The sequence below is a fragment of the Mycobacterium sp. PSTR-4-N genome (assembly GCF_022348085.1).
In the GTDB taxonomy this organism is placed as follows: domain Bacteria; phylum Actinomycetota; class Actinomycetes; order Mycobacteriales; family Mycobacteriaceae; genus Mycobacterium.
This window is the reverse complement of sequence record NZ_JAKRFN010000001.1, coordinates 512,839-568,255: the sequence shown is the minus strand read 5'-3', so window position 1 is coordinate 568,255 and position 55,417 is coordinate 512,839. Positions and strand designations below refer to the sequence as shown.

The following is a 55,417-nucleotide window of genomic DNA, read 5'->3' as shown; positions in this document are numbered from 1 at the left end:
GACGTCCGCTCGGCCTGCTGCTCACCAGGCGTTCGGAGAACGCGACGGTGACGCTGTGCCACACCGCGACCCGCCACCTGCCGCAGATCACCCGTGAAGCCGACATCATCGTCGCCGCCGCGGGGGTGCCGCACATGGTGACCGCGGAGATGGTGCGGCCCGGCGCAGCGGTCGTCGACGTCGGGGTCAGCCGCGACGAGGCCGGCAAGCTCGTCGGCGACGTGCATCCCGGTGTCTGGGACGTGGCCGGGCACGTGTCGCCCAATCCCGGTGGCGTCGGTCCGCTCACGCGGGCGTTTCTACTCACCAACGTCGTCGAGCGCGCCGAGGCTGCCGCCGCGTCGTGAGGGCAACCCGCAGGCTGTTCACCGGACAGTGGCCGATCTTGGCCGTGGGGCTGTCCCTGTTGGCGGCGTTCGTGCTGGTGGCGATGGGTTACTGGCGCCGGGGCGCGCTCGTGATGGCGATCGGCGTGGGGATGGCCTCGGCGTTGCGTTTGACCCTGCCCGAGGATCGCGTGGGGCTGCTCGCGGTGCGCAGCCGCACGGTCGACGTCGCCACCACCGCCGCGGTCAGCGCGGCGATGCTCTACATCGCGTGGACGATCGACCCGCTGGGCACCAGCTGAGCGCCGGTCTTTGCTGAGCCGGCGGGTCCATTTGCGACGGCCGACCGCCTCGCCGGACTGTCTCGGCTGCGGACGCGCGCGACGGCGTCGGCACCCGTGCGCGCACTGTCCGGCCATCCCGTGTCGACCAGGATGCTAGAGCACGCCCGGTTCATGTCGGGGGCGGCGCGCCACCGCACGATGGGATGACGGTGGTCCCGATCGGCAGCGCAGGCGGGCCGGCGGCGCGGTTCCCGCAGCCGGCTCAGACGCCGCGTGCCCGCCCGACGATGCAGGCCACGTGGGGTTTCGGCGACGCGCTGCCCAACCGGTGAACAGATGTTTCGTTACCGGCAGGTAGGGATACTCCGGAGGCGTCCTCTCCGCTGTGACTGCAGTCACAGCGAGTACTGCGAAGCGCATCAGGGGTGAGCCATGGCCAGTGTGGTCAAGACGGTGGCGCGGTGGTCGAAGAAGCCGGCGCGCGACGTCGAAGCGCCGAGCGGGGGGTGGGTGAACATGGTGCGGGGGCTCGCGGCCCGCGCCACCACGCCGCTTCTCCCCGACGACTATCTGTCTTTGCTCAATCCACTGTGGTCGGCCCGTGAGCTGCGGGGCGAGATCGTCGAGGTCCGCCGGGAGACCGACGACACGGCCACCGTGGTGATCCGCCCGGGCTGGGGCTTCGCCCGCGACTACCAACCCGGCCATTACGTCGGCATCGGGTTGCGCGTCGACGGGAAGTGGCACTGGCGGTCGTACTCACTGACATCGGTGCCCGAGCCGGATCGCGACGAGATCTCGATCACCGTGAAGGCCACCCCGGAAGGTTTCCTGTCCACCCACCTCGTCGACGGGGTCGAACCCGGCACGATCATTCGCCTGGCCGCACCGCAGGGCGAGTTCACGCTGCCCGACCCGCCGCCGGAATCGCTGCTGTTCATCACCGCCGGCAGTGGCATCACGCCGATCATGGCGATGCTGCGCTCGCTGCGCGCCCGCGGCCAGGAGCCAGACATCGTGCACATCCACTCCGCCCCGTCGGCCGAGTCGGTGATCTTCCACGACGAGCTGCGCGAACTGGAGAGCCGGCAGCGCGGCTACCGCCTCCATCTGCAGCTCACTCAGGAAGACGGCAAAGTCGAGCTCACCGAGCTCGACCAGATCGTCTCGGATTGGCAGAAGCGCTCCGCGTGGGTGTGCGGCCCGTCGGCGATGCTCGACGCGGCCGAGCAGGTGTGGGAAGAACACGGCCTCGCCGATCAGCTGCACATGGAGCGGTTCACGATCGCGGCTACCGACAAGGGCGGCGAAGGCGGGACCGTACACTTCGGGATCTCCGACAAGTCCGCCGAGATCGATGGCGCCACAACCATTTTGCAGGCCGGCGAGGACGCCGGTATCCAAATGCCGTTCGGTTGCCGGATGGGTATCTGCCAGACCTGTGTGCTCCCGCTCGAAGAGGGGCACGTCCGGGACATCCGTTCCGGGCAGGAACACGGTGCGGGCGACCGCATCCAGACATGTGTGTCCACCGCCTCCGGTGACTGCACCATCAAGATCTGAGGAGACTTCCATGGCGATCACCGACATCAAGGTCTACGCACATCTCACCGAGGAGGACGTCGAGAACCTCGCTGCCGAGCTCGATCAGCTTCGCGCCGACATCGAGGAGTCCCGGGGAGAACGCGACGCGCGCTACGTGCGTCGCACCATCCAACTGCAGCGCGCGCTGGCGGCCGGTGGGCGGATCGCGTTGTTCGCGAGCAGCAGCCGGATCGCAAGGGTGGCCGGCACCGCGATGTTGGCCTCGGCCAAGATCATCGAGAACATGGAGTTGGGCCACAACGTCATCCACGGCCAGTGGGATTGGATGAACGACCCCGAGATCCACTCCACCGAGTGGGAGTGGGACACCACGTGCCCGTCGTCGCAGTGGAAGTACTCGCACAACTTCGTCCACCACAAGTACACCAACGTCGTCGGTCTGGACAGCGACGTCGGCTACGGCATCATGCGGGTGACCCGTGACGAACCGTGGGAACGGTGGATGATCGGCAACCCGATCTACAACCTGCTGCTCGGCACGTTCTTCGAATGGGGGGTGGCGGCACACCACATCGAGGTCGACAAGATCCGCAAGAAGGAGAAGACCTGGGCCGAGGCGCGCAAGGACATGCGGGTCATGGGCCGCAAGATCGCCAAACAGGTGGGCAAGGACTACATCATCTTCCCGGCGCTGACCGGGACCAACTGGAAGCACACCCTGAAGTGCAACGCGGTGGCGAACTTCATCCGTAACTACTGGGCCTACATGGTGATCTTCTGCGGCCACTTCCCGGACGGCGCAGAGAAATTCACCGTCGAGGAGTTCGAGAACGAGACCCGCGGCGAATGGTATCTGCGACAGATGTTGGGGTCGGCCAACTTCCACGCCGGTCCGATCATGGCGTTCATGAGCGGCAACCTGTGCTATCAGATCGAGCACCACCTGTTCCCGGACCTGCCGAGCAACCGCTACGCCGAGATGAGCGTCCGCATCCGAGAGCTCTGCGAGAAGTACGACCTGCCCTACACCACCGGGCCGCTGCTGCGGCAGTACTGGCAGTCGTTCTGGACCATCCTGAAGCTCGCGCTGCCGGACAAGTACTTGAAGGCCCCCAGCGATGACGCCCCGGAGACGGCGTCGGAGCGGCGCTTCGGGCGGGTCGAGCCCACCCCGGGGACGCCGAAGCGCGGGCTGCGCACCGCGCTTCGGGAGCGCACCAGGGCGGCGTGAGGCCTCAGGATAGGGTGGCGCGCACGCACACCGTCACATACGGCAGCGCGAGGCCGGTGGAGTTCGCCAGTGCGGGGTGGGTGGCGAGCAGGTCGCGCACCCGGTCCAGGGTGCGGGTGCGCACCTGTTCGGGCGAGGTGATGCAGTAGCTGCGGGAGGCCACCAGGTCGATCAGCGCTTGCGGTGTCAGATAACTGGTCCACTCGACCTGGTGCCGTGACACGTCGGTGAACGGGTCGGGCAGCGCGACGGTCTGGCTGAACGGATCGACCTCGTGGCCGATGATCTGGCCGAGATCCTTGACCCAGCCCAGCCTTTCGTCGCGGTTGTTCCAGACCAGGCCCAGTCGGCCGCCGGGCCGGAGCACCCGTGCGACCTCCTCGATCGCCTGCGCCGGGTCGAACCAGTGCCATGCCTGGGCGACGAGCACGGCGTCGACGCTGTTGTCCGGCAGGGGGATCTCCTCGGCTGTCCCGAGCAGGGCGGGGGTGTCGGGCAGTGAGGTGCGCAGCAGCTCGAGCATCTCCGGGATCGGGTCGACGGCGACGACGTCGAGGCCGCGTTCGACCAGCCGGGTGGTCAACTTGCCGGTGCCCGCGCCGAGATCGAGCACGGTGTGGGCGTTTTCGGGAAGCAGCCATTCGATGGCCTCCGGCGGATACGAGGGGCGGCCCCGCTCGTAGGCGGCGGCTTCGGCGCCGAAGGACAGCGACCGTTGCGGTGCTGAACCGCTCACCGGCCGGCCAACTCCAGGGTGCGCCGGATCAGCTTTCCCACCGCGTCGGTCTCCACCAGGAACCCGTCGTGCCCGAAGTCCGAATCGACCACGTCGAGTCCGTCGCAGCCCGGCAGCAGATCCGCCAATTCCTGTTGCAGCCGAAGGGGATACAGCCGGTCGGAAGTGATACCGCCCACCACGGTGGGCACCGGGCATCCCCTCAGCGCGGCAGCCACGCCTCCGCGGCCACGACCGATGTCATGGCTGGACAGCGCGTCGGTCAACGCCACGTAGGTGCCGGCATCGAAGCGCGACACCAGCTTTCGGCCCTGGTACTCCAGGTAGCTCTGCACCGAGTAGCGGCCGCCCGCGGTGGGGTCTTCCCCCGGCTGTGCGGTATTGCCGAATCGCTCGTCGAGTTCGGCTTCGCCGCGATAGGTCAGGTGGGCGAACCGGCGGGCGATCTCCATCCCGGTGTCGGGGGAGTGGCCGGTGTCGTGGTAATCGCCGTTGCACCAGTGGGGATCTGAGGTGATCGCGGCGACCTGCGTGCTCTGCGTCCCGATCTGGTCGGCGGTGGCGCGTGCTCCGACCGCGAGCACCAGCGCCGCGCGGACGTTGTCCGGGTGGGAGACGATCCATTCCAGCGCCCGGGCGCCACCCATGGAGCCGCCGATCACGGCGGCCACCTCGGTGATGCCGAGTCGTTCGAGGACCGCGACGTCGGCGGCGACCTGGTCGCGCACCGTCGTCGCCGGGAACCTCGAACCCCAGGCTTTGCCGTCGGGCGCGATGCTGCTCGGTCCTGTCGAGCCGCGGCAGCCGCCCAGCACGTTCGTCGAGATCGCGCACCAGCGGTCGGTGTCGATCGGGGCGCCCGGGCCGGCCACTCCGTCCCACCACCCCGGAGTCGGGTGGTCGGGTCCGGCGGGCCCGGTGATGTGCGAATCGCCGGTCAGGGCGTGCAGCACCACCACGACGTTGTCGCGCTCAGGTGACAGCTCACCCCAGCGCTGCACCGCGATCGACACGTCGTCGAGCACGGCGCCGGATTCCAGCGTGAGCGATCCGATGTCGACGATGCCGATCTCGCCTTCGGGCGGCAGCGCCACGCGATCGTTCACCACGTCCATGACGGTCACGGTTGCACCTCGAGCAGTTGCGCATCGGCGGTTCCACCGGCGCGCTGCGCCGCGGCGAAGCCCTGCTCGAGATCGGCCAGGATGTCGTCGATGCCCTCGATCCCCACCGCCAGGCGCACCAGTCCCGGGGTGACGCCGGTGGCGAGCTGCTCCTCGGCCGAGAGCTGCTGGTGGGTGGTCGAGGCGGGATGGATCACCAGTGAGCGCACGTCACCGATGTTGGCGACGTGGCTGTGCAGTGTCAGCGCGTCGACGAACGCCTTGCCCGCGGGCACCCCGCCGGCCAGCTCGAAGGCGAGGACCGCGCCGGTTCCCCTGGGCGCCAGCTTCTTTCCCGTCTCGTACCACGGCGAGCTCGGTAGGCCGGCGTAATTGACCGAGATCACGCCCTCGTGACCGGCCAGGTACTCGGCCACCCGATGGGCGTTGGCGACGTGGCGCTCCATGCGCAGGCTTAATGTTTCCAGGCCTTGGGCGACCAGGAACGCGTTGAACGGCGATGCGGCAGAACCCAAGTCGCGCAGCAGCTGGACGCGGGCTTTCAGCGCGAACGCGGGCGCGCCGAGTTCGGCGAACACCACGCCGTGATAGCTCGGGTCGGGTTCGGTGAATCCGGGGAAGCGCCCGTTGGTCCAGTCGAAGGTGCCGCCGTCGACGATCACGCCGGCGATCGCGGTGCCGTGCCCACCGAGGTACTTCGTCGCCGAATGCACGACGATGTCGGCCCCGTGGCTGATCGGCTGGATCAGATACGGTGTGGCGATCGTGTTGTCCACGATCAGCGGTACCCCGGCGTCGTGCGCCACCGCGGCGACGGTCGGGATGTCGAGGACGTCGATCTGCGGATTCGAGATCGTCTCGGCGAAGAACGCTTTCGTGTTGGGACGCACCGCCGCCCGCCACGACTCGGGGTCGTCGGGATTGTCGACGAAGCTGACCTCGATGCCCAGTTTGGGCAGGGAGTAGTGGAAGAGGTTGTAGGTGCCGCCGTAAAGCCGTGGGCTGGACACGATGTGGTCGCCGTGCTGGGCGATGTTGAGGATCGCGAACGTCTCGGCGGCCTGCCCGGAGGACACGAACAGTGCCGCGACGCCGCCCTCGAGTGCGGCGATGCGCTGCTCGACGACGTCCTGGGTGGGGTTCATGATGCGGGTGTAGATGTTGCCCGGTTCGGCGAGCCCGAACAGCGCTGCGGCGTGGTCGGTGTCGCGGAACGCGTAACTGGTGGTCTGGTAGATCGGCAGTGCCCGGGCGCCCGTGGCGGTATCCGGTGCCTGGCCGGCGTGCACCTGCTTGGTCTCGAAGGCCCAGTTGGCGGTGGGATCGGGGTTGTCGAGGCTCATCGACGTCTCCTCCATGAACGGGGGGCCCGTTTCACGGCGGACCCGCGCTTGCCTTATAGCCGTTGTCGGCTACTCAACCTGGTCGTCTCCCGGGGCACCCCACCGCGGTTGGAGGGTTGCCGGCCAGCAAGCCGGGGCTTGACGCTGGCACTCATGACCGCCACGAAGAATAACGCACCCGGCGGATCGGGTGCCACCGGGTTCAGCTGATGGCGCGCTGCGGGCCCGTCTGTTCGTCGAGGAACTCCCGGATCACCTCGGCGATGCGCTGGGGTGCCTCGAACATCGGGATGTGGCCCACGCCGTCGAGTGTGGTGAACCGCGTCGACTCGGGCAGGTGCTTGCGGAAGTGGGCGGTGAACCGCGGGTGGGGCAGTACCCGGTCCTTCTCGCACACCACCAGATAGGTGGGTGTCGAGGTGTCGGCGAGTTCCATCAACCCCGGCATCAGCAGGGCTTTGACCAGGAGCTGGTAGTAGGCCGGGCAGTGTCGGACGTCGTCGATGATCTCGAGGATGTCGTCGTCGGTGATGCCGTCGGGGCGGGCGCTGACCGGCACGCTGGTGAGGAACCTCGCGCCGGGCACGCGGGCTGCCCGCGCTCCGAGCAACTTGGCCACCACCCAGACGGGCATCCCCATCACGAACTTGAACACGATCTCGTATTTGGCCGGCGTCCACCGGTGCCAGCCGCCGGCCGGGGCGATACCGACCAGGGAGCGCGCCCGGTTGCGGCGTTCCAGCTCGAAGGCCACCCAGCCTCCGAGGGAGTTGCCGACGATGTGGGCGGTGTCCCAGCCGAGGCGGTCGAGGTGGCGCTCGACGTCGTCGGCGAGGGTGCCGCTGTCGAGCAGCCAGGAGCGGTTGGGGCTGCCGCCGTGGTGGCCCGCCATCGTCGGCGCGTACACCTCGTAGCGGCCGGTGTCGGCGAGCGCCGGCGCGACGTCCTTCCACACATTGTTCGACATCATGAAGGGGTGCAACAGCAACACCGGCTCTCCGGAGCCGAGGTGGATCGGCGCGCGTGGGCTCATAGCGCCCGACCCTAAGGTGATACCGGCGGTACCGCAAGAATGCCCGCTAGGGTCGACGGCCGTGACGAGCTCCCTCACGATCAGCACCGTCAACGTCAACGGCGTCCGCGCAGCGATCAAGCAGCGTTCGGAGGACAACCGCGGCCTGCTGGCCTGGTTCGCGCAGACCACCGCGGACGTGGTGTGCCTGCAGGAGACCCGCGCCGATGACGAGCAGGTGGCCGAGGCGCTGGCGCCGGTGCTCGCCGACGGCTGGCACCTGGCCTCTGCCGGGCCCCACGTCAAGGGCCGCAACGGGGTCGCGGTGGTGTCCCGCACGCCCCACGATGATGTCCGGATCGGTTGTGGCGCAGTGGAATTCGCCGCGCATGGTCGCTACCTCGAGGTGGACACCGGTGGTGTCACGGTGGGCAGCGTGTACTTCCCGACCGGGGAGGCCGACACCGAACGGCAGCGGGAGAAGGAGCGCTTCATGGCCGCGGTGGCCGAGCGGATGGCAATTCTGCGCGCCGACGGCCGTGACGCGGTGCTCTGCGGTGACTGGAACATCGCCCACACCGAGAACGACATCAAGAATTGGAAGGGCAACGTCAAGAAGGCCGGCTTCCTGCCCGAGGAGCGGCAGTGGCTGACCGACCTGCTGGCCAACGGATGGGTGGACGTGGTGCGGGTGGCGCATCCGGAGCAACCTGGGCCCTATGCGTGGTGGTCCTGGCGCGGCAAGGCCTTCGACAACGACGCCGGCTGGCGCATCGACTACCAGCTGGCCACGGCGGGGTTGGCGGCGCGGGTGGCCGCGGTGCGCACGGAACGCCCCGCTGCGTATGCGCTGCGCTGGTCCGATCACTGCCCGGTGACGGTCACCTACGCGTGATTTCGGCTCAGCAGCCGACGCGGGTGGGGGTCGCTAACGCGCCATCGGCGTCGTTGATGGCTCCGCGCACCACGTCGAACACCCGCGGGTCCCACGTCAGCCCCGTCTCCCACGGCAACCCGACCGAATCGGAGACGAAGATGCTGTGGGTGTCGTCGAAGGACACGCAGCGGCGGTGGGGCAGTACGCGGTCGCTGACGTCGGTGGCCAGCGCGCTGCGGGTGGCGACGATCCCGTCGTTGGGCCACACCATCGGGTTGACCGGAGCCGGGTGGGTGAAGCGAGTGCCACCGATCAGGACGACGGGGATCCGGTCCAGCACGCCTGCCTGGTACTCGTTCCACCCGCGTGGACCCATCAGGTAGCCCTGGTTGACCTCGCGCCCCGAACCGGTCTGCAGCCGCGTCACCTCGGCGGCCATCGCCAGGGACGCCTTCTCGCAGTAGGCGTCGCCCGCGCAGTCCGACAACGGGGTGATGCCGTTGGCGTAGTCGGACAGAAACGATCCCTCCCACGGTGTGCCCAGCGTGGTCAGCGAGCGGATGCGGATCGGCGAGCCGAGGCTCTGCAGCACCCGGAACGCCGCCCGCGAATAGAGCCCGCCCATCGAGTGGCCGACGACGTCGACGACGTCGACACCGCGCGTGTCGTGCAGGTAGGAGAGGAAGCGGGCGAGGTGTTCGCCCGCCAGATCGATCGACGCCGTGGAATCGACGGTCATGATGTCGGGCAGGGTGATCGGGCAATCTCCGAACGCGCCGAAACCGCCCTGGTCGGTGACGGGTCCGCGGCCCGCCATGGCCGGCGACGTGTACACGGTGTGACCCGCGGCGAGCAGGTTCTCCCGCAGTGCGGTGTCGGTGTTGCCGGCGGCCAGACCGGACCGGCATGCGTCGTCTCCGGTGGTGAACGGGCTGACCGCGTCACCGCCGGAGACGATGACGACGGCGCGACCGGGTGCGGCGTGCGCGGGGCCGGCACCCATGAACGTCGCGATGACGAGCAGGACAAGGACTGACGCCGATCGCCGCATGCGAACCCCCTCGGTTGCGCGCATGCTACCCAGGACCGGTCGACCGCCGGACGAAACCGCGACGGCGCGTGAAAAACTGGACCTCACCATGAGCACTTCAGCCAAGCCCGTCGTCTTCTCGGGCGCGCAACCGACGTCGGACTCTCTGCATCTGGGCAACGCGCTCGGCGCGGTCGCCCAGTGGGTCGGTCTGCAGGACGGTCACGACGCCTACTTCTGCGTCGTGGATCTGCACGCGATCACGCTGGCCCAGGACCCCGCGACGTTGCGCCGGCGCACACTGGCCACCGCCGCGCAGTACCTGGCCCTGGGCGTCGACCCGGCCCGCGCCACCGTGTTCGTCCAGAGCCATGTGCCCGAGCACAGCGAATTGGCTTGGGTGCTGGGCTGTTTCACCGGTTTCGGGCAGGCGTCACGGATGACCCAGTTCAAGGACAAGTCCGCCAAGCACGGCGCGGACGCGCAGACCGTCGGCCTGTTCACCTATCCGATCCTGATGGCCGCCGACGTGCTGCTCTACGACACCGAGCTGGTTCCGGTCGGCGAGGATCAGCGCCAGCACCTCGAGCTGGCCCGCGATGTCGCGCAGCGTTTCAACACGCGCTTCCCCGACACGTTCGTCGTTCCCGAGCCGATGATCCCCACGGCGACCGCGAAGATCTACGACCTGGCGGAGCCGACCGCCAAGATGAGCAAGTCCGCGGCCACCGATGCCGGGCTGATCAGCCTGCTCGACGACCCGGCGCGGACGGCCAAGAAGATCCGGTCCGCGGTCACCGACAGCGAGCGCGAGATCCGTTTCGATCGCGACGCCAAGCCGGGAGTCTCGAATCTGCTGACCATCCAGTCGGCGGTGACGGGCACCTCGATCGACACCTTGGTGGCGGGCTACGCCGGCCGCGGCTACGGCGATCTGAAGAAGGAGACGGCCGACGCCGTCGTCGAGTTCGTCACCCCCATCAAGGCGCGGGTCGACGAGTACCTCGCCGACCCTGCGGAACTGGAGAACGTGCTGGCCGCCGGCGCGCAGCGGGCGCGTGAAGTGTCTGGCAAGACGGTGGCCCGGGTATATGACAGGTTGGGGTTCCTCGCACCGCGATAACGGGAGGCTGACGATGACGGCGCCGGACGGCTCGGGATCCCCGGACGAAGCGCAGAACGAGCCCGGGTTCCTGGACCGGCTACGGGCGCGAATGCCGTGGTTCGACCACGTGATGCGGGCCCAGCAGCGTTACAACGACAGCAAAGGCGACTTCTACGCCGCCGGCATCACCTACTTCACGATCTTCGCGCTGTTCCCGTTGCTGATGGTCGGGTTCGCGATCGGCGGGTTCGTGCTCGCCTACCAGCCACAGCTGCTCGACCAGCTCAAGGCCAAGATCGCCACGGCCGTCAGCGGAGACCTCGGCCAGCAGGTCGTGCAGTTGATGGACTCGGCGATCGAGTCCCGGGGCACCGTCGGCGTCATCGGGCTCGCGACCGCCGCGTGGGCGGGCCTGGGCTGGATGGCCAACCTGCGCGAGGCGCTCAGCCAGATGTGGGGTCTCTACCGCGAGGAGCAGCCGGGTTTTCTCAAGACCAAGCTCTCCGACCTGCTGGCGTTGCTGTCGACGTTCGCCGCGATCGTGGTGACGGTGGCGCTGTCGGCGCTGGGCAGTTCCTCGCTGATGGGCAACGTGCTGGACTGGCTGGGTCTTGCCGATTCGACCCTGGCCAGTGTGCTGCTGCGGGTCGCCGCGATCGCGGTGTCGATCGGGGTGTCGTGGTTGCTGTTCACGTGGATGATCTCTCGGCTGCCGCGGGAGTCGGCGAGTTTCCGCAGCAGCGTGCGCGCGGGTCTGCTGGCCGCGGTCGCGTTCGAGGTGTTCAAGCTGGTGGCATCGATCTATCTGAAGTCAGTGTTGACGGGGCCGGCGGGCGCTACGTTCGGCCCCGTCCTCGGGTTGATGGTGTTCGCCTACATCACCGCGCGGTTGATCCTGTTCGCCACGGCGTGGGCGGCGACGATGCCGGAGAACGCGGTGGAGGCGCCCATCCCGGCACCGGGTCCGGCCGTCATCCGCAACCGCATCGTCACCCGGCCCGGGCTCGCGCCGTGGCAGGCGGCGGGTGCCGCGGCGGTCGGCGCGCTGGGTGCGTTCGGATTCGCGCGGCGGCGTAGACGCTAGCTCAGTGCTGGGGTCTGCGATTGAGCGCGCGGGCCCCCATGATCAGGCTGAACACGATCACCGCGCCGACGACTCCGACGCCGACGCGCACCGGCATGGCGTCCACCTCGGGTAGTGCCGCGCTGGCCTTGGTGGTCGCGGCGGCTGCGGCGGCGGGATCGGCCTCGGGGGTTCGCAGTGACGGATCCGGTTCGACGAGTGTGCCGACCTTGGTGCCGGGCGCGGTGGCGTAGCCGTAGTCGAGCAGGTGCGCGGCCTGCTCCCAGGGGGCGATGGGCTGCCGGGTACCCCGCATCAGCACCGCCACCAGACGTCGGCCGCCGTGGTCTGCGGCGCCGACGAAGGTCTGCCCGGCATCGTCGGTGTAGCCGGTCTTGCCGCCGAGCGCGCCGGGATAATTCGCCAGCAGCTTGTTGTCGTTCTCGATCGGGTAACCGCCGTCGCCGCGTCCGGGAAACGGAAACTCCTGCGTGTGAACGATGTTCGAGAAGACGGGGTTGTTCCACGCGTACCGGTAGAACAACCCGACGTCGTAGGCCGACGTGCTCATACCCGGTCCGTCCAGCCCGGACGGGGTCGCCACCCGCGTGTCCCGGGCACCGAGTTTGTTGGCCAGCGCGTTGAGTTTGGTCAGCGTGGCGTCCATACCGCCCAGCTGCATCGCCAGCGCGTGCGCGGCGTCGTTGCCCGAATGCATCAGCAGGCCGTGCAGCAGGTCGTTGATGGAGTAGAAGCCGCCTTCGCCGACACCGACTCGGGTGCCTTCGGCGTTCGCGTCCTCCTGCGTGCCCGGCACCACCTTGTGCAGAGGCAGGTCGCGGATGGCCTGCATCGCGACGAGCACCTTGATGATGCTCGCCGGTCGGTGGCGGCCGTGCGGGTCGCGCGCGGCGATCACGTCGCCGGAGTCGAGGTCGGCCACCAGCCACGCCTCGGCGGAGACATCGCCCGGAACCGGGGGAGTGCCCGGTGCGGTGATCACGCCGCATCCGGAGAGCGCGTCGCCGCCCATGGGCTTGGCGGGTACGGGCAGCGGCGCCGGCGGATCGCCCGACTCAGGGACCTCGGACGCGTCGACGGCGGGCGGGGTCGCCTCCCGGTAGGGGCAGGTGTTCGCCTCAGGGGCGGGCGGCTGGGCCGCAGCGACCGGCGCCAGTGCCAGCATCGCCGTCGTGAGCAGCGCAGACACCCGCAGCGGGAACGTCGTGAAGGTCGCCATCGGGGTTGAAGATTAGGCGATCACGACATCCCGATCGGTGAGCCACGCGGTGACGGATGTGATGAGAGTTTCGCAAGTGACTGACCATGACGACCTTCGGCGAGGCTCACCTAGGCTGGCTGGACCGCCCGAGCCGCCAGAAAGAGATCCATGTTCCTTGTCGTTCTCGGCTCGTCCCTCGGGCTGATGAGCCTTTATGTCTGGTTTCGCACCGTGCGGTCCACGACCCGGCCGGGTCGGATGCGCCGGATCCTGACCGCCCTGCTGCTGGTCCTGTCCGCGCTGCTGGTGGCGGCGCTGGTGACCCGGCGCGATCCCGCCGGCTCGGGCTGGCTCGCCTGGCCCGGTTATCTGTGGTTCGGCCTCCTGGTCTACCTCGTGCTGGCGCTGCTGGTCCTCGAACCGGCGCATCTTGCGGGGCGGCTCGCCCGGCGTCGCCGCCCGGCCGATGACCCACCGGACCATCATCGGCGGCTTTTCCTGGCCCGGGCGGGCGCGGTCGCCGCAGGCGCGGCGGCGGTCGGCGTGACCGGCGTCGGTGTCGCGACCGCACTCCGTCCGCCCGACGTGCTGCGTGTCCCGGTGCGGCTGCCCCGGCTGGCCCGTGAGTTCGACGGCTATCGCATCGCGGTGGTGTCCGACATCCACCTCGGGCCTCTGCTGGGTCGCCGGCACACCGAACGGATCGTGCGGATGATCAACGAGACCGAACCCGATCTGGTCGCCGTGGTCGGCGACCTGGTGGACGGCACGGTCGCTCAACTCGGGTCCGCGGCGGCACCGTTGGCCGACCTCGTGGCCCGCGACGGTGCGTTCTTCGTGACCGGCAACCACGAGTACTTCGTCGACGACACCGGCGAGTGGCTGACCGAACTGGACCGGCTCGGTCTTCAGGTGCTGCGTAACGAGAACACCAGAATCCGGCGGGGCGCAGCGGCGTTCGATCTGGCCGGGGTCAACGATCTGGCCGGACGGTCGGTGCAGGAGCCGCCCGACTTCGACGCGGCGCTGCGCGGTGTCGACGCCGCGACGCCGACGATCCTGCTGGCGCACCAGCCGGTCCAGGTGGCCGAGGCGGCGCAGCGCAACGTCGATCTGCAACTGTCCGGCCACACGCACGGAGGACAGATGTGGCCGTTCCACTACGCGGTCGAATTGGCTCAGCCGTCGCTCGCGGGCCTGTCCACCGTGGACGGCACACAGCTCTACGTCTCGCGGGGCGCGGGCTTCTGGGGGCCGCCGGTGCGTGTCGGTGCACCACCGGACATCAGCGTGCTCACATTGGGCCGGTGAGCGTGTTTAGGTGCCCTCGCGGGCGGATACTTTCTCATCAACTTCACGGCTAACACTGAGCGAAGCGCTCAGGTGGGCCGAGCACGCTGAGGAAACCAGGCAATTCAGCGGAAGGACGTTGAGATGGCGACGAAGATGGCGAGCGATACGACTGTCACCGCAGCCGTGGTCGATCTGAGGTCTCACCCCGCCTTCAGCGCTGCGGAGCGGCGGGCCAAGGCGATGGAAGAGGCGATGCGCCGTCACCCGTCGTTCCAGTCGCGGACCCCCGCGCCGTTGCACGCCAGCTGACCCCCCACAACAAAGGGGCACCTCCTGGCGGAGGTGCCCCTTTGTCGTCTCGCACCGTGCTCAGCGCACGTTGACGTAGACCGTCTGGCTGCTCACCGAGCGGGTGTTGTCACCGTTGGAGGTGGCGTTCGGTACCGCCTCGCGGACGGCGGGCCCGTGGGTCACGGACACGACCGACGCCTCGTCGAGGGGCGTGCTGCTCTGCCGGTTGACGACGACCCGGTTGCCTTGTGCCTCGAGCGCGCTGATGGTGTCAGCGGCGCTTCCGGCTCCGGTCGGGGCGGCCAGCGCGGGGGCGGCGAACCCGAGGACGCCGGCGGTGAGGGCGGCGGCAGCGGTCGTGGTGATGGTGAATGTCTTCATGGGGTGCTCTTCCCTTGGTCGGGTCGGAGCCGTGGAGCGATGTCGCGCGGTTCTGACTGTGTGAAATTGTCGTTGTCCGACCGGACTTCGTGGTGTGTGTCCGATCCGGCGGGTACAACCGGGCGCTGACGGCAAAGCTTCCCGAATGTGACGCAGTGTGTCTCACAACACGGTGGCGGCGAGCGCGATGCTGCCGAGGTGCGGGCCCCCGATGCTGCCCAGCCAGAGCCGGCCGTTGCTCTCCACCATGCCGGTGACCATTCGCAGCTGCGGATGGGTCGTGCGCATCCCGGCGACCGCGGCGCCGCTGTCGGGGTCGAACGCGACGACCCACACCACCGCCTGGGGCTTCGGCTGCAGCCGCGCGGGCAAGCGCCAGATCAGGGTCCGGAGGAACGGTGGGCCGGCGGCGAGCCGGTCGGCCAGCTGATTGGCCGGCGTCACCATCGCACACCAGATGCGCCCGTCGGCGCCGGTGGACAGGTTGTCCGGCATGCCGGGGAGATTCTCGGCGAGTGGTCGCATCGTCCCGGCGCGGGGCCCGGTGAGCCAGTATGTGGACAGTCGCCGACCCTGGGTTTCGGCCACCACCAGCGCGAGGCCGTCAGCGGTCGGCGTGACCCCGTTGGCGAAGTACAGCCCGTCGGCCACGGTCGTGACGGTGCCGTCGGGATCGAGGCGGTGCAGAGCGCCACGCCCGCGCGCCTCCAGGATGGCGCCCAGGTAGTCGGCCACGGTGAACGCCGTCGTCGACTCGGTGAAATAGATTGTGCCGTCGGCGGTTTCGGTGACGTTGGAGCAGAACTGCAGCCGCCGGCCGGCAATCGTGTCGACCAGAGTTTCGATTCGCCCAGTCCCCGGATCCAGTGCCAGTAGTCCGAGCGGGCTGTCGCAGATCAGCAGCCGGCCGTCGCGCGCGAACGCCAAACCGAGGGGCCGCCCACCGGTGTTGGCGACCACCGTGGGCGCGGTGCCGTCGGGCTCGAAGCGCACGATGCTGCCGTCGAGGGCGCCGGTCCAGAGTCGACCGGCGCCGTCGACGACGACGTCCTCGGGTTCGCCACCCGGGACGACGGTCAGCGTGATGGCCGCCGTCGGGAAATCGGGCAGGGCCTCCACCGGGGGCGCCTGCCAGCGGACGGGATCGATGGGCGGTCTGGCCATCCGCCCAGTCTTGCCGAACGAGCTACATCCGGCGACTGGCCTCGCCCAAGACCGAGTGCAGCACGTCGTAGATCGCGTCGAACTCACGCTGCCCGCAGATCAGCGGCGGCGCGAGCTGCACCACTGGGTCGCCACGGTCGTCGGCGCGGCAGTACAGCCCGGCTTCGAACAGGGCCGGCGTCAGGAACCCGCGCAGCAGCCGCTCGCACTCCTCGTCGTTGAACGTCTCCTTGGTGGCCTTGTCCTTGACGAGTTCGATGCCGTAGAAGAACCCTTCGCCGCGGACGTCGCCGACGATCGGCAGGTCGTGCAGCTTCTCCAACGTCGCCCGGAACGCCGGGGCGTTCTCCTTGACGTGGTCGTTGATGCCTTCGCGCTCGAAGATGTCGAGGTTGGCCAGCGCGACTGCCGCCGACACCGGGTGCCCGCCGAAGGTGTAGCCGTGCCCGAACACCGTGGAGCCGTCGTCGAACGGCTCGAACAGCCGGTCAGAGGCGATCATCGCGCCGAGCGGGGAGTAGCCCGACGTCAAGCCCTTGGCGGAGGTGATGATGTCGGGCACATAGCCGAAATCGTTGCAGGCGAACATCGATCCGATGCGGCCGTAGGCACAGATGACCTCGTCAGAGACCAGGAGCACGTCGTACTCGTCGCAGATCTCGCGGACCCGCTCGAAGTATCCCGGCGGCGGCGGGAAGCAGCCGCCGGCGTTCTGTACCGGCTCCAGGAACACCGCGGCGACGGTGTCGGGGCCCTCGAACTCGATGGCCTCGGCGATCCGATCGGCGCAGTAGCGGCCGAACGCCTTGGGGTCGGAGCTGAACTGCTCGGGCGCCCGGTAGAAGTTGGTGTTCGGAACGCGGAAGCCGCCCGGTGTCGGCGGATCGAACGGCGCCTTGAACGTCGGGATACCGGTGATCGCCAGGGCGCCCTGCGGGGTGCCGTGGTACGCGATGGATCGCGAGATCACCTTGTACTTGCCGGGTTTGCCCGTCAGCTTGAAGAACTGCTTGGCCAATTTCCAGGCACTCTCGACGGCCTCGCCGCCGCCGGTGGTGAAGAAGACCCGGTTCAGGTCACCGGGTGCGTAGCCCGCGATTCGCTCGGCCAGCTCGACCGCGGGCGGCGTCGCGAACGACCACAGCGGGAAGAACGCCAGCGATTCCGCTTGTTTGGCCGCGGCCTCGGCGAGCTCCTTGCGGCCGTGGCCGACCTGGACGACGAACAGGCCCGACAGTCCGTCGATGTAGCGGTTTCCTTCGCTGTCCCAGATGTGGACGCCTTCGCCGCGAGTGATGACCGTGGGCGTGATGCCCGCGCCGTGACGAGCGAAGTGGCCCCACAGGTGTCGGTTGGCCCGGGCGCCCAGGTCGGAGGTGGTTGTTTGGTCCGTTTCGGAGATGATCGTCATCGTGTACCCCAATTGTATTGCTGCTTAACGAGTTTCAGATAAACGAGGGTTTCTGTGGATATCACTCCCGGTAACGCGCGGATCTGGGTGTTGAGAAGCTGCAGGAGGTGGTCGTCGTCTTCGCACACCACCTCGACGATGGCGTCGAAGGAGCCGGCCGTGAGCACCACGTAGTCGACGGACTCCAGGGCGGCGAGCTTTTCGGCGATCTTGGTGGTGTCCCCGGTGCAGCGCACGCCGATCATCGCCTGGCGAGCGAATCCGAGCTGCATCGGATCGGTGACGGCGACGATCTGCATGACCCCGGCGTCCACCATGCGTTGGACGCGCTGGCGCACCGCGGCCTCCGACAGACCGACGGCCTTTCCGATGCCGGCGTAGGAGCGGCGGCCGTCCTGCTGCAGTTTCTCGATGATCGCCTTGGACAGCTCGTCGAGCTGGAAGGCGGCACCGGGACGGGACTGGTTCACTCGGAAGGAGACAGGGCCGACGGCGTGCGGAACGCCCGGGTTGACCATGCCTGAGATTGTGCACGGAATCCGTCGTTTCAGGCAACCATCACCATGAAATCACTCGTTAGGTGTCGTTGACGGTGCCGTAATGCGTAGATTTCTCCGGTGCCGGCACGGTAGTTTTGGCCCATGACCGTGGTTTCTGAGACTGATGTCGCCGGCAGCTGGATCGACGGCGAACCGGTACGCACCGGTGGCGCCTCGCACACCGTGATCGACCCGGCGACCGGTGCGCCTGTCGCCCAGATGGCGTTGGCGGCTCCCGGCGACGTCGACCGGGCCGTCGCTTCCGCACGCGCGGCGCTGCCCGGCTGGTCGGGCGCCACCCCGGCCGAGCGGTCGGCGGTGCTGGCCGCCCTGGCCAAGCTGGCCGACGCGGCAACCGAGACGCTGGTCGCCGAGGAGGTCAGCCAGACCGGTAAGCCGGTGCGGCTGGCGCGCGAGTTCGACGTGCCGGGCAGCGTCGACAACATCGACTTCTTCGCCGGCGCTGCGCGCCATCTCGAGGGCAAGGCGTCCGGGGAGTACTCCGGTGACCACACGTCGTCGATCCGCCGCGAAGCCGTCGGGGTCGTCGCGACGATCACGCCCTGGAACTACCCGCTGCAGATGGCGGTGTGGAAGGTGTTGCCCGCGTTGGCCGCCGGCTGCTCCGTGGTGATCAAACCCGCGGAGATCACCCCGCTGACCACGCTGACGCTCGCCCGGTTGGCCGGCGAGGCGGGGCTGCCGCCCGGGGTGCTCAACGTCGTGACCGGTGCCGGCGCGGATGTGGGGACTGCGCTGGCGGGGCACGCCGGGGTGGACATGGTGACGTTCACCGGGTCGACGGCGGTCGGGCGCAAGGTGATGGCCGCCGCGGCAGTGCACGGGCATCGCACCCAGCTCGAACTCGGCGGCAAGGCGCCGTTCGTCGTGTTCGACGACGCGGATCTCGACGCCGCGATCCAGGGCGCCGTCGCGGGCGCGCTGATCAACTCCGGACAGGACTGCACCGCTGCGACACGGGCGATCGTCGCGCGGGAGGTCTACGACGACTTCGTCGCCGGCGTCGCCGAGGTGATGGGCAAGATCGTCGTCGGCGACCCGCAGGACCCCGACACCGACCTCGGACCGCTGATCACGCTCGCCCACCGGGCCAAGGTGGCCGACATGGTGGCGCGCGCGCCGGGTGAGGGCGGGCGCATCGTGACCGGCGGCGTCGCCCCGGACGGCCCGGGATCGTTCTACCGGCCGACGCTGATCGCCGATGTGTCCGAGCAGTCGGAGGTGTACCGCGACGAGATCTTCGGGCCGGTGCTGACGGTGCGGTCGTTCACCGACGACGACGACGCGATCCGGCAGGCCAACGACACCGCATACGGGCTGGCCGCCTCGGCGTGGACGCGTGACGTCTACCGCGCACAGCGCGCGTCGCGGGAGATCCACGCGGGCTGCGTGTGGATCAACGACCACATCCCGATCATCTCGGAGATGCCGCACGGCGGATTCGGCGCCTCGGGATTCGGCAAGGACATGAGCCAGTACTCACTCGAGGAGTACCTGTCGATCAAGCACGTGATGAGCGACATCACCGGTGTGGTCGACAAGGAGTGGCACCGCACCATCTTCGCCAAGCGCTAGCTGTCGCGAGAGTGCTCTCACTGTCGTGATCTCGCCCGGATCGCAACCGTGAGTGCACTTTCGCGAAAGAGGTCCTACTCCTCGCGAGGCACCACGATCACCGGCACGTCGACGCCGGCGAGGATGCGGGCTGCCGTCGACCCGAGGAAGATGCGGCGCGGCGCGGCGAAGCGGGACGAGCCGACCACCAGCAGGTCGCCATCGTCCCACTTGAGCTTCTTGAGCGCCGACTCCAGCGTCATCCCGTCGGCCACCAGCGACTCGATCTCTGGTGCGTCGGGTAGCGCCCGGGCGGCGACGGCCTGGTTCTCCTCGGCCGCGGCGACTTGCAGCTGCCGAACCTCCCGTGCGCTGCCCGCCTCGGCGAGGTTCTCCGCCGACACCAGCGACAGCATGCGAATCCGCAGTCCGGCGGCGCTGGCCAGTGTGATCGCGAACGGCAGCGGGTTGTCATCGCCGGGCCGGGTGGGCACCGCCGCGGTCACCGCGGCGAACGTCTCGTCGGGATCCTCGGCGTACCCGCGCGGTGCCAGCGCCACCGGCAGCGGTGAGGAGTGCAACAGCGCGCCGGTGACGGGGCCGATGGTGTGCCGGCCGAAGAACCCGTCTCGGGCCCCGCCGACCACGATCAGGTCAGAGGTCTTCTCCACCGCGGCGTCGATCAGCGTCTGCGCGAACGACTCTCCGACGACCACCGACGGGGTCGCCTCGACACCGTCGCGGGCCAGCGCGGCCACCGCCCGCGCCACCCACTCCTGGCCGCGTGCGAGCAGCATCCGCTGGTACTCCTGCCGCCCCGGATGGCCGTCGGGGAGTTCCTCACGCACGACGAGGACGACGTCGACGGTGGCGCCGAACGTCGTGGCGAGTGCGCTGGCCAGTGCGACGCCGTCGTCGCCGGTCGGTGTGGCGAGGTAGCCCACGGTCAGGTGCATGGCGATTCCTTAGTAGACGTCGGGGACCTTGACTTCGGTGCCGGCGTTGAGCGTCTGGCCGCGGAAGAACCGCTTGGTGCCGAAGGCGAAACAGGCCAGCATCAGCGGGATGCCGAGCACCAGCATGCCGATGCCGAGCACGAACACGCCGCCGATCGGGCCGAATGCGGTGTAGCCGTAGTCGGGAGAGATCATGTCCTTGGCGCTGATGACGAACGCGACCGCCATCGCGATCCCGCCGAGAAGCGGAAAGATGCCGCGGAAGAACAGGTTTCGCACGGAGGTGAACAACGTGCGCCGGAAGTACCACACGCAGGCGAATGCGGTGACCCCGTAGTAGAAGGCCACGGCCAATCCCAGCGACGCCACCGAATCCGCAAGCGCGTTCTCCGACAGCACCTTCAGGAGCAGGTAGAAGAACAGTGCGGACAGTCCCATCACGATGGTGCCGAACGCCGGGGTCATGTAGCGCGGATGCACGGCGGCGAAACGCTTCGGAATCGCTTCGTACACCGCCATCGACAAGGTGCCGCGCGCGGTCGGCAGGATCGTGGTCTGCGTCGACGACAGCGCCGACACCGAGACCGTCAGCAGCAGGGCCGATGCGGCGATGGTGCCGGCCACCGGTTCGCCGAGCACGGTGAGTACGTCGTCGGTGTTGTTGGGATTGTTCAGCCCGATCCCGACGTCACCGAAGCCGGCGAAGGACTGCAACGCATAGGCCACCAAGACGTAGGTGCACACCAGGATGAGCGTGGTGATCACCGCGGCGATGCCCGGTGTCTTGCCGGGATTCTTCGTCTCCTCGCCGACGGCCAGGCAGGCGTCCCACCCCCAGTAGATGAAGATGCACAGGATCACCGCGGCCGCGATCGACGAGGTGTCCAGTCCGCTCGGCCACAACCAGGACCACTGCGGTGTGATCGCTTGCGCCCCGGCGCTTCCCGTGAACACCCGGAACAACGCGAGCACGCTGACGACGATCAGCACGCCGAACTGGATGGCGATCAGGATGTTCTGCACCCGTTCGCTGACCACGATGCCGCGCGCCGAGATCAGCGTCATCGCGATGATGAAGAAACAGCCCAGCGAAACCGTCGCGACAGGATCGTCGGCCAGCGAGTCCAGACCGAGGAAGTTGTACAGGTAGATGGCGGCGATCTCGGCGACGTTGGCCAGCACGATGATCGCCGACACCGCCAGTCCCCATCCGCCGATCCAGCCGATCCACGGCCCGAACGCCTTGGTGCCCCAGGTGAATGTGGTTCCGCAGTCCGGGGTGTCCTGGGACAGTTCCTTGTAGGCGAAGGCCACCAGCAGCATGGGAATGAACGCCAGCACGAACATCGAGGGCGCCTTCTCCTGCACCTCGAGCACGACGTAGCCGAGGGTGGCCGCCAGGCTGTACGCCGGCGCGACCGCGGCCAGGCCGATCACGACATTGCCCACCAGGCCGAGGGCGCCCGCCTGCAGACCCTTCCCGCCGACCGCGGGTGTCGACGGTTCCTCCGTGATCGCCATGCGCGGAAATATACGGACCTGTCAACGATCTGGCAGGACAGTGCGAAAAAGCTGTGGGTGCCTGTCGGCCGACGGTGAATTCGAGGTCGATGCGCGGTGGCCGCTTGTATCGATGCCATTGGCATCGTAATGTGGCCGCGGCGCAACGAGGAGGCGGATCACTGGACATCGCGGTCACCGGAGCAACCGGATATGTGGGGGCCCACACGGCGCGCGCGTTGCTCGCGGCCGGTCATCGCGTGCGCCTGCTGGTGCCTTCGGCCGAGGCGCATGCGCCGGTGCTCGGGCGCCTCAGCGCAGCGGGACAGGTGACAGTCCACGTCGGCGACATCTGTTGCGACGCAGACGTTGTCGCGTTCGTCGACGGCGCGGACGCGCTCGTGCACGCGGCCGGTGTGGTCGGCACCGACGAGCGGCGGGTGCGGCTGATGTGGGACGTCAACGCCTACGCGACGGAGGCGATCCTGCACCGCGCGGTCGAGCGTGGCCTCGATCCCGTGCTGACCGTGAGCAGCTACAGCGCGCTCTGGCCGCCCCGCGACGGGGTGATCTCACCGAGCACACCCACCACCGAGGGCCGTAGCGCGTATGCGAAGACGAAGGCGTACGCCGATCGGGTCGCGCGCAACCTGCAGGCAGCGTGCGCCCCCGTCGTCGTCACCTATCCGTCCAGCGTCGTCGGTCCGGCGTTCGGTACCGCTCCCGGCGTGACCGAACGCGGCTGGGCGCCGATCCTGCGTTGGGCCGTCGCCCCGAGAGTGCGCGGCGGCATGCAGATGATCGACGTGCGCGACGTCGCCGATGTGCACGTGCGCGCGATGCGTCCCGGCCGAGGGCCACACCGCTACGTCTGCGGGGGAGAACTGCTGAGCTTCGACGACATGGTCGACGCGCTGTCGGCCGGTCTCGGTCGGCGTATCCGGCGAGTCCGGTTGCCCGCCGCAGCATTGATCGCCGCGGCCCGCGCCGCCGATCTGCTGGCACGGCACGTGGCTCTGCCCGACGGACTGAGCTACGAAGCGGCCACCCTGCTGCTCGCCGCCACACCCACCGATGACAGCGAGACACTGCGGGACCTCGACATGAGCTGGCGGCCGGCGCGCGAGGCGATCATCGCGTCAGTGCGGGGGAGCCGCACGGATGCTCGCGGACAGCAGCTCGGCGATCCTGCGCCGTAGCGCGTCGGTGTCGTCTTCGACCGCGACGGTCGTCGTCACCAGCGCCGCGCCCGCTGCCATCACCAGCACCGCACGGGCGTCGCGCTCGGCGCGCCGCCGGGCGGCAGGGGTGTCGGCGGCCAGGTGTTCGGCGAACAGCGCGACCGCGGGCGTAGTGAAGTTCGCCCAGAGAGCCCTGCGCACGGCGTCGTTCTCCCGCAGCGTCAGCAGCAGTCCGGGAACTGCTTCGCTGACGTCGCGTCGGCTGAACAACTCGTAGCTGCCCCGCACCACCCATTCGATCCAGCCCGCCAGATCCGTGCCGGCGAACGGCGTCAGGTCCGGGGTCTGCCCGAGGATCGCGTCCAACACCAATTCGGCCTTGGAGTTCCAGCGCCGGCTCAAGCTGGCGCGGCCCACGCCGGCTCGGGCCGCCACCATGCGCACGCTGAAGTCGTCCCAGCCCACCTCGAGCAGCAGTTCGCGCGTCGCGGCCAGCACACGCTCGTCGATCGTGGCGTCCCGTGGTCGCCCGCCCGCCGCTGCGGCGGGGGGTTCATCGCGGATCATCCGACGATTCAAACAGGCACCTGACGCCACGGTGTAGTCGTGCTTGCGATCCCGCAGGTGCTATTCGCAGACATACGTGCTTGGCTTCTCAGTGGGTACAACCACGCACGAGGAATTTCCGGGGTCCGACCAATCCGGCCCGAAGGTCGTAACGAATGGAAGGTGCCGCGGCGGTCCGGCGAGGACGCATCACCAGAGGAGTGTGGGTTTGAGGGACAGCGAGTGGGCGCGCACGCGCCTGGTCATGTCGGGGGCGCGGCCCGCTACCACGGACCCGCTGGGTGCTTGGCGCGATGACCTGCGCGCCGAGGTGCGTGAACATCTGGCTGACTTCGTCCGCTCCGAGTGCGTCGGTCGACTCGCCGCAGCCAACGTCGACATCGCCGGTGATCTCCTCGCCGATTTCCTCGACGGCGGCAAGTACGTGCGGTCGACGTTCATGTACGTCGGCTGGCTGTGTGGGGCCGGCGAGAGCGACGCGGCCGTGCGCGCGTCGGCGAGCCTGGAGTTACTGCACGCGTTCGCGCTGATCCAGGACGACGTCATGGACTGCTCACCGCTGCGCCGCGCCCGGCCGGCCGCCCACGTCTCGTTCAGCCGGTGGCATCGCGACCGCGGACTGGCGGGCTCGTCGGACCGGTTCGGCGAGTCGGCGGCGATCCTGATGGGCGATCTGTGCCTGGTGTGGGCCGAGCAGATGCTGCGCCGCAGCGGTGTCGGGCAGCCCGCCCTGGAGCGGGTGTGGCCCCACTACGACGACATGCGTACCGAGTTGGCGATCGGTCAGTTCGCCGACCTGGTCAACAGCTCACATGCACTGCCCACCCTCGAGGAGGTTCTCGACGTGCTGCGTCGAAAGTCAGGCAACTACACCGTGCGCAGGCCACTGGAGATCGGCGCCGTGATGGCCGGCTGCGACGGCGACGTCGTCGACGCGCTGTCGGCCTATGGTGCGGCGATCGGCGAGGCGTTCCAGCTGCGCGACGATCTGCTCGGGGTGTTCGGCACACCGTCGCTGACCGGCAAGTCAGCCGGCACCGACATGGAGGAACGCAAGGCCACCAGCGTGATCATCGCCGCCTACCAGCTGGCCGATGGACCGCTGCGGGATCAGCTGTTCGAGCTGATGAACCGCCCGCACATCGACGCCGAGGCCGCCGAGCACTGGCGCAACCTGATCGTCGCCAGCGGTGCCGTGACATGGCTCGAAGAGCTGATCGCCGACCGGCACAGCCTGGCCCTGGATCATCTCGACTCCGTCGAACTGCCTGACTTCGCCCGGGCCGCGCTGGCCGACATGGCCGTCGCCTGCACCCAGCGGGCGGCGTGATGCGTACCGTCACCGGACGCACGGACCGCGTCGTCATCGTCGGAGCCGGACTGTCGGGACTCTCGGCGGCACTGCAGCTGGCCGGCCGCGGCCGCCAGGTCACCGTCGTCGAGCGCGGCGCTCACCCGGGCGGGCGGGTCGGCCGCGAAGACATCCGCGGCTACAAGATCGACACCGGTCCCACCGTCCTGACGATGCCGGACATCATCGACGACGCGTTCGCCGCCGTGGGTGACACGCTGGCCGCGCGGCTGCCGATGGAGCGGGTCGACCCGGCGTACGAGGCGCGGTTCGCCGACGGCAGCGCGGTGCACGTCCACACCGACGCAGCCGCCATGGCCGCGGAGGTGGAGCGTTTCGCCGGCCGCGAGCAGGCCGACGGGTATCTGCGTCTGCGGGACTGGCTGACCAAGCTCTACCGCGCCGAGTTCGACGGCTTCATCGGCGCCAACTTCGACTCACCGCTGTCGCTGCTGACCCCGCAGCTCGCCCGGCTCGCCGCACTGGGCGGTTTCCGCGGGTGGGAGCGCATGGTGCGCCGCCACATCACCGACGAGCGACTGCTGCGGGTGTTCACCTTCCAGGCCCTCTATGCGGGTGTGCCACCGCAGAGCGCTCTGGCCGCGTATGCGGTGATCGCCTACATGGACACGGTGGCCGGGGTGTACTTCCCGCAGGGCGGGGTCCGGGCGCTGCCCGACGCGATGGCGGCCGCCGCCTCCGACGCGGGTGTCGAGTTCATCTACAACGCAACGGTTTCCGAGCTCGAGTTCAGCGGGTCGCGGGTGACCGCGGTGCGCACGGCCGAGGGTGTCCGGGTGCCGGCCGACGCCGTCGTGCTCACCACGGAGCTGCCCGACACCTACCGTCTGGTGCGTCGCACACCCCGTCGGCCGGTGAAGCTGCGGGCCGCGCCGTCGGCGGTCGTCGCGCACGTCGGCTGCGAGGCGGTCGGGGAGGCCGCCGGCCACCACACGATCTTGTTCGGCGACGCCTGGCACCAGACGTTCGACGACATCATCGACGAGGGCCGCACCATGCGGGATCCGTCGCTGCTGGTGACCCGGCCGACGGCCGGCGACCCGTCGCTGGCTCCCGCGGGACGCGACCTTCTCTACGTCCTCGCCCCCGCGCCCAACACCGATGTCGGCGTGGTGGATTGGGACACCGTGGGACCGGGCTACGTCGAGGACATGATCGACACCGTCCGCAAGCGCGCCCCGGGTGTCGCCGACGACGCCGAGGTGCTGCACGTCGTGACCCCGGCGGACTGGGGCAGGCAGGGCATGGCCGCCGGTAGCCCGTTCGCGTTGGCGCACACGTTCTCTCAGACCGGGCCGTTCCGGCCGGCCAACACCGTCCGCGGCGTCGACAACGTCGTGCTGGCGGGTTCCTCCACCGTCCCCGGGGTCGGCGTGCCGACCGCGATCCTGTCCGGTCGGCTCGCCGCGGACCGCATCACCGGGGTGCACAACAGCCAGCCCACCTCGGAGGTCAGCTGCTCATGATCCACACCGAGCTCGACGCGGCGGGTGTCCGCGATCCGTCACTGCGTGACGCCTACCGGCAGTGTCGCAGCCTGAACGCCCGCTACGGCAAGACGTTCTTCCTCGCCACCCGGCTGTTGGCCCCGCGGCAGCGACCCGCCGTGCACGCGCTGTACGGCTTCGCGCGCTTCGCCGACGACATCCTCGACGATCTCGACGACCCGCGCACCGTCGACGAACGCGCCGAGCAGCTGCAGCAGCTGTCCACGCGGTTGTTCAACGCCCTGGTCGAGAACCAGCCGTGCGGGGACGACCCGGTGCTGGCCGCGGTGGTGCACACCGCCCGCAAGTACGACATCGGGTGGGACCTGTTCGACGACTTCCTCGCCTCGATGCGGATGGATCTCACGGTCACCGACTATCCGGACCGCGCCGCCCTCGAGAAGTACATGTACGGGTCGGCCGAGGTGATCGGGCTGCAGATGCTGCCGATCCTGGGCACTGTCGTGCCGCGGCAGGAGGCCGCCCCGTACGCCGCGGCGCTGGGCAAGGCGTTCCAGCTCACGAATTTCCTGCGCGACGTCGACGAAGACCTGCACCGCGGGCGGGTGTACCTGCCCGCCGACGAGCTCGCCGTCCATGGCGTGGACCGGGATCTGCTGCGGTGGTGCCAGGCCAATCGGCGCACCGAACCTCGGCTGCGTGCCGCGTTGGCCGAACAGCACGCCATCACCCGCAAGACCTATGACGACGCCGAACCCGGCATCGGCAAGCTCGCGCCGGCGTCACGGCCGTGCGTTGCGGCCGCGGCGACGTTGTACTCGGAGATCCTCGACCGCATCGAGGCCTCGGACTTCGACATCTTCGGTCGGCGCGCGACCGTGGGCAAGCCGCGTCGCGCAGTCGTCGCGCTGGCCGGGCTGGGCAAGTCGTGGGTGGCCCGCGCGCGGCACGGGAGCGTGTGATCGGTGGCTCGTGACTGACCGTCGCCGACAGACCTGGCCCGCCCGCCCCGGACGTCCAGCGATCACGGGGGACGGCGCCCCACCCCGCGTGGTCGTGGTGGGTGGCGGAATCGCCGGCCTCGCCGCGGCCACGGGCCTGGCTGAACGCGGGGTCGCCGTCGACGTCGTCGAGAGTCGGGACTACCTCGGCGGCCGGGTGGGCGGCTGGGACGAGACGCTGGCCGACGGGTCGCAGACCGGGATGAATCGCGGCTTCCACGCCTTCTTCCGGCAGTACTACAACCTGCGGGCGCTGCTCAGCCGGGCCGATCCGGGCTTGTCGGCGCTGACGCCGGTGGCCGATTACCCGCTGATCGACGGCGCCGGCCGGCAGGACACGTTCCGCGGGCTGCCGCAGACGCCGCCGCTGAATGCGTTGGCATTCGCGTTGCGCAGCCCCACTTTTCGGGTGCGAGACCTGGTGCGCATCGACGCGAAGGCCGCCGCGCCGCTGGCCGCGGTGTCGGTACCCGACACCTACCGTCTGCTCGACGATCAGGACGCGCAGACGTTCCTGCGCGACATCAACTTTCCCGACGCGGCGCGTCACCTGGCGTTCGAGGTGTTCGCCCGCAGCTTCTTCGCACGTCCCGAGGCGTTGTCAGCCGGTGAGCTGGTGACGATGTTCCACATCTACTTCCTGGGCTCGAGCGAGGGCCTCATCTTCGATGTCGCGAACGCCAATTTCGACGTGGCTCTGTGGAATCCGTTACGTACCTATCTGAGTGGACGCGGCGTGGTGTTCCACACCGGGAAGACGGCCGAGTCGGTGACGACAGGGGACGGGGTGACGGTCCACACGACCGGCGGTGACGTCCTCGACGCCGACGGTGTGGTTCTCGCCACCGACGTCGCCGGTCTGCAGCGCATCGTCGCGGCGTCGCCCGAGCTCGGTGATGCGCCGTGGCGGGAGCGGGTCGCGGCGATGGGCACGGCGCCGCCGTTCGTGGTGCTGCGGTTGTGGCTCGATCGGCCGGTGCGCCCGGATCGCGCCGCGTTCGTCGGGACGGGCGGTCGCGAACCGCTCGACAACATCAGCGTGGTGGAGCGTTACGAGCGGGAAGCGGCGCGCTGGTCGGCACGCACCGGGGGATCGGTCGTGGAACTGCACGCCTACTCGGTGCACGAACCGCTGGACACCGTGCGCACCGCGCTGATCGAGCGGATGCACGAGCTCTACCCTGAGACGGTGACTGCTTCGATTGTCGACGAGCGGCTGCTGCACCGCGACGACTGCCCGCGTTTCGCTCCGGGCGACTTCGCCGACCGGCCGACCGTGCGTACCCCTGATCCGCGAATCATGCTGGCGGGCGACGGGATTCGCATCGATCTGCCGGTCGCCTTGATGGAGCGCGCCGCGACGACGGGTTGGACGGCTGCCAACGAGTTGCTGGGCGGATTCGGAGTGGCCGGACATGTGCTGCACACGGTGCCCAACCAGGGGCGCTCCGGGCTGCTGAGGCGCCTGGCGACCGCAGGAGCACCCCGATGAGCGACGCGACGGGCTGGCGCGCACGGATGGCCGCGGCCTCGCCGTTCGAGCTGCTCCCGGCGCTCGACTGGGCGGGCCAGACCCCGACCTATGCCGAGGCCAGTCCCACGCTGATCACCGCCGCGCTGCGTCGTGCCCAGCGCAAGGCGGGCGGCAACTGGTTCGCGTTCGCCGAGAGCTCGACGCTGACCACCGCGGCGCTGGGGACGAGGGTCGCGGGCCGCGAGATCGTGGCGTGGCGTGGGGCCGACGGCGGGCTGCTGGTCGCGCCGCGCGCCTGCCCGCATCTGGGCGCCGATCTGGCCACCGCTCCGGTGGAGTGCGGCACGCTGGTGTGCCCGTGGCACGGCCTGCGGCTCGGGGAGCGCAGGCATGGCACGTGGAAGCCGTACGCCTCCCACGACGACGGCGTGCTGTGCTGGGTGCGATTCGACGACGCGGTCGACCCGGCGACGTCGCCGTTGTCGGACACCCCGCCGCCGATGCCGCGCCCCGGCGCTCCGGCGCTGGCCGCGGTGACCCGGCTCGAGGGGATCTGCGAGCCGGCCGACGTCGTGGCCAACCGGCTCGATCCCTGGCACGGCGCCTGGTTCCACCCGTATTCGTTCACCCAGCTCAAGGTGCTCAGTGCCCCGCCGGCCGAGGACGATCTGCCCGACGCGCTGGACCGGTTCGTCGTCGACGTCACGTTCCGGATCGGCCGCTTCGGGGTCCCGGTGATCGCCGAGTTCACCACACCCGGCCCGCGTACGGTCACGATGCGGATCATCGAGGGCGAAGGGCAGGGCAGCGTCGTCGAGACCCACGCGACACCGCTGGGCCCGGGCCGTGACGGGCGACCGAGGACCGCGGTGGTGGAGGCCGTCATCGCGCATTCGGATCGACCCCATTTCGGCAAGGGGCTGGTGGCCGGTCCACTGTTGCGGCCGCTGATGCGGCGCGCGGCCGCCCGGCTGTGGCGCGACGATCTGGCCTATGCCGAGCGACTGTTCGAGACCAGGAACTAACGACCCGACGGGACGCCGGCGTTGTCGAGCAGCGGGATCTGCTCGGCGGCCCACGGGCTGATCGCCCAGCCCAGGCCGGCCGCAGTGCGGGCGTCTTCCCACGGCACCCACCGGTAGTCCATGACTTCCTCCGGGTCGGCGCGCACGGGCCCGTCGACGCGGCCGCAGTAGACCGGGCACAGCTCGTTCTCGGCGACGCCGTCGGCTGCCACGGCGTAGTAGCGGAAGTCGGGAAGCACGCACGTCAGCTCGGCGATACCGACGCCCAGTTCTTCGCGCACTCGGCGGTGCACGGCGTCGGTCATCGACTCGTCGGGGGCGGGGTGGCCGCAGCAGGAATTGGTCCAGATGCCGGCGAAGGTGCGTTTGTGCAGGGCCCGCCGCGTCAGCAGGACGTTGCCGGAGTGGTCGAAGAGGTAGCAGGAGAACGCCAGGTGCAGCGGTGTGGCTTCGTGGTGCACCTGGGCCTTCGGTGCGGAGCCGAGGGGCCGGCCGGCGTCGTCGACCAGGACGACCAGTTCAACAGTGTGCGAAGGCGCCATGACCGGCATTCGTCACCACCCCCGCACCGGATGGGTCCGTCCGGCGAGCGCATGGGTCCGTCCGGCGAGCGCGCGCGTCTGTACACCGACGCGCCGCCGCAGCTGGCATTTTGCGCGCGCTCAACGGCAGCGAGCGCGCACGGTCAGTCCGCTCGGCTCCGCCGGTAGTGCCGCCGGGCCTTCATCCGGTTGCCGCAGATCGCCATCGAGCACCATCGCGCGGTGTTGGGCTTGCTGCGATCGAGCAGGAACAGCTGGCATTCGGTGTTGGCGCACGGCCGCAGGCGCCCTGGACTGCTGATCCGTAGCGTGTCCCACGCGATGACGGCCCGGGCAGCGGCATCGACGGCCTCGAGCTGCCAGTCGATGCCGTCGTCGGTGACGACAGGTCGCAGCGCCACGCCGTCGAGAAACGGCTGCACCGCCGACCCGGACTGATCGCCCCGGACCACCGCCTGCAGCACCTGTCGAGCGGCGATGAGGTCTGCGCGCTCGCGCTCGTCGATCTGGCGCTCGGCGAGCCAGCCCGACGTCAGGAGGTCGCTGGGCACGCCGTCGACGACCGGAGTGGTGTTGAGCAGGTCGAGCAGCAGTGTCTCGTCGGCGGGATCGGCTACCGGCAACTCCATGACTAACCTCCTAAATGCTATTGACAGGTTACACCGCGACCGGTTCACTGGGTGCTAACCGTTAAAAACAATTTTAGGAGTTACATCGTGAACGTGGTCCACCATCGGTACGCCACCGTCGCCGGTCGCCAGATCTTCTACCGTGAGGCGGGCACCCCGGGCGCGCCGGTGATCGTGCTCCTGCACGGCTTTCCCACCAGCTCGTTCATGTTCCGCAACCTGATGCCCGAACTGGCCGACCGCTACCACGTGATCGCACCGGACTACCTCGGCTTCGGCTACTCCGACGCGCCGCCGGCCGACGAGGTCGACTACACCTTCGACGCACTGACCGATCTGATCGCCGGCCTGCTCGACCAGCTGGAGGTGACCAACTACGCCATGTACGTGCAGGACTACGGCGCCCCGGTGGGCTGGCGGCTGGCACTGCGCGATCCGCAGGCGATCGCCGTGATCATCACGCAGAACGGCAACGGCTACGACGCAGGCTTCGTCCCCGAGGGCTGGGCGGCGGTCTGGGACTACCAGCGTGAGCAGACACCCGCGACGGCGGCCGCGCTGCGAGAATTCCTGTCGTTCGAGGCCACGCGGATGCAGTACGTCGCCGGAGTGCCGGACCCGAGCGTCGTCAGCCCGGACACCTGGCATCACGACTACGCGCTGCTGTCCCGTCCCGGCAACGACGCGATTCAACTGGCGCTGTTCAAGGACTATGCGAGCAACCCGCGGCTCTATCCCGCGCTACACGACTATCTGCGCACCAGTGCGGTGCCGGTGCTGGCGGTCTGGGGAGACAAGGACCCGTTCTTCGGGCCCGACGGCGCCCGCGCGTTCGCCGCCGACGCCGTCGACGCCGAGATCCACCTGCGCGACGGCGGCCACTTCCTGCTGGAGAGCGACCTCGCTGCCGTCACCGCGTTGATCCGCGATTTCTTGGCCCGCCGCTGGCGGTGAATCCACCGTCTGGGTGGGTAGAAGGGGCGGGTGGACCGCGGCGAGGTATTCAACAGACATCTTCACTCGACGGCGAGTGCAGCGGGTCGCCTCGTGGTGGTCGCGGTGGCGCTGTGGGTGCTGGCGTGGGTGATCGGGAAGACGTGGGTGATCCTGCTGCCCGTGGCGCTGGCCCTGATCGTCTGCACGGTGTTGTGGCCGCCGGTGCGCTGGTTGCGCGGCAAGGGGTTGCCTGCCGCCGCCGCCGCGCTGCTGGTGCTGGTGGCGGCGGTCGCCGTCGTGGCCGGCATCATCGCCGCGATCGCACCGGCGATCGTCAGCCAGGTCAGCGAGATGGCCGAGCAGGCGAGCGCCGGCGTCGTGCAGGTGCGTGACTGGCTGGGCGGCCCGCCGCTGAACATCAGTGACGCGCAACTGAATTCGGCGGTCGACGCGATCAACGACACGTTGAATTCCAGTAGCACCAAGATCGCCACGGGTGTGTTCACCGGTGTGGAAGCCGCCACCTCGGCATTGGTCACGCTCTTCACCGCGGTGGTGGTGGCGTTCTTCTTCCTCAAAGACGGGCCCGGCTTCCTCCCGTGGTTGCGGCGCGTCACGGGTCTGCCTGCAGCCCCGCATCTGGCGGAGATCCTGCAGCGCGTCTGGTCCACCCTCGGCGGGTTCATCCGAACACAGGCGCTGGTCAGTCTCGTCGATGCGGTCCTCATCGGCATCGGGCTGCTTGTCGTCGGCGTACCGCTGGCCTACGCGCTGGCGATCATCACGTTCATCGGCGGGTTCGTGCCGATCGTCGGCGCGTTCGTCGCCGGCGGGCTCGCGGTGCTCATCGCGCTGGTCGCCAACGGCCCGGTCAGCGCCTTGATCGTGCTGGGCATCATCGTCGCCGTGCAGCAGCTCGAGGGAAACGTCCTGCAGCCGTGGCTGCAATCGAAGTCGATGAAGCTGCACGCGGTGATCGTGCTGCTCGCGGTGACGCTGGGGGCCTCGACCTTCGGGGTGATCGGGGCGTTCCTCGCGGTGCCGGTGGCCGCGACGGTGGCGGTGATCCTGCGCTACTACGACGAGCAGGTCAGCGGGCGAACATCAACGCCCGCTTGACCTCCTGGATCGCCTTGGTCACCTCGATGCCGCGCGGGCAGGCCTCGGTGCAGTTGAACGTCGTGCGGCACCGCCACACCCCGTCGACGTCGTTGAGGATGTCCAGCCGCTCGGCCGCACCTTCGTCGCGGCTGTCGAAGATGAACCGGTGGGCGTTGACGATCGCCGCAGGGCCGAAGTACGAGCCCTCGCTCCAGTACACCGGGCAGCTCGTGGTGCAGCACGCACAGAGGATGCACTTGGTGGTGTCGTCATAGCGGGCGCGGTCGGTCTGGCTCTGAATCCGTTCCCGGGTGGGCTGATTGCCCGACGTGATCAGATACGGCTTGATCGCGCGGTAGGCGTCGAAGAACGGCTCCATGTCGACGACGAGGTCCTTCTCCACGGGCAGCCCGCGGATCGGCTCGATCGTGATGGTCAGCTGCTTGTCGGGGTTCTTCGGCAGCATGTCGCGCATCAGCACCTTGCACGCCAACCGATTCACGCCGTTGATGCGCATGGCGTCCGACCCGCACACGCCGTGCGCGCAGGACCGGCGGAACGTCAACGTCCCGTCGAGGTACCACTTCACGTAGTGCAGCAGGTTCAGCAGCCGGTCGCTCGGCAGGCACGGCACCCGAAAGCTCTGCCAGCCGGCGTCATCGGGTGACTCGGGGTTGAACCGGGCGATCTTCAGCGTCACCATCACCGCACCCTCGGGCACGGGGGGAGTGTCTTGCTTGTCCAGAACAGGCGCGCTCATGTGATCAGTACTTCCGTTCCATCGGCTCGTACCGCGTCTGCACCACCGGCTTGTAGTCCAGCCGGATGTCGCTCAGCAGGTCCGATCCGTCCTTGTAGGCCATGGTGTGACGCATGTAGTTGGTGTCGTCGCGGTTCGGGTAGTCCTCGCGGGCATGGCCGCCGCGGGACTCCTTGCGGTTGAGCGCACCGACCACGGTGACTTCCGCCAGCTCCAGCAGGAAGCCCAGCTCGATGGCCTCGAGCAGATCGCTGTTGTAGCGCTTGCCCTTGTCCTGCACGGTGATTCGGGCGTAGCGCTCCTTGAGCGCGTGGATGTCGGTGAGCGCCTGCTTGAGCGTCTCCTCGGTGCGGAACACCGCCGCGTTGTTGTCCATCGACTGCTGCAGCGCCCCGCGGATCTCGGCGACGCGCTCGTTGCCGTGTTCGGAGAGGATGTCGCCGACCCAGCCGACCACCATGTCGGCTGGCTTCTCGGGCAGGTCGACGAAGTCGTGTCCGAGTGCGTAATTCGCGGCGGCGATGCCGGCACGGCGGCCGAACACGTTGATGTCGAGCAGCGAGTTGGTGCCCAGCCGGTTGGCGCCGTGCACGGACACACACGCGCATTCACCGGCGGCGTACAGACCCGGGACGACGGTGGTGTTGTCCGAGAGCACCTGGCCGTTCACGGTGGTCGGGATGCCGCCCATGACGTAGTGACAGGTCGGGTAGACGGGCACCAGTTCCTTGACCGGGTCGACGCCGAGGTAGGTGCGGGCGAACTCGGTGATGTCGGGCAGCTTGGCCTCGAGGACGTCCTCGCCGAGGTGACGCACGTCGATGTAGACGTAGTCCTTGTTCGGTCCGGCGCCGCGGCCCTCGAGCACCTCGAGCACCATCGAGCGGGCGACGATGTCGCGCGGTGCCAGGTCCACGATCGTGGGCGCGTAGCGCTCCATGAACCGTTCGCCTTCGCCGTTGAGCAGTCGGCCGCCCTCGCCGCGCACGGCCTCGGAGATCAGGATGCCCAGACCGGCCAGACCTGTCGGGTGGAACTGGTGGAACTCCATGTCCTCCAAGGGAAGTCCCTTGCGGAAGATGATGCCCAGCCCGTCACCGGTCAGCGTGTGGGCGTTGGAGGTGGTCTTGTACATTCGGCCCGACCCGCCGGTGGCGAACACGATCGCCTTGGCGTGGAAGACGTGGATGTCGCCGGTGGCGAGTTCGTAGGCGATGACGCCGGTGGCGACCGGGCCCGACGGGGTCTCGGTCATCGCGATGTCGAGGGCGTAGAACTCGTTGAAGAACTCCACGTCGTGTTTGACGCAGTTTTGATACAGCGTCTGCAGGATCATGTGGCCGGTGCGGTCGGCGGCGTAGCAGGCCCGCCGCACGGGGGCTTTGCCGTGGTCGCGGGTGTGTCCACCGAAACGGCGCTGGTCGATGCGGCCCTCGGGGGTGCGGTTGAACGGCATCCCCATCTTCTCGAGGTCGAGCACCGCGTCGATGGCCTCTTTGGCCATGATCTCGACGGCGTCCTGGTCGGCGAGGTAGTCGCCGCCCTTGACGGTGTCGAAGGTGTGCCACTCCCAGTTGTCCTCTTCGACGTTGGCCAGAGCGGCGCACATGCCGCCCTGGGCCGCGCCGGTGTGCGAGCGCGTCGGGTACAGCTTGGTCAGCACGGCGGTGCGCACGCGCGGGCCGGCCTCGACGGCGGCCCGCATGCCGGCGCCGCCGGCACCGACGATGACGACGTCGTAGCGGTGTTCTTGAATCATCGTGAGCTCCCGATCAAGAGATGGACGCGTCGAACGTCAGCAGCACGTAGGTGCCCAGCACCAGCACGAACACCATCGACAAGGCCAGCAGGGAGTTCAACCAGAACTTGGTCGAATCCTTGCGGCTGTAGTCGGCGATGATCGTGCGCATGCCGTTGCCGCCGTGCAGCTGAGCGAGCCAGAGCAGCAGGAGGTCCCAGGTCTGCCAGAACGGCGAGGACCAGCGCTGCGCGACGAAGTTGAAGTCGATGCGGTACACGCCGCCGTCCCACATCAACATGATGAACAGGTGGCCGAGCGCCAGGAAGACGAGCACCAGGCCCGAGAAGCGCATGAACAGCCAGGCGTACTTCTCGAAGTTGGGCATGCCGCCCGCGCGCCGCGGCGCCCGGGGGTTGTCGAGGCTGGCCGGCCGGTCGTGGCTGCGCTGCATGACCGGCGCGCTGCCGCCGCGGTCGCTGATGTGGTCGTACGGGTTCTCGGGCATTTAGAGGAACCTCTCCGCCATGTGCATGCCGATGACACCGATCGACGCGATCAGCACCGCGATGAACACGCCGGCGACGACCCACAGCATCTTGCGTTGGTGGCGCGGGCCCTCGGACCAGAAGTCGATCAGGATGACGCGGATACCGTTGAGCGCGTGGTACAGCACGGCGGCGACGAGGCCGAGCTCCATCAGTCCGATGATGGGTGTCTTGTAGGTCTCGATGATCTCGTTGTAGGCCTGCGGGCTGACCCGCACGAGCGCGGTGTCCGTCACGTGGACGAACAGGAAGAAGAAGATCGAGGCACCGGAGATCCGGTGCAGAACCCACGACCACATCGCGGGATCGCCGCGATACAGGGTTCGTCGGCGCGACGGCTGCGAGCGTGGTGCCGCAATGTCGTCCGATGATGTTGCCGTACTCATCTGACCCCTCCAACGCCATCGGTGGATGCTCGGAGATGTGCCCGTCGGTCGGTTCTCCGAACCTCGCAGCGACTCTAATCTCCTTTGTACTGCCGAACGAACTAGCCTGTGGCCGTATGCCCTCGGAAAAGGGCGTTTATTAGGGTCACCTATCTGATACTGCTGGTCACGAGGCGGGGGGTTCGGAATGGATTCAGAATCTGCTGGAAAGGCCTGACGTGAGCGCCGACATCGACTGGGAGTTGTTGCGCCGCAAGGCTATTGACGTGTCAGGTCATGCGTACGCACCCTATTCGCGGTTTCCGGTGGGGGCGGCTGCGCTGGCCGACGATTACCGAATAGTTACCGGCTGCAATGTGGAAAATGTCTCATATGGCCTGGGTCTCTGCGCCGAGTGCGCAGTGGTCTGCGCCCTGGTCTCCAGCGGTGGCGGGCGCCTGCTCGCACTGGCCTGCGTCGGCCCCGACGGCGCGACCCTGATGCCGTGCGGACGCTGCCGCCAGGTGCTGCTCGAACACGGCGGCCCCGACATGCTCGTCGACCACCCGGCGGGGCCACGCCCGCTGAGCGAGCTGCTGCCCGACGCGTTCGGACCGGACGACCTGGCCCGTGCGCCCGGAGGGGAATCGGCGTGACCCAGAACACTTTCGGACCGCGTTTCGATGCCCCCACCGTCATCCGGACCAAGCGGGACGGCGATGCGCTCTCCGACGCCGCGATCGACTGGGTGATCGACGCCTACACCCACGATCGCGTCACCGACGGGCAGATGGCCGCGCTGCTGATGGCGATCTTCCTGCGGGGCATGTCCGGGCACGAGATCGCGCGCTGGACCGCGGCGATGGTGGCCTCGGGGGAGCGGTTCGACTTCTCCGACGTGGGCCGCCCGACCGTCGACAAGCATTCGACCGGTGGGGTCGGCGACAAGATCACGATTCCCTTGGTTCCGATGATCATGGCGTGCGGGGGCGCTGTCCCGCAGGCGGCCGGGCGGGGCCTGGGACACACCGGCGGCACCCTGGACAAGCTGGAGTCGATCGCCGGGTTCACCGCCGAGATCACCAAATCGCAGATCCATCAACAGCTTCGGGATCTCGGTGCGGCGATCTTCGCCGCCGGGGAGCTGGCGCCCGCCGATCGCAAGATCTACGCGCTGCGCGACGTCACCGGCACCACGGAATCGCTTCCGCTGATCGCGAGTTCGGTGATGAGCAAGAAGATCGCCGAAGGGGCTGCCGCGCTGGTGCTCGACACCAAGGTCGGCTCCGGGGCGTTTCTGGCCACCGAAGCGGAGTCGCGTGAGCTCGCGGCCACGATGGTGGCGCTGGGGCGCGAGCACGGGGTCGCCACTCGCGCGCTGCTGACCGACATGGAGGTGCCGCTGGGGCGCACGGTCGGTAACGCGGTCGAGGTGGCCGAATCACTCGAGGTACTCGCCGGCGGTGGACCGGAGGACGTGGTCGAGCTGACCGTTGCGCTGGCGCAGGAGATGTGCGACGCGGCAGGACTCGACGCCGTCGATCCGGCCCAGACGCTGCGTGACGGGTCGGCGATGGACTCCTTCCGCGCGTTGATCGCCGCTCAGGGCGGTGACCTCGCGGCGCCGTTGCCCGTCGGTGCCCACAGCGAGACCGTGGTGGCCCCCCACGGTGGCACGATGGGGGACATCGATGCGATGGCCGTGGGACTCGCGGTGTGGCGGCTCGGAGCGGGCCGCTCCGCACCGGGTGAGCGCGTGCAGTTCGGCGCCGGGATGCGCATCCACCGTCGGCCCGGTGAACCCGTCGCCGCGGGGGAGACGGTGTTCACGCTCTACAGCGACACCCCCGAGCGCTTCGGGCCGGCGCTGTCCGAACTCGACGGGGCCTGGCGGGTGGGCGGCGAGGCGCCACCCGTGCGTCCGCTGATCATCGACCGGATCACGTGAGGAGAGCCAGATGACGACACCGTTGACGCTGGAGAACATCCGACAGGCGCCCAAGGCGCTGCTGCACGATCATCTCGACGGCGGGCTGCGGCCGCAGACGGTCCTCGAACTGGCGGAGGAGACGGGATACGACCAGCTGCCCGCACACGATGCCGAGTCGCTGGCGACGTTCTTCCGCACGGCCGCGCACAGCGGCTCCCTGGTTCGGTATCTCGAACCGTTCGCCCACACGGTCGGCGTCATGCAGACTCCCGAGGCGTTGCATCGGGTCGCGTTCGAGTGCGTGGAGGACCTCGCTCACGACAACGTCGTCTACGCCGAGATCCGGTTCGCCCCCGAGTTGCACATCGATGGCGGGCTGTCGCTCGATGCGGTCACCGAGGCGGTGTTGGCGGGCTTCGCCGACGGAGAGAAGGCGGCCGCGGCTGCGGGGCGCCCCATCGTGGTGCGGACTCTGGTGACCGCGATGCGGCACGCCGCGCGCTCGCGCGAGATCGCGGCGCTGGCGATCCGGTTCCGCGACCGCGGGGTCGTCGGGTTCGACATCGCCGGCGCGGAGGCCGGTTACCCGCCCACCCGTCACCTCGATGCGTTCGAGTACATGCGAAGCAACAACGCGCGCTTCACGATTCACGCCGGCGAGGCGTTCGGGCTGCCCTCGATCCACGAAGCCATCGCGTTCTGCGGGGCTGATCGGCTGGGCCACGGGGTGCGCATCGTCGACGACATCACCGTAGATCCGGACGGCACGGCGCGGCTCGGTCGGCTGGCGAGCCTGCTGCGCGACAAGCGCGTGCCCTTCGAGATGTGCCCGAGCTCCAATGTGCAGACCGGCGCCGTGGGCAGCATCGCCGAGCATCCGTTCGACCGGCTGGCTCGGCTGCGGTTCCGGGTGACGGTGAACACCGACAACCGGCTGATGAGCGACACCTTCATGAGCCAGGAGATGTTCCGGCTGGTCGAGGCGTTCGGCTACGGGTGGAGCGATCTCGAGCGGTTCACGATCAACGCGATGAAGTCGGCGTTCATCGCCTTCGACGAGCGGCTCGCGATCATCGACGAGGTGATCAAACCCCGCTACGCCGTCCTGATCGGCTGACCCCCGTCCCGCGAGCGCTGGGGGCACCTCCCGCTTGCGGGGGAGCGTCTGCACAGCGGCACGCCGCGCAGGGCGAGCATTCGCGCGCGCTCGTCACGCCCGAGCGAGCGCACAGGCACGCCACACGCCGCGCGGGCGCGTACAAACACGCTCGCTCGCCAGAGAACCGGTCATCACTCCGAACGCAGGCGTGACTCCACGAAGCGCTCCAACGACTCCCACTGCGTGACGGCCTCGGCGTACGGCGCGCTCGGGCGTGACACCGAACCGGGCTCCAGCGAGTAGGCGATCAGCCGGCCCAGCGCGGTGTTCTTCTCGAGTTTGGCCGCAACGCTGGTGTCGTCGGCGTAGTCGGCGATGTCGCGCAGCAGCTCGACCGCGAGTTCGAGCTGGTCGTGATCGAGCGCGTCGGGGCCCTCGGCGAGGTCGTCGACGATCCCCGACAGCACGTAGATGTTGTCGTCGGTGACGTCCACCCGCAGCGACCCGTCGGTGGCAGCGGTGCGGATGTCGTCGTAGGTCGCCAGATCCGACAGGTCGTGATCGTGTTCGTCGGCCAGATAACGCGCCAGTGCCCGTTCCGAGCCGAACACGCTGATGCGGCCGTTGCGACCCAGGAAGATCGGACGATCGTCGAAGTAGCAGCGCAGGGTGAAGAAGGTGCCGCTGCTGGTCATGATCCGGACGGGGTCGATGCCGACGCGCGCCCAGAAATCCTCGTCGCTGCCCAGCACCTTGTCTTCGGCTGCCGCCGCCAGGTCGTCGGCTTCTTCCGGGGTGTCGACGATGTCGTCGATGACGACCTCGTCCTCCTCCGGCTCGGGGGCGGGCGCATCGAGCTCTGCCTGGGCCTTCTCGACCGCGGCGCTGTCGACGTCGGGCTTGGTGATGATCTCGTCGATCGACTCGATGACCGCATCCCACCCGCGGTTGATGATCTTCTCGATCTCGGCCCAGCGCTTGCGTCCGGCCCGGCCCGCGTACGCCTCGACGCCTCCGCCGACGGTGCCCAGGATCGGGTTGCCGTTGAAGAACTTCGTCACCGCGGGGAGTTCGCACACCGACCCGATGGACGACACCACCGACAGCGCGCGGTGCAGGGTGCGCACGCTGTCCTCGGTCGGCTTGTTGGACAGGATCTCCTCGAACCCGGCGAGGTCGTAGGAGTGCTCCTCGTCGGGCACCAATCGGTGCGCGTTCGCCGTGGTCAGCTTCTCCCACGCCGGGTGATCGTTCAGGTCGTTGTCGGTGTTGGTCCGCACGAACGCGGCCAGGTCGGCCACGGAATCGAGCACGTAGAGGTCCTCGTCCTTGCCGAGGAACGCCTCCCACTCGTCCCCGTCGGCGCGCCACCGCGGTGCCCATAGCGTGTACACGTCGCCCTTGGTCAAGCTCAGCCCGATCGGCACGATGTCTGCAGCCATGCGGCACAGCCTAACGACACGCCCGTCAGCGGTACCTGTGGTCCATCGGGACGGCCGTCCGCTGCGGGTCGTTAGCGGATCGCAACGCGATCGTCGCTCAGTGCAGTGGGCGGCGCTGCCACGATGGCCAGGTGGTCAGCCTCGGGTTGCATGGTCTGGGCATCGGCGCGGGAGCGTCCCGGCCTGTGATCGACGCCGTGGCCGCCGCCGCCGAACGGTCCGGCTTCGCCACCCTGTGGATCGGCGAGCACGTCGTCATGGTCGACGAGCCGTCGTCGCGGTATCCCTACAGTCCCGATGGCAGGATCGCGGTTCCCGCGGACGCCGATTGGCTCGATCCGTTGATCGCGCTGAGCTTCGCCGCGGCCGCCACCAACCGGATCGGGTTGGCGACCGGGGTGTTGCTGCTGCCGGAACACAACCCCGTCGTCACGGCGAAGAGTGCGGCGTCGCTGGATCGTCTGTGTGGTGGTCGACGGTTGTCTCTGGGGGTCGGGGTCGGGTGGTCACGCGACGAGTTCGACGCGCTGGGGGTGCCGTTCGAGCGCCGCGGTCGGCGCACCGAGGAGTACGTGGCCGCGATGCGCACGCTGTGGCGTGACGACGTGGCCACCTTCACCGGTGAGTTCGTCTCGTTCGACGGTGTGCGCGTCAATCCGAAGCCGGAGCGGCGCATGATCCCGGTGATCTTCGGCGGGAACTCCGACACCGCTCTGCACCGTGTCGCCGCGTGGGGAGACGGCTGGTACGGGTTCGGTCTGGCCGACGTGGAGGAGGTCGCTGAGCGGGTCTCGGTGCTGCGCCGGATGTGCCGCCGGCTCGGCCGCGACTTCGGTGACGTGAAGCTGTCCGTCTCGCTGCGGGAGTCGGGGCCGGCGGATCTGGCCGCGTTGGCCGATATCGGCGTCGACGAACTCGTCGTGGTGGCGGCCCCGCCCGCCGATCCGATCGTCGCGGAGGGCTGGGTCGACGAGTTGGCTCGCCAGTACGTGGGCGCCGTGCAGTAGGCCCGCCTACGCGGTCGGTCGCCAGAAGCCCTGAAAACCCTGGCCGGCGTTCGTCGTCCTGATCGGGGACAGTTTCACGGGATCGCCGGCCTCGATCATGGTCCCGTCCCCGACGATCATCGCGACGTGGCCGTCCCACACCGCCAGGTCTCCGGGCAGCAGGGCGCCCGGCGCCACCGCCCGGCCGACGTCCTGCTCCTGAGCCAGGCGCGGAAGCTCCAGCCCGGCTTGGTGATAGGCCCATTGGGTCAGGCCGCTGCAGTCGAGGCCTCGGCCCGGCGTGGTGCCACCCCACTGGTACGGGACGCCGAGTTGGGTCAGCGCGTGGCGGACCGCGCTGGCGGCGACGGCGTTGGGCGCCATCACCACCGTGCCGTCGGGCAGGCGTACCGCCACGCCCTCCCCGAACGTCGCGGCGTCGGGGGTGTCGATCGGCGCCTCGGGCGCCATGGCGGAGGTGAAAGCGGCCGGTTGCGCGCTGGGGCCGCCCATCCCCGAAACACCCCCGTCCGGTAGCGCGCCGCCCAGTCCAGCGGGACCGGCGCCCGACCAGCCGGTCGGCGGCGTGGGGGCGGCGGATGCAGGCCTGCTCTCGACAGCCGCTGCATGCCGGTCGAGTTCGGCGAGCAGTTCCTCGACCACGTCGATCGCGCGGCCCAGCGCGTCGCGTGCCTCGGTGAGCAGCTGCTTGGCCACTCCGGGTTCGGAGAGTCGAGGCTCGAGTGCAGCCGCCTTCGCCTCGAACTCCTCGACGATGTCCTGCAGTCGCCGGTGAGCCGCCGCCACGGCGCCGGCCGCGGCGTGCGCGACAGAGCCCAACCGCCCCGCCCGCTCTGCGGCACCGTCGATCGCCGCTGTCGTCGTCGCTGCGAACTCCGCCGCCGCATCCGCGCCCGACCCCGACCAGTCCGCATCAGCCTCGCGCCACGCCTGCGACGCGGCGTCGGCCACGTCGGTCAACGTGTCGCGGACCCCGGTCAGCACCGCGGCGGGATCGCCGGTCGGATCGCCCGACCAGCCCGGACCCACCAGCGCCTGCACTCGGCGCAGCGGGGCCGCGAGCGCGCTGACCAGGGCGCTGGTCACCAGAGGGCGATCCGGGTCGCGGCGTCGGCGTCGGCGGCGCGGTAGGCGAGCGCCGAGGTGTCGGCGACGGTGCGGGCGCCCGCAAGTGACGCGCCGAGTGCGGTGAGTGCGGTGGCGTCGTCCCCGGTGGCGCGGGTCAGTGCGGCGAGGAACCGCGCCCCGACCGGGCCGTAGGCGGTGCCGCCCGCCGCACCGGTGAGCTGCGCGGCGGCGGTGTGCAGCGCGGCGGCGTGGGCATCGGCTGTGCGGCCGTAGGCGAGGACGGCGTCGGTGTCGACGGACAGGGCATCGACGGGCATACGGGCGAACACAGACAGTTAGACGCCGGGAAACGTCATCCGGTTCCCATTAAGGTCCAATCCCATGGATGTGCGCGTTGTCGACCACCCGCTGGCCGCGGCGCGGCTGACCACCCTGCGCGACGAGCGCACCGACAACGCGGCGTTCCGCGCCGCGCTGCGGGACCTGACGTTGATGCTCGTCTACGAGGCGACCCGCGAATCGCCCATCGAGACCATCCCGGTGCGCACCCCGATGGCCGAGACGGCGGGTGCGCGGCTGGCGAATCCCCCGCTGCTGGTTCCGGTGCTGCGCGCCGGCCTGGGCATGGTCGACCAGGCGCATGCCCTGATCCCGGAGGCTCAGGTCGGCTTCGTCGGGGTGGCCCGCGATGAGGAGACCCACCAGCCCACGCCGTATCTGGAGTCGCTGCCCGCCGATCTGAGCTCGCGCCCGGTCATCGTGCTCGATCCGATGCTCGCGACCGGCGGCTCGATGGTGCACACACTCGAGCTGCTGTTCGCCAGGGATGCCGTCGACGTGACAGCGCTGTGTGTGGTGTGTGCACCGGAAGGTGTTGCAGCACTGGAGAAAGCGGCTCCGCAGGTGAAGTTGTTCACCGCCAGCATCGACGCGGGCCTCAACGACGTCGCCTACATCGTGCCGGGCCTGGGCGATGCCGGTGATCGTCAGTTCGGTCCGCGCTGAGTCAGGTCGCGGACCTGCTCGGCCAGGGTGGTGAGCACCTGCGCGGCGCGCGGCCGGGCCGCCGCCACCTCGCCGTCGCACCGAACTTCGAGGTAGCACTTGAGTTTCGGTTCGGTGCCCGAGGGGCGCACGACGACGCGGACCGACGTCGACGCGTGGCCGCCCGTGCACACCAGGGCGTCGGTGCGCGGCGACAGATCGATGGTGTCGACGGGGTAGGAGGCCAACTGTCGCGGCGGGTGAGAGCGAAGGTCATCCATCAGTTCGGTTGCGGCAGAAGCTGATTCGACGCGGCGCGTGATCGCCGTGGTCAGGTGCACGCCGTGGCGGCGCGCCAGCTCGTCGAGGGCGCCGGTCACCGACGTCCCGCGCGCGCGTAGCGAGGCCACCAGGTCGCAGGCCAGCACCGCGGCGCTGATGCCGTCCTTGTCGCGGACCGCCGTCGGATCGACGCAGTGTCCGATCGCCTCCTCGTAGGCGTACAGCAGCGTCTCATCGAGCCCCTCGTCGGCGCGGGCCAGCCACTTGAAGCCGGTCAGCGTCTCGACGTGGTGCGCGCCGTATCCGGCGGCGATGCGTGCCAGCATCCGGGACGACACCACCGTGCTGGCCACGACCGCACGCGGGGCGTCGCTGAATGAGAGCAGGTAATCGCCCAGCAGCCAACCGGTTTCGTCGCCGGAGAGCATGCGCCACCCGTCCTGCGTGGGCACGCCGATCGCGCACCGATCGGCGTCGGGGTCCAGCGCCACGGCGATGTCCGCCTCCACGTCGGCGGCCAACGCCAGCAGTGCGTCGGTGGCCCCGGGCTCCTCGGGGTTGGGGAAGGCGACCGTAGGGAAGTCCGGGTCGGGCGCGAACTGGGACTCGACGACGTGCACGTCGGCGACGCCGGCCAGTGCCAGGGCGTCGAGTGCGAAGTCGCCGCCGACTCCGTGCATCGGGGTGAGCGCGACGCGAACGGACCCGCCGCCGCGCCGGACGCTGGACGCGCGTTCCAGATACCGCGTCAGGACTTCGGCTCCCGACGGAGAGACCGGGCGGCGGGGGATCTCGTCGGCCGGTGGCGCGAGCGCGATGGCCGCCTCGATCTCGGCGTCGACGGGGGAGACGATCTGGAGTCCGCCGGCGAAGTAGACCTTGTAGCCGTTGTCGGATGCGGGATTGTGGGATGCCGTGATCTGCACCCCGGCCGCCGCTCCGGTGTGCCGGACCGTGAACGCCACCACGGGTGTCGGCACCGCAGAGAACATCAGCGTCACAGAGAAACCCTGTGCGGCAAGCACTTCCGCAGCGCCGCGCGCGAAGCCCGCGGAGTGGTGCCGGGCGTCGTAGCCGACGATCACCTGCTCGCCGCCCCGTCCGTGGCGCGTCAGGACGGTGCCCAGGGCCCACGTCGCGCGCAGCACCACTGCCAGGTTCATCCCGTTGGGCCCGGCGCGCATCGGTCCGCGCAGCCCCGCGGTGCCGAACGTCAGTGATCCCGCGAAACGGTCGGCCAGTTCGTCGGCACCGCAGGCGGCCAGCTCCGCGGCGGCGTGAGGGTCGGGATCGTGGGCCAGCCACTCCCGTACGGCGGCGTTCAGATCGGACGTCACTTACGTCAGTGTGCCCGCCTCCGGGTCGGCGAGTTTGCGCAGGATCGGCGCGACGAGCATGAGCAGGTCGAACTCGAGGGTGGAGAGCCGTTCACGCATCGTCGTGTGCAACCACGCGTCGCGCTCGGCGCGATCGGCGTCCAGTATCACGGTCCCTTCGGGAGTGATCTCGACGAGCTGGCGGCGCCGGTCGGCGGCGTCGGGCCGGCGCCCGATCAGGCCGCGTGCTTCGAGTTCGTTCAGCGAGTCGGTGAGTGACTGCACCCGCACGCCCAGCCGCACACCCAGTTCCGCGGGCGCCGTCACTCCGGCGCGGCTGATCTCACCGAGCAGCTGCATCTGGCTCAACGTCAGGCCGTTGTCCGGCCGGTGCCGGCGCAGCTGTCGTGTCACCGCCATCATCGATTCCCGCAGCTCGGTGGCTGCCGACGCCTCGATACCCATTACCAAGTTATACCTTGGCAAAACCTCGAAATCATTCGGAAGTAGCTGCGTTGCGATCAAGAATTAGTAAGCGCATACTTGTCATCACGATGGCGTGGTGGAAACAGATACTCAGGTGGGCGGTGCTGTTGGCCGCGACGGTGGCGGTCACCGTTCCGCTGACCCTGGTCGGTGTGCCGTCGGCGGCGCTGTTCGCCGCGCTGGTCGTCGGCATCGTGCTCGCGCTCGCGTCAGCCGGCCCCGCCGGGGTGCCGCGAAAGCTCGGCGTCGCGGCCCAAGGGGTGCTCGGCGTCTACATCGGCACGATGGTGCAGCAAGACTCCCTCGGCAGCCTCGGTGCGCACTGGCCCGTCGTCGTCGGTGTCGCGGTGGGCACGCTGCTGCTCAGCGTCATCGCCGGGGCGCTGCTCGGACTGCGCCGGGATGTGTCCCCGCTGACCGGCTCGCTGGCGCTCGTCGCCGGCGGCGCATCCGGCCTCGTTGCGATCGCCCGTGAACTCGGCGGTGACGACCGCGTGGTCGCCGTCGTGCAATACCTGCGCGTCGGGCTGGTCACCGCGTCGATGCCCGTCGTGGTCACGCTGGTCTATCACGCCGACAAGTCCCGCGCCGACGCGGACGCCGGGGCCGCCGCGGGTCAGGCCCCCTGGTACCTGAGTCTCGCGATACTCGTCGTGCTGGTGGTCGCCGGGGCGACCGCGGGGCGACTCATCCGGCTGCCCGGCGCCGGCCTGCTCGGCCCGCTGGCGCTGACGGTCGCGCTGGAGGTCAGCGGATTCTCGTTCGGCCTGTCGGTGCCGACGTTGCTGGTCCAGGCCGGGTACATGCTGATCGGCTGGCAGGCCGGCCTGGCGTTCACTCGGTCGTCCCTGCGCGCGGTCGGGCGACTGCTTCCGGCGGCCATCGCGTTGATCGTCGCGATCGGTGTGACCACGGCCGGTTTCGGCGTGCTGCTGTCCCATCTCACCGGGCTCACGCCGCTGGAGGGCTATCTCGCGACGAGCCCTGGCGGGGTGTACGCGGTGCTGGCGACGGCCGTCGAGACCGGGTCGAACGTGACGTTCGTGATCGCGGCGCAGGTGGTGCGGATCCTGCTGATGCTGTTCGCGGCCCCGCTGATGGCTCGCGGTGTGGTGTGGGCGAGCCGGCGCCTCGGCCGGGATCAGAGTCGGGCGATCACCGCCGAGAGCAGGGAACCCATCCGCGTGGCCGACTGACGGCCGGCCTCGAGCACCTCGTCGTGACTCAGCGGCTGCCCCGTCATCCCGGCGGCGAGGTTCGTCACCAACGACACTCCCAGCACCGCGGCGCCGGCAGCCCGAGCGGCGATGGTCTCGTGCACGGTCGACATCCCGACCAGGTCGGCGCCCAGCGTGCGCAGCATCCGGATCTCGGCGGGCGTCTCGTAGTGCGGCCCCGGCAGGCCGGCGTAGACGCCCTCGGCGAGAGATGCGTCGATCTCGCGCGCCAGCGCCCGCAGGCGCGGTGAGTACGCGTCGACGAGGTCGACGAACTGCGCCCCCACCAGCGGCGATCGTGCGGTCAGGTTGAGGTGGTCGCTGATCAGCACCGGCTGACCCACGCTGAACTCGGGACGCAGCCCGCCGGCAGCGTTGGTCAGGATCACCGTGCCGGCGCCCGCGGCGCACGCGGTGCGCACCGGGTGGACGACGTGCCTCAGATCGTGGCCCTCGTAGGCGTGGATGCGGCCGAGCAGCACCAGGACTCGCTGCGTGCCGATCCGGAGCGAGATCGCCTGCCCTGCGTGGCCCTGCGCGGTGGGCGGGCTGAACCCGGGGAGATCGGCCATCGGAACGACGGCGGTGGGTTCGCCGAGTTGCTCGGCGGCCGGCGCCCATCCCGAGCCGAGCACGACGGCCACGTCGTGGCGTTCGATTCCGGTGCGCTGCGCGAGGGACCGGGCAGCGTCCTGTGCGACTGCCCCGGCGTCTTCCACGACCGGCAGCTTAGTGCCGGTGCGGCGGCAGTGAGATACTTGCCCGCATGCCCACCGCCGCCGCCACGTCTGTCGCCGACGTGATCACCAGCCGCCGGCGCGACCTGGTGGAGCTCTCACATCAGATCCACGCCGAACCGGAACTGGCGTTTGCCGAGCACCGCAGCTGCGCCAAGGCCCAGGCCCTGGTCGTCGAGCGCGGGTTCGAGCTGACGCCGGGGGTGGCCGGCCTCGACACCGCGTTCCGGGCGGTCTACGGCAGCGGAGACCTCGTGGTCGGGATCTGTGCCGAATACGACGCGCTACCCGGCATCGGGCACGCCTGCGGGCACAACATCATCGCTGCGTCGGCGGTCGGTACGGCGCTGGCGCTGGCCGAGGTGGCCGACGATCTCGGCGTGACCGTGGTGCTGCTGGGCACTCCCGCCGAGGAATCCGGCGGAGGTAAAGCGCTGATGCTGGACGCGGGCGCGTTCGACGACATCGCGGCCACGGTCATGCTGCATCCCGGCCCGCTCGACATCGCCGCCGCGCGCTCGTTGGCGCTGTCGGAGGTCGTCGTGCGCTACACCGGCCGGGAGTCCCACGCTGCCGTCGCGCCCCATCTCGGCGTCAACGCCGCCGACGCGGTGACGGTCGCGCAGGTCGCGATCGGATTGTTGCGTCAGCAGCTGGCGCCGGGGCAGATGTGTCACGGCATCGTCACCGACGGCGGTCAGGCGGCAAACGTCATTCCGGCCCACGCCGAGATGGCCTACACGATGCGCGCGACGAACTCGGAGTCGTTGCGCGCGTTGGAAACTCGTATGGCGGGTTGTTTCGCTGCCGGTGCGCTGGCCACCGGATGCGAGCATGAGGTACACGAGCCGGCACCCGGCTACGCGGAGCTGATACCGGATCGCTGGCTGTCGTCGGTGATCCGTGCCGAGATGCTGCGGTTGGGTCGCACCCCGGTTCCCGAGGAGGTCGAGGCGTCAGTGCCGTTGGGTAGTACGGACATGGGCAACGTCACGCAGGTGATGCCCGGAATCCACCCGATCGTCGGGATCGACGCCGGTGGCGCGTCGATCCACCAGCCCGAATTCGCTGCCGCGGCGGTGGGTGAGAGCGCGGACACCGCCGTCGTCGAGGGTGCGATCATGTTGGCGCGCACGGTCGTCGCGCTCGCCAGTGACGACGACGAGCGTGACCGCGTCATCGATCTGCAGCGCAGGCGCGCCGCATGAGCGTGTTGGCGCACGCGGCGGCGCGTTTCCTGTCGGCCCGTTACGACGATCTCGTCGCCTGGCGGCGGCATCTGCACATGCATCCGGAGTTGGGTCGCCAGGAGTTCGCGACCACGCAGTTCGTCGCGTCGATCCTGGCCGATGCCGGGCTCAATCCCAAGGTGCTGCCCGGCGGCACGGGGTTGACGTGTGACTTCGGTCCTGACGACGGGCCGCGCGTGGCATTGCGCGCCGATATGGATGCGCTACCGATGACCGAGCGCACCGATGCGCCGTACGCGTCGACGGTGCCCGGTGTCACGCATGCGTGCGGTCACGATGCGCACACGGTGGTGCTTCTGGGTGCGGCGCTCGCCATGGCTTCGGCGCCGGAGCTGCCTGTCGGTGTGCGGTTGATCTTCCAGGCAGCCGAGGAGCTGATGCCCGGCGGCGCGATCGACGCCATCGCCGCGGGCGCACTGACCGGTGTGTCGAGAATCTATGCGCTGCACTGTGATCCGCACTTGGAGGTCGGCAAGGTCGCGGTGAAGCCAGGCCCCATCACCTCAGCTGCCGATCAGCTCGAGGTGGTGCTGCACTCGCCCGGTGGGCACACGTCGCGCCCGCATCTGACGGGCGATCTGGTCTACGGCATCGGCACGCTGATCACCGGTCTGCCCGGGGTGCTGTCGCGGCGCATCGACCCGCGCAACAGCACGGTGATGGTGTGGGGGGCGGTCAATGCAGGTGTCGCCGCCAATGCGATTCCGCAGACCGGCACGCTGGCCGGCACCATCCGCACCGCCAGCCGCGAGACCTGGGTGGGCATGGAAGTCATTGTCACCGAGACCATTTCGGCTCTGCTGGCGCCGTTGGGCATCGAGCATGTGGTGAACTACCGCCGCGGCGTGCCGCCCGTGGTCAACGAAGAGGTCTCCACGCGCATCCTCGCCCACGCGATCGAGGCGATCGGCCCCGATGTGCTGGCCGATACCCGGCAATCCGGTGGCGGAGAGGACTTCTCCTGGTATCTGGAGGAGGTGCCGGGCGCGATGGCGCGGCTCGGCGTGTGGAGCGGTCAGGGCCCACAGCTGGATCTGCACCAGCCGACGTTCGACCTCGACGAGCGTGCGCTCGGTGTCGGGGTGCGACTGCTCACCAACATCGTCGCCCACTCCTAGGTCCGTTTCGGCGAGCGCGCGCGTTTGTACGTCGACACGCCGCCGTTATTGGCATTCAGCGCGCGCTCGCGCCCCGCGAGCTGTGCATAACTGCCCATCCATCCCCAGACGGCAGCCAACCCCTGGACCGGCGCTGAGGCCGCACCCAGCATGGCTGCATGGACGAACACCTCATCGCACTGTTCGAAGCCCAGGGCGGCGTCGCCACCAGCGCACAGATCCTGCGCTACCTCACCCGCCGCCGCTTCAAGAAGGCCGTCAACACCGGTGTCCTCGAGCGTCTTTGGCAGGGCATCTACTGTCTCGGCGAGCCGACCGACGAGCTCCGACTGCGCGGCCTCGACCTGATCTGCGGCCGGCCCGTGGCCGTCTGCCTCGCCACCGCGGCAGCGATGTTCGGCTTCGACACCGAACAGCCGACCGACCTCCATGTGCTCGACTCACCGCCCTGCGGGTTGCGAGACACCGACGGGTTGGTCGTGCATCGGCGCGACGGCGCCCCGTTGGTGCGGGTCGACGATCGGCGTGTGACGTCGCCGGCGTGGACGGCCATCGAGGTCGCGCGCAGTCTGCGACGCCCGCGGGCGCTGGCCACGCTCGACGCCGCGCTGCGCAGCGGCACGTGCACTCGCGCCGATCTCTGGCGTGCGGCGATCGAGCAGAAGGGCCGCCGCGGCATCGTGGCGGTACGCGATCTGCTGGCCATCGCTGACCCGCGGGCCGAGTCGCCGATGGAGAGTGAGGCCCGGCTGGCGATGCTCGACGGTGGCTTACCCGGGCCGGAGCTGCAGTACGAGATCCTCGACGGCAACGGAGATCTGCGTCGGCTGGATTTCGCCTGGCCCGACCGACACGTGGCTGCGGAGTACGACGGTATTGCGTGGCACTCGGGACCGGAGGCGATGATCGAGGACAGGAGGCGCTTCAATGCACTGGCGGACGTCGATTGGACCGTGGTGCCGATCGTGTTCGACGACGTCCGCTACCGGGCGTGGGAGATGGTGGCGCGCATCGACCGGCAGTTGACGCGTGCTCGGGCGGCGTGAGCGCGCGCAGAGTGCCACCCAACGCGGCGTGTCGATGTGCAGACGCGCGCGCTCGCCGAACCGAAAAGGCCCTACCCGCCCGGGCCGGGGCCGATGTTGCTCGACGGGCGGGTCCGCAGATCGTAGACGTATTCTGCTGGCGCGCCGGCGATTTCGGCGGCCTCGGCCATCACCCCGAGATAGCGTGCCGACGGGATGCCGCCCTCCCAGGCGTCCACCACATACAGCCACGCCAGCGCCGGGTCGTTGGAGGTGTCCGACGACGTGCGCTCCACCCGGCAACGGATCTTCTTGTGGATGCCCAGCTCGGAACCCTCCCAGCGGTCGAGGTTCTCCTCGTCCTCCTTGGTCACGTCGTAGAGCACGACGAACACCTTCGAGTCGGGGTCCTCGACGATCGTCGCCAGGGCGCCCTCCCAGCCGATGTCCTCCCCGCCGAAGGTGAGTCGCCACCCGTGCAGCCAGCCGGTCCCCGCCATCGGCGAATGAGGAGCCCGCTGCAGCATCTGCTCGGGATGCATGTTCGACCCATAGGCGGCGTAGAGCGGCACGCGAGAAGCTTAAACGTATCTGTGTGCAATAGGTTGGTGGCGTGGTAACGCGGATCGTGATCATCGGCGGAGGACCGGCGGGCTACGAGGCGGCACTGGTCGCGGCGAGCCGGGGGCGCGATGTCGCACAGGTGACGGTGGTCGACTCCGACGGCATCGGCGGCGGGTGCGTGCTCTATGACTGCGTGCCGTCCAAGACGCTGATCGCCTCGACGGGCGTGCGCACCGAGCTGCGCCGCGCGCAGGGGCTGGGCTTCGACATCAGCATCGAGGACGCGACGATCTCGCTGCACGGCATCAACAACCGGGTCAAGACGCTGGCCGCCTCACAGTCGGCCGACATCGGGAGCCAGCTGCTCAACCAGGGTGTGACGATCATCGGTGGCCGCGGTGAGCTGGTCGACGACATCGCCGGCATGGCCCATCACCGCGTCAAGGTCACCACGCCCGACGGCAAGGTCGGCGTGCTCAAGGCCGACATCGTGTTGATCGCCACCGGGGCCAGCCCCCGTGTGCTGCCCAACGCGGTGCCCGACGGCGACCGGATCCTGACCTGGCGCCAGGTCTATGACCTCGAGGCGCTGCCCGAGCACCTGATCATCGTCGGCTCCGGGGTGACCGGGGCCGAGTTCTGCAACGCCTACACCGAGCTCGGCGTCACCGTCACCGTCGTCGCGAGCCGCGACCAGATCCTGCCGCACGAGGACTCCGACGCGGCGGCGGTGCTCGAGCAGGTGTTCAACGAGCGCGGGGTGACGCTGGTCAAGAACGCCCGCGCCGATTCGGTGACCCGCACAGACAAAGGGGTGCGGGTCGCGATCGCCGACGGACGCGTCGTCGAGGGCAGCCATGCGCTGATGACGGTCGGTTCGGTGCCCAACACCGCAGGTCTGGGCCTGGAACGCATCGGTGTCGAGCTGAAGCCGGGCGGCTACATCCCCGTCGACCGCGTCTCGCGCACACCCGCGCCGGGTGTCTACGCGGCGGGTGACTGCACGGGCTTGCTGCCGCTAGCCTCGGTCGCGGCGATGCAGGGCCGGATCGCGATGTACCACGCGCTGGGCGAAGGCGTGTCCCCGATCCGGTTGCGCACGGTCGCCTCGGCGACGTTCACCCGGCCCGAGATCGCCGCGGTCGGCATCCCGCAGTCCGCGATCGATGACGGCAGCGTGCCGGCCCGCACCTTGACGCTTCCGCTGAGCACCAACGCCCGCGCGAAGATGTCCCTGCTGCGGCACGGTTTCGTCAAGATCTTCTGCCGGCCGGCCACCGGGGTCGTGATCGGGGGCGTGGTCGTCGCGCCGATCGCCTCGGAGCTGATCCTGCCGATCGCGCTCGCGGTGCAGAACCGGATCTCGGTGACAGATCTGGCGCAGACGCTGTCGGTCTACCCCTCGCTGTCGGGTTCGATCGTGGAGGCGGCGCGACGGTTGATGGCACACGACGATCTGGACTGATGCCACGTACCCTGGACTCCGTACTGACCGGTAACAAGGAAGGTGCACGTGAGCACCCAGGTGGACGATCTCGGCCCTGATCAGCGTGCCCAGGCGTGGCAGCAGCTCGGCAGTGAGCAGTTCGACGTCGTGGTGATCGGCGGGGGAGTCGTGGGCGCCGGCGCTGCGCTCGACGCGGCGACCCGTGGTCTGAAGGTGGCGCTCGTCGAGGCCCGTGATTTCGCGTCGGGCACTTCGAGTCGCAGCAGCAAGATGTTCCACGGCGGGCTGCGCTACCTCGAGCAGCTGGAGTTCGGGCTGGTGCGCGAGGCGCTGCACGAGCGCGAGCTGTCGCTGACGACGCTGGCGCCGCATCTGGTCAAGCCGCTGCCATTTCTGTTCCCGCTGACCAACCGCTGGTGGGAGCGGCCCTACATCGCGGCGGGCATCTTCCTCTACGACAGCCTGGGCGGCGCCAAATCCGTTCCTGCGCAGAAGCATCTGACGCGCGCCGGGGCGCTGCGGCTGTCGCCGGGACTCAAGCGCAGCGCGCTGATCGGCGGAATCCGCTACTACGACACCGTCGTCGACGACGCCCGGCACACCATGATGGTCGCGCGCACCGCCGCGCACTACGGGGCGGTGGTGCGGACGTCGACGCAGGTGGTCGCGTTGCGCCGGGAGGGCGACCGGGTCACCGGGGTGCGGGTGCGGGACTCCGAGGACGGCTCGGTCACCGACGTCCGCGCGCACGTCGTGGTCAACGCCACCGGGGTGTGGACCGACGAGATCCAGGCACTGTCGAAGCAGCGCGGCCGGTTCCGGGTGCGTGCCTCGAAGGGGGTGCACATCGTCGTCCCGCGTGACCGCATCGTCAGTGAGGTCGCGATCATCCTGCGCACCGAGAAGTCGGTGCTGTTCGTGATCCCGTGGGGCACCCATTGGATCATCGGCACCACCGACACCGACTGGAATCTCGACCTGGCCCATCCGGCGGCCACCAAGGCCGACATCGACTACATCCTCGGCACCGTCAACACCGTGCTGGCCACGCCGCTGACCCATGACGACATCGACGGCGTCTACGCCGGATTGCGGCCACTGCTGGCCGGGGAGAGCGAGGAGACCTCGAAGCTGTCGCGGGAGCACGCGGTCGCGGTCCCGTCGCCCGGCCTGGTGGCGATCGCCGGCGGCAAGTACACCACCTACCGGGTGATGGCCGAGGACGCGATCGACGCGGCTGCGGAGTTCGTGCCCACCCGGGTGGCGAAGTCCATCACGGAGAAGGTGCCGTTGATGGGTGCCGACGGTTACTTCGCGCTGGTGAATCAAACGCAAAGTGTCGGAAAGCGTTACGGGCTGCATCCGTACCGCGTCCGGCATCTGCTCGACCGGTACGGCTCACTGATCGACGAGGTGCTGTCGATGGCCGACGAGCGGCCCGAGTTGCTCGAGCCGATCACCGATGCGCCGGTGTACCTCAAGGTCGAGGCCGCCTACGCCGCTGCTGCCGAAGGGGCATTGCATCTGGAGGACATCCTCGCCCGGCGCATGCGGATCTCGATCGAGTATCCGCATCGCGGGGTGGACTGCGCTCGCGAGGTCGCCGACATCGTTGCGCCCGTGCTGAATTGGTCCCCGGAGGATGTGGATCGCGAAGTCGAGACCTACCGCGCCCGGGTCGATGCCGAGGTGCGCTCGCAGACCCAGCCCGACGACGAGTCGGCAGACGCGTTGCGGGTCGCGGCACCCG

Annotated in this window: 56 protein-coding genes and 1 riboswitch (2 of these 57 running past the window's edge); of the genes, 30 read left to right on the top strand and 26 right to left on the bottom strand. The window is 69.2% G+C overall.

Annotated features, from left to right (window positions below; translation table 11 throughout):
• The 5 genes from MHN84_RS02715 to MHN84_RS02700 form a co-directional block, all read left to right on the top strand.
• On the top strand, positions 1–347 hold the end of the coding sequence (locus MHN84_RS02715) for a bifunctional methylenetetrahydrofolate dehydrogenase/methenyltetrahydrofolate cyclohydrolase (RefSeq protein ID WP_241203079.1). Its footprint begins 511 nt before the window's first position; the window shows 347 of its 858 coding nt (coding positions 512–858); its start codon lies off the left edge, out of view; its stop codon occupies positions 345–347.
• Positions 344–628 (top strand): DUF3017 domain-containing protein, encoded by a 285-nt coding sequence (locus MHN84_RS02710; RefSeq protein WP_241203078.1) that lies wholly within the window; start codon positions 344–346, stop codon positions 626–628. Before MHN84_RS02715 ends, MHN84_RS02710 begins: the two co-directional genes overlap by 4 nt.
• Positions 629–813: 185 nt before the next feature.
• Entirely contained in the window at positions 814–942 is a 129-nt protein-coding gene (locus tag MHN84_RS29645; protein WP_255729752.1) for a hypothetical protein, read from the top strand.
• A 100-nt stretch (positions 943–1,042) separates the two neighbouring features.
• Complete coding sequence (locus tag MHN84_RS02705) at positions 1,043–2,173, top strand: ferredoxin reductase (protein WP_241203077.1); 1,131 nt, start codon at positions 1,043–1,045, stop codon at positions 2,171–2,173.
• 10 nt (positions 2,174–2,183) lie between these two features.
• Complete coding sequence (locus MHN84_RS02700; protein ID WP_241203076.1) at positions 2,184–3,386, top strand: fatty acid desaturase; 1,203 nt, start codon at positions 2,184–2,186, stop codon at positions 3,384–3,386.
• Positions 3,387–3,390: 4 nt separating this feature from the next.
• On the opposite strand, the gene MHN84_RS02695 is transcribed toward MHN84_RS02700, so the two are convergent.
• The 4 genes from MHN84_RS02695 to MHN84_RS02680 form a co-directional block, all read right to left on the bottom strand.
• Positions 3,391–4,122 (bottom strand): class I SAM-dependent methyltransferase, encoded by a 732-nt coding sequence (locus MHN84_RS02695; RefSeq protein WP_241203075.1) that lies wholly within the window; start codon positions 4,120–4,122, stop codon positions 3,391–3,393.
• Positions 4,119–5,237, bottom strand: a complete 1,119-nt coding sequence (locus tag MHN84_RS02690; protein ID WP_241203207.1) for a homoserine O-acetyltransferase — start codon at positions 5,235–5,237, stop codon at positions 4,119–4,121. Before MHN84_RS02690 ends, MHN84_RS02695 begins: the two co-directional genes overlap by 4 nt.
• Before the next feature lie 5 nt (positions 5,238–5,242).
• On the bottom strand, positions 5,243–6,589 hold the full coding sequence (locus MHN84_RS02685) for a bifunctional o-acetylhomoserine/o-acetylserine sulfhydrylase (protein ID WP_241203074.1): 1,347 nt from the start codon (positions 6,587–6,589) through the stop codon (positions 5,243–5,245).
• 39 nt (positions 6,590–6,628) lie between these two features.
• Positions 6,629–6,748, bottom strand: a riboswitch (SAM riboswitch).
• A 43-nt stretch (positions 6,749–6,791) separates the two neighbouring features.
• On the bottom strand, positions 6,792–7,622 hold the full coding sequence (locus MHN84_RS02680; protein WP_241203073.1) for an alpha/beta fold hydrolase: 831 nt from the start codon (positions 7,620–7,622) through the stop codon (positions 6,792–6,794).
• Positions 7,623–7,683: 61 nt separating this feature from the next.
• Between MHN84_RS02680 and MHN84_RS02675 the strand changes: the two genes are divergently transcribed.
• Positions 7,684–8,496: an exodeoxyribonuclease III gene (locus MHN84_RS02675; RefSeq protein ID WP_241203072.1), complete on the top strand. Its 813-nt coding sequence runs from the start codon at positions 7,684–7,686 to the stop codon at positions 8,494–8,496.
• A gap of 7 nt (positions 8,497–8,503) precedes the next feature.
• Here the strand turns inward: MHN84_RS02675 and MHN84_RS02670 are convergent, their stop codons facing one another.
• Positions 8,504–9,529, bottom strand: coding sequence for a hypothetical protein (locus MHN84_RS02670; protein WP_241203206.1), 1,026 nt, complete (start codon positions 9,527–9,529; stop codon positions 8,504–8,506).
• Positions 9,530–9,617: 88 nt separating this feature from the next.
• Here MHN84_RS02670 and trpS point away from each other — a divergent pair, with 88 nt between their 5' ends.
• On the top strand, positions 9,618–10,631 hold the full coding sequence (gene trpS, locus MHN84_RS02665; RefSeq protein ID WP_241203071.1) for a tryptophan--tRNA ligase: 1,014 nt from the start codon (positions 9,618–9,620) through the stop codon (positions 10,629–10,631).
• A 13-nt stretch (positions 10,632–10,644) separates the two neighbouring features.
• A complete protein-coding gene (gene yhjD / locus MHN84_RS02660) occupies positions 10,645–11,697 on the top strand; it encodes an inner membrane protein YhjD (RefSeq protein ID WP_241203070.1) in 1,053 nt (350 codons plus the stop codon).
• Between the two features lies 1 nt (position 11,698).
• Here the strand turns inward: yhjD and MHN84_RS02655 are convergent, their stop codons facing one another.
• Complete coding sequence (locus tag MHN84_RS02655) at positions 11,699–12,916, bottom strand: D-alanyl-D-alanine carboxypeptidase family protein (RefSeq protein WP_304654303.1); 1,218 nt, start codon at positions 12,914–12,916, stop codon at positions 11,699–11,701.
• 150 nt (positions 12,917–13,066) lie between these two features.
• Between MHN84_RS02655 and MHN84_RS02650 the strand changes: the two genes are divergently transcribed.
• A complete protein-coding gene (locus MHN84_RS02650; protein ID WP_241203069.1) occupies positions 13,067–14,209 on the top strand; it encodes a metallophosphoesterase in 1,143 nt (380 codons plus the stop codon).
• A 123-nt stretch (positions 14,210–14,332) separates the two neighbouring features.
• Positions 14,333–14,500 (top strand): hypothetical protein, encoded by a 168-nt coding sequence (locus MHN84_RS02645; protein ID WP_241203068.1) that lies wholly within the window; start codon positions 14,333–14,335, stop codon positions 14,498–14,500.
• Positions 14,501–14,560: 60 nt separating this feature from the next.
• Here the strand turns inward: MHN84_RS02645 and MHN84_RS02640 are convergent, their stop codons facing one another.
• The 4 genes from MHN84_RS02640 to MHN84_RS02625 form a co-directional block, all read right to left on the bottom strand.
• Positions 14,561–14,863 (bottom strand): hypothetical protein, encoded by a 303-nt coding sequence (locus MHN84_RS02640; protein WP_241203067.1) that lies wholly within the window; start codon positions 14,861–14,863, stop codon positions 14,561–14,563.
• Between the two features lie 162 nt (positions 14,864–15,025).
• Positions 15,026–16,027: an SMP-30/gluconolactonase/LRE family protein gene (locus MHN84_RS02635; protein ID WP_241203066.1), complete on the bottom strand. Its 1,002-nt coding sequence runs from the start codon at positions 16,025–16,027 to the stop codon at positions 15,026–15,028.
• Positions 16,028–16,049: 22 nt separating this feature from the next.
• The gene (locus MHN84_RS02630; protein ID WP_241203065.1) at positions 16,050–17,438 is read right to left on the bottom strand and encodes an aspartate aminotransferase family protein; all 1,389 of its coding nucleotides are present in this window, start codon (positions 17,436–17,438) and stop codon (positions 16,050–16,052) included.
• Complete coding sequence (locus MHN84_RS02625) at positions 17,435–17,956, bottom strand: Lrp/AsnC family transcriptional regulator (protein ID WP_043406241.1); 522 nt, start codon at positions 17,954–17,956, stop codon at positions 17,435–17,437. Before MHN84_RS02625 ends, MHN84_RS02630 begins: the two co-directional genes overlap by 4 nt.
• 123 nt (positions 17,957–18,079) lie before the next feature.
• Here MHN84_RS02625 and MHN84_RS02620 point away from each other — a divergent pair, with 123 nt between their 5' ends.
• On the top strand, positions 18,080–19,573 hold the full coding sequence (locus MHN84_RS02620; RefSeq protein WP_241203064.1) for a gamma-aminobutyraldehyde dehydrogenase: 1,494 nt from the start codon (positions 18,080–18,082) through the stop codon (positions 19,571–19,573).
• Between the two features lie 74 nt (positions 19,574–19,647).
• On the opposite strand, the gene MHN84_RS02615 is transcribed toward MHN84_RS02620, so the two are convergent.
• Together MHN84_RS02615 and MHN84_RS02610 are read right to left on the bottom strand one after the other, a co-directional pair.
• A complete protein-coding gene (locus tag MHN84_RS02615; protein ID WP_241203063.1) occupies positions 19,648–20,508 on the bottom strand; it encodes a universal stress protein in 861 nt (286 codons plus the stop codon).
• Positions 20,509–20,517: 9 nt separating this feature from the next.
• Positions 20,518–22,029: an APC family permease gene (locus MHN84_RS02610; protein WP_241203062.1), complete on the bottom strand. Its 1,512-nt coding sequence runs from the start codon at positions 22,027–22,029 to the stop codon at positions 20,518–20,520.
• A gap of 161 nt (positions 22,030–22,190) precedes the next feature.
• On the opposite strand from MHN84_RS02610, the gene MHN84_RS02605 reads away from it, so the two are divergent.
• Positions 22,191–23,207 carry an NAD-dependent epimerase/dehydratase family protein gene (locus tag MHN84_RS02605; RefSeq protein WP_241203204.1) on the top strand — a complete coding sequence of 339 codons (1,017 nt, stop codon included), beginning with the start codon at positions 22,191–22,193 and terminating at the stop codon, positions 23,205–23,207.
• Here MHN84_RS02605 and MHN84_RS02600 read toward each other — a convergent pair.
• Entirely contained in the window at positions 23,148–23,756 is a 609-nt protein-coding gene (locus MHN84_RS02600; RefSeq protein ID WP_241203061.1) for a TetR/AcrR family transcriptional regulator, read from the bottom strand. The two genes, MHN84_RS02605 and MHN84_RS02600, sit on opposite strands and share 60 nt — an antisense overlap.
• 244 nt (positions 23,757–24,000) lie before the next feature.
• Here MHN84_RS02600 and MHN84_RS02595 point away from each other — a divergent pair, with 244 nt between their 5' ends.
• Genes MHN84_RS02595 through MHN84_RS02575 form a run of 5 tightly spaced genes read left to right on the top strand, consistent with a single transcriptional unit; the run spans position 24,001 to position 30,076 of the window.
• Complete coding sequence (locus MHN84_RS02595) at positions 24,001–25,086, top strand: polyprenyl synthetase family protein (RefSeq protein WP_374238304.1); 1,086 nt, start codon at positions 24,001–24,003, stop codon at positions 25,084–25,086.
• Positions 25,086–26,594 carry a phytoene desaturase family protein gene (gene crtI / locus MHN84_RS02590; protein ID WP_241203059.1) on the top strand — a complete coding sequence of 503 codons (1,509 nt, stop codon included), beginning with the start codon at positions 25,086–25,088 and terminating at the stop codon, positions 26,592–26,594. The genes MHN84_RS02595 and crtI overlap by 1 nt, the downstream gene beginning before the upstream one ends.
• Complete coding sequence (locus MHN84_RS02585; protein WP_241203058.1) at positions 26,591–27,538, top strand: phytoene/squalene synthase family protein; 948 nt, start codon at positions 26,591–26,593, stop codon at positions 27,536–27,538. The genes crtI and MHN84_RS02585 overlap by 4 nt, the downstream gene beginning before the upstream one ends.
• A 10-nt stretch (positions 27,539–27,548) precedes the next feature.
• On the top strand, positions 27,549–29,069 hold the full coding sequence (locus tag MHN84_RS02580) for an FAD-dependent oxidoreductase (RefSeq protein ID WP_241203057.1): 1,521 nt from the start codon (positions 27,549–27,551) through the stop codon (positions 29,067–29,069).
• Positions 29,066–30,076, top strand: coding sequence for a DUF5914 domain-containing protein (locus MHN84_RS02575; RefSeq protein WP_241203056.1), 1,011 nt, complete (start codon positions 29,066–29,068; stop codon positions 30,074–30,076). The genes MHN84_RS02580 and MHN84_RS02575 overlap by 4 nt, the downstream gene beginning before the upstream one ends.
• Here MHN84_RS02575 and idi read toward each other — a convergent pair.
• Together idi and MHN84_RS02565 are read right to left on the bottom strand one after the other, a co-directional pair.
• Positions 30,073–30,618 carry an isopentenyl-diphosphate Delta-isomerase gene (gene idi / locus MHN84_RS02570; protein WP_374238297.1) on the bottom strand — a complete coding sequence of 182 codons (546 nt, stop codon included), beginning with the start codon at positions 30,616–30,618 and terminating at the stop codon, positions 30,073–30,075. The genes MHN84_RS02575 and idi overlap by 4 nt on opposite strands.
• Before the next feature lie 143 nt (positions 30,619–30,761).
• The gene (locus MHN84_RS02565; RefSeq protein ID WP_241203054.1) at positions 30,762–31,247 is read right to left on the bottom strand and encodes a CGNR zinc finger domain-containing protein; all 486 of its coding nucleotides are present in this window, start codon (positions 31,245–31,247) and stop codon (positions 30,762–30,764) included.
• A gap of 87 nt (positions 31,248–31,334) precedes the next feature.
• Between MHN84_RS02565 and MHN84_RS02560 the strand changes: the two genes are divergently transcribed.
• Positions 31,335–32,201, top strand: coding sequence for an alpha/beta fold hydrolase (locus MHN84_RS02560; protein WP_241203053.1), 867 nt, complete (start codon positions 31,335–31,337; stop codon positions 32,199–32,201).
• A gap of 30 nt (positions 32,202–32,231) precedes the next feature.
• Entirely contained in the window at positions 32,232–33,302 is a 1,071-nt protein-coding gene (locus MHN84_RS02555) for an AI-2E family transporter (RefSeq protein WP_241203052.1), read from the top strand.
• Here the strand turns inward: MHN84_RS02555 and MHN84_RS02550 are convergent.
• From MHN84_RS02550 to sdhC, 4 genes are read right to left on the bottom strand one after another with little or no spacing between them, the layout of a single operon-like run.
• Positions 33,274–34,044, bottom strand: coding sequence for a succinate dehydrogenase iron-sulfur subunit (locus MHN84_RS02550; RefSeq protein WP_241203051.1), 771 nt, complete (start codon positions 34,042–34,044; stop codon positions 33,274–33,276). The genes MHN84_RS02555 and MHN84_RS02550 overlap by 29 nt on opposite strands.
• Before the next feature lie 4 nt (positions 34,045–34,048).
• The gene (sdhA, locus tag MHN84_RS02545) at positions 34,049–35,803 is read right to left on the bottom strand and encodes a succinate dehydrogenase flavoprotein subunit (protein WP_221362905.1); all 1,755 of its coding nucleotides are present in this window, start codon (positions 35,801–35,803) and stop codon (positions 34,049–34,051) included.
• A gap of 13 nt (positions 35,804–35,816) precedes the next feature.
• Positions 35,817–36,290, bottom strand: coding sequence for a succinate dehydrogenase hydrophobic membrane anchor subunit (locus tag MHN84_RS02540; RefSeq protein WP_241203050.1), 474 nt, complete (start codon positions 36,288–36,290; stop codon positions 35,817–35,819).
• The gene (sdhC, locus tag MHN84_RS02535) at positions 36,291–36,716 is read right to left on the bottom strand and encodes a succinate dehydrogenase, cytochrome b556 subunit (RefSeq protein WP_241203049.1); all 426 of its coding nucleotides are present in this window, start codon (positions 36,714–36,716) and stop codon (positions 36,291–36,293) included.
• Positions 36,717–36,934: 218 nt separating this feature from the next.
• On the opposite strand from sdhC, the gene MHN84_RS02530 reads away from it, so the two are divergent.
• From MHN84_RS02530 to MHN84_RS02520, 3 genes are read left to right on the top strand one after another with little or no spacing between them, the layout of a single operon-like run.
• On the top strand, positions 36,935–37,351 hold the full coding sequence (locus tag MHN84_RS02530) for a cytidine deaminase (protein WP_241203048.1): 417 nt from the start codon (positions 36,935–36,937) through the stop codon (positions 37,349–37,351).
• On the top strand, positions 37,348–38,643 hold the full coding sequence (locus MHN84_RS02525) for a thymidine phosphorylase (protein WP_241203047.1): 1,296 nt from the start codon (positions 37,348–37,350) through the stop codon (positions 38,641–38,643). The genes MHN84_RS02530 and MHN84_RS02525 overlap by 4 nt, the downstream gene beginning before the upstream one ends.
• 10 nt (positions 38,644–38,653) lie before the next feature.
• Entirely contained in the window at positions 38,654–39,742 is a 1,089-nt protein-coding gene (locus tag MHN84_RS02520) for an adenosine deaminase (RefSeq protein WP_241203046.1), read from the top strand.
• Between the two features lie 173 nt (positions 39,743–39,915).
• On the opposite strand, the gene MHN84_RS02515 is transcribed toward MHN84_RS02520, so the two are convergent.
• On the bottom strand, positions 39,916–41,166 hold the full coding sequence (locus MHN84_RS02515) for a primosomal protein (RefSeq protein WP_241203045.1): 1,251 nt from the start codon (positions 41,164–41,166) through the stop codon (positions 39,916–39,918).
• A 131-nt stretch (positions 41,167–41,297) separates the two neighbouring features.
• Here MHN84_RS02515 and MHN84_RS02510 point away from each other — a divergent pair, with 131 nt between their 5' ends.
• Positions 41,298–42,173, top strand: a complete 876-nt coding sequence (locus MHN84_RS02510; protein ID WP_241203044.1) for an LLM class F420-dependent oxidoreductase — start codon at positions 41,298–41,300, stop codon at positions 42,171–42,173.
• Between the two features lie 6 nt (positions 42,174–42,179).
• Here MHN84_RS02510 and MHN84_RS02505 read toward each other — a convergent pair whose 3' ends face one another.
• Complete coding sequence (locus MHN84_RS02505; RefSeq protein WP_241203043.1) at positions 42,180–43,259, bottom strand: C40 family peptidase; 1,080 nt, start codon at positions 43,257–43,259, stop codon at positions 42,180–42,182.
• Positions 43,256–43,558, bottom strand: a complete 303-nt coding sequence (locus tag MHN84_RS02500) for a type VII secretion target (RefSeq protein WP_241203042.1) — start codon at positions 43,556–43,558, stop codon at positions 43,256–43,258. Before MHN84_RS02500 ends, MHN84_RS02505 begins: the two co-directional genes overlap by 4 nt.
• 64 nt (positions 43,559–43,622) lie before the next feature.
• Here MHN84_RS02500 and upp point away from each other — a divergent pair, with 64 nt between their 5' ends.
• Entirely contained in the window at positions 43,623–44,246 is a 624-nt protein-coding gene (gene upp / locus MHN84_RS02495) for a uracil phosphoribosyltransferase (RefSeq protein WP_241203041.1), read from the top strand.
• Here upp and MHN84_RS02490 read toward each other — a convergent pair.
• Positions 44,228–45,844: a phospho-sugar mutase gene (locus MHN84_RS02490; RefSeq protein WP_241203040.1), complete on the bottom strand. Its 1,617-nt coding sequence runs from the start codon at positions 45,842–45,844 to the stop codon at positions 44,228–44,230. The genes upp and MHN84_RS02490 overlap by 19 nt on opposite strands.
• Positions 45,845–46,288, bottom strand: a complete 444-nt coding sequence (locus tag MHN84_RS02485) for a MarR family winged helix-turn-helix transcriptional regulator (protein WP_241203039.1) — start codon at positions 46,286–46,288, stop codon at positions 45,845–45,847.
• 89 nt (positions 46,289–46,377) lie between these two features.
• Here MHN84_RS02485 and MHN84_RS02480 point away from each other — a divergent pair, with 89 nt between their 5' ends.
• On the top strand, positions 46,378–47,505 hold the full coding sequence (locus MHN84_RS02480; RefSeq protein WP_241203038.1) for an AbrB family transcriptional regulator: 1,128 nt from the start codon (positions 46,378–46,380) through the stop codon (positions 47,503–47,505).
• On the opposite strand, the gene MHN84_RS02475 is transcribed toward MHN84_RS02480, so the two are convergent.
• Positions 47,451–48,245: a purine-nucleoside phosphorylase gene (locus tag MHN84_RS02475; protein ID WP_374238296.1), complete on the bottom strand. Its 795-nt coding sequence runs from the start codon at positions 48,243–48,245 to the stop codon at positions 47,451–47,453. The genes MHN84_RS02480 and MHN84_RS02475 overlap by 55 nt on opposite strands.
• Before the next feature lie 47 nt (positions 48,246–48,292).
• On the opposite strand from MHN84_RS02475, the gene MHN84_RS02470 reads away from it, so the two are divergent.
• The 3 genes from MHN84_RS02470 to MHN84_RS02460 all read left to right on the top strand — a co-directional run bounded on the left by MHN84_RS02470 (position 48,293) and on the right by MHN84_RS02460 (position 51,677).
• Positions 48,293–49,471 carry a M20 family metallopeptidase gene (locus tag MHN84_RS02470; protein WP_241203037.1) on the top strand — a complete coding sequence of 393 codons (1,179 nt, stop codon included), beginning with the start codon at positions 48,293–48,295 and terminating at the stop codon, positions 49,469–49,471.
• On the top strand, positions 49,468–50,631 hold the full coding sequence (locus MHN84_RS02465) for an amidohydrolase (RefSeq protein ID WP_241203036.1): 1,164 nt from the start codon (positions 49,468–49,470) through the stop codon (positions 50,629–50,631). The genes MHN84_RS02470 and MHN84_RS02465 overlap by 4 nt, the downstream gene beginning before the upstream one ends.
• Before the next feature lie 158 nt (positions 50,632–50,789).
• Positions 50,790–51,677, top strand: coding sequence for a type IV toxin-antitoxin system AbiEi family antitoxin domain-containing protein (locus MHN84_RS02460; RefSeq protein WP_241203035.1), 888 nt, complete (start codon positions 50,790–50,792; stop codon positions 51,675–51,677).
• 71 nt (positions 51,678–51,748) lie between these two features.
• On the opposite strand, the gene MHN84_RS02455 is transcribed toward MHN84_RS02460, so the two are convergent.
• Entirely contained in the window at positions 51,749–52,228 is a 480-nt protein-coding gene (locus tag MHN84_RS02455; RefSeq protein WP_241203034.1) for a gamma-glutamylcyclotransferase, read from the bottom strand.
• A 41-nt stretch (positions 52,229–52,269) separates the two neighbouring features.
• Between MHN84_RS02455 and MHN84_RS02450 the strand changes: the two genes are divergently transcribed.
• A complete protein-coding gene (locus MHN84_RS02450) occupies positions 52,270–53,685 on the top strand; it encodes an NAD(P)H-quinone dehydrogenase (RefSeq protein WP_241203033.1) in 1,416 nt (471 codons plus the stop codon).
• A gap of 48 nt (positions 53,686–53,733) precedes the next feature.
• Positions 53,734–55,417, top strand: the 5' portion of a protein-coding gene (glpD, locus tag MHN84_RS02445) for a glycerol-3-phosphate dehydrogenase (RefSeq protein WP_241203032.1). Its footprint extends 41 nt past the window's final position; the window shows 1,684 of its 1,725 coding nt (coding positions 1–1,684); the start codon lies at positions 53,734–53,736; the stop codon falls past the right edge of the window.

Bases quoted from the DNA above. Each gene is read 5' to 3' on its own strand.
- MHN84_RS29645 (WP_255729752.1), top strand. From the start codon at position 814: ATGACGGTGGTCCCGATCGGCAGCGCAGGCGGGCCGGCGGCGCGGTTC.
- MHN84_RS02705 (WP_241203077.1), top strand. From the start codon at position 1,043: ATGGCCAGTGTGGTCAAGACGGTGGCGCGGTGGTCGAAGAAGCCGGCG.
- MHN84_RS02700 (WP_241203076.1), top strand. From the start codon at position 2,184: ATGGCGATCACCGACATCAAGGTCTACGCACATCTCACCGAGGAGGAC.
- MHN84_RS02690 (WP_241203207.1), bottom strand. From the start codon at position 5,237: ATGGACGTGGTGAACGATCGCGTGGCGCTGCCGCCCGAAGGCGAGATC.
- MHN84_RS02685 (WP_241203074.1), bottom strand. From the start codon at position 6,589: ATGAGCCTCGACAACCCCGATCCCACCGCCAACTGGGCCTTCGAGACC.
- MHN84_RS02680 (WP_241203073.1), bottom strand. From the start codon at position 7,622: ATGAGCCCACGCGCGCCGATCCACCTCGGCTCCGGAGAGCCGGTGTTG.
- MHN84_RS02670 (WP_241203206.1), bottom strand. From the start codon at position 9,529: ATGCGGCGATCGGCGTCAGTCCTTGTCCTGCTCGTCATCGCGACGTTC.
- trpS (WP_241203071.1), top strand. From the start codon at position 9,618: ATGAGCACTTCAGCCAAGCCCGTCGTCTTCTCGGGCGCGCAACCGACG.
- yhjD (WP_241203070.1), top strand. From the start codon at position 10,645: ATGACGGCGCCGGACGGCTCGGGATCCCCGGACGAAGCGCAGAACGAG.
- MHN84_RS02655 (WP_304654303.1), bottom strand. From the start codon at position 12,916: ATGGCGACCTTCACGACGTTCCCGCTGCGGGTGTCTGCGCTGCTCACG.
- MHN84_RS02650 (WP_241203069.1), top strand. From the start codon at position 13,067: ATGTTCCTTGTCGTTCTCGGCTCGTCCCTCGGGCTGATGAGCCTTTAT.
- MHN84_RS02645 (WP_241203068.1), top strand. From the start codon at position 14,333: ATGGCGACGAAGATGGCGAGCGATACGACTGTCACCGCAGCCGTGGTC.
- MHN84_RS02640 (WP_241203067.1), bottom strand. From the start codon at position 14,863: ATGAAGACATTCACCATCACCACGACCGCTGCCGCCGCCCTCACCGCC.
- MHN84_RS02635 (WP_241203066.1), bottom strand. From the start codon at position 16,027: ATGGCCAGACCGCCCATCGATCCCGTCCGCTGGCAGGCGCCCCCGGTG.
- MHN84_RS02630 (WP_241203065.1), bottom strand. From the start codon at position 17,438: ATGACGATCATCTCCGAAACGGACCAAACAACCACCTCCGACCTGGGC.
- MHN84_RS02625 (WP_043406241.1), bottom strand. From the start codon at position 17,956: ATGGTCAACCCGGGCGTTCCGCACGCCGTCGGCCCTGTCTCCTTCCGA.
- MHN84_RS02620 (WP_241203064.1), top strand. From the start codon at position 18,080: ATGACCGTGGTTTCTGAGACTGATGTCGCCGGCAGCTGGATCGACGGC.
- MHN84_RS02615 (WP_241203063.1), bottom strand. From the start codon at position 20,508: ATGCACCTGACCGTGGGCTACCTCGCCACACCGACCGGCGACGACGGC.
- MHN84_RS02610 (WP_241203062.1), bottom strand. From the start codon at position 22,029: ATGGCGATCACGGAGGAACCGTCGACACCCGCGGTCGGCGGGAAGGGT.
- MHN84_RS02600 (WP_241203061.1), bottom strand. From the start codon at position 23,756: ATGATCCGCGATGAACCCCCCGCCGCAGCGGCGGGCGGGCGACCACGG.
- MHN84_RS02595 (WP_374238304.1), top strand. From the start codon at position 24,001: ATGTCGGGGGCGCGGCCCGCTACCACGGACCCGCTGGGTGCTTGGCGC.
- crtI (WP_241203059.1), top strand. From the start codon at position 25,086: ATGCGTACCGTCACCGGACGCACGGACCGCGTCGTCATCGTCGGAGCC.
- MHN84_RS02585 (WP_241203058.1), top strand. From the start codon at position 26,591: ATGATCCACACCGAGCTCGACGCGGCGGGTGTCCGCGATCCGTCACTG.
- MHN84_RS02575 (WP_241203056.1), top strand. From the start codon at position 29,066: ATGAGCGACGCGACGGGCTGGCGCGCACGGATGGCCGCGGCCTCGCCG.
- idi (WP_374238297.1), bottom strand. From the start codon at position 30,618: ATGGCGCCTTCGCACACTGTTGAACTGGTCGTCCTGGTCGACGACGCC.
- MHN84_RS02565 (WP_241203054.1), bottom strand. From the start codon at position 31,247: ATGGAGTTGCCGGTAGCCGATCCCGCCGACGAGACACTGCTGCTCGAC.
- MHN84_RS02550 (WP_241203051.1), bottom strand. From the start codon at position 34,044: ATGAGCGCGCCTGTTCTGGACAAGCAAGACACTCCCCCCGTGCCCGAG.
- sdhA (WP_221362905.1), bottom strand. From the start codon at position 35,803: ATGATTCAAGAACACCGCTACGACGTCGTCATCGTCGGTGCCGGCGGC.
- MHN84_RS02540 (WP_241203050.1), bottom strand. From the start codon at position 36,290: ATGCCCGAGAACCCGTACGACCACATCAGCGACCGCGGCGGCAGCGCG.
- sdhC (WP_241203049.1), bottom strand. From the start codon at position 36,716: ATGAGTACGGCAACATCATCGGACGACATTGCGGCACCACGCTCGCAG.
- MHN84_RS02520 (WP_241203046.1), top strand. From the start codon at position 38,654: ATGACGACACCGTTGACGCTGGAGAACATCCGACAGGCGCCCAAGGCG.
- MHN84_RS02515 (WP_241203045.1), bottom strand. From the start codon at position 41,166: ATGGCTGCAGACATCGTGCCGATCGGGCTGAGCTTGACCAAGGGCGAC.
- MHN84_RS02500 (WP_241203042.1), bottom strand. From the start codon at position 43,558: ATGCCCGTCGATGCCCTGTCCGTCGACACCGACGCCGTCCTCGCCTAC.
- upp (WP_241203041.1), top strand. From the start codon at position 43,623: ATGGATGTGCGCGTTGTCGACCACCCGCTGGCCGCGGCGCGGCTGACC.
- MHN84_RS02485 (WP_241203039.1), bottom strand. From the start codon at position 46,288: ATGGGTATCGAGGCGTCGGCAGCCACCGAGCTGCGGGAATCGATGATG.
- MHN84_RS02480 (WP_241203038.1), top strand. From the start codon at position 46,378: ATGGCGTGGTGGAAACAGATACTCAGGTGGGCGGTGCTGTTGGCCGCG.
- MHN84_RS02470 (WP_241203037.1), top strand. From the start codon at position 48,293: ATGCCCACCGCCGCCGCCACGTCTGTCGCCGACGTGATCACCAGCCGC.
- MHN84_RS02465 (WP_241203036.1), top strand. From the start codon at position 49,468: ATGAGCGTGTTGGCGCACGCGGCGGCGCGTTTCCTGTCGGCCCGTTAC.
- MHN84_RS02460 (WP_241203035.1), top strand. From the start codon at position 50,790: ATGGACGAACACCTCATCGCACTGTTCGAAGCCCAGGGCGGCGTCGCC.